This window comes from Vibrio sp. 10N.286.49.E11 (assembly GCF_041469505.1).
Lineage (GTDB): Bacteria > Pseudomonadota > Gammaproteobacteria > Enterobacterales > Vibrionaceae > Vibrio > Vibrio crassostreae_C.
Genome location: NZ_JBFRKQ010000010.1, coordinates 27,849 through 85,519 on the forward strand (window position 1 = coordinate 27,849; position 57,671 = coordinate 85,519).

The window sequence follows — 57,671 nt, forward strand, 5'->3', positions numbered from 1 at the left end:
CGAATAGACGAATAGACGAAGCCGTCGCTTTAAAGCTGCGGCTTCGCATCTTTTCATATTAATTAAAACTCTTGTCTGAAGTAATTTTTGCTAAACCAGCAATCAACTTCCAAAGTGTGTAGATCGCGGCAACAAGAAGAACAACATAGCCAATAACAAAAACGGCTGTTAGAGCGCCAATGATAGTAAGCACAATCGAAACAAAGAATGTTTTGGTGATGTTGTCGTAGTGATCCGCAAAGACAGTCCCTTGAGCATCGGACTTTTTAACGATGCCCCAAATACCACCTGCAAGAAAACTAATACCAGTAAAGAAGCCTAATAGCATTAACGCATACGCGATGATGGCATGAGTTTTTGCATTTTTGTCCTTCTCTGAGAGCCCCGTATTAATTACTTCAGTATTTTCCATGTGATTGATTCCTAGGTTAATTTAATCACGCACATGATACGGTATTATCTTGTTGATGGTCACGAATTAGTTGCTTGTTGCATATGTTACATGCTGCGTTGTGATGTGTTTGGTATTGTGTAGAGTGTATGTCTCACTGGGTCTTTGTTGATAAAAAAGACATTAACGAAAAGATTGATTGGAACAAAAATCACGCTGATAGCATGCTAGCGATTACGAGTAGTCATAAAACCAACCAAAACACGCGTCGATAATTTAAGTCACAAATATGGTAAAAGCCTGCCTGGGTGTAAGAGTGGGGAAACGTACCGTAAGCTAAAGTGACGCGTTGTACTAAGCATTATTCTGAACTGTATCTTCAGCGCTTATCCCATCGAACCTGTTTAAAGCTGCTCACATTTTGGTGTTGAAAAGGATGATTCCTCAACGTTATCGGACTCAAAATGCTGCTGCCTGAGTAAGCTGACAGTCAGGTTTATCGGCATCGGCTTATAAAAATAGAAGCCTTGGATATAGTCGACACCGAGCTTAGATAAGATTTTCACTTGGGATTCATACTCGACACCTTCGACGATGACTTGCATGCCTAAGGAGCGTGATAGTTGAAGCATGGACTCTAGCAAAGGGAGACCAAAGCTGGATTCGTCGGATATGTTTTTCACAAACACGCGATCGATTTTGAGAATGCTGAACGGGAACTGTCTTACGAAATCTAACCCTGCGTAGCCTGTACCAAAATCATCAATCGCAACTCTTACGCCCATATTCGATAGTTTGGTTAGGTTGTCTTTAATCTTAATCATATCGGCATCAGAACATTCACCATCCTCTGTGACCTCAAATACCACCTGCTTGAGAATGCCTGGGTTCTTCTTGTATATATGACTCACCTTGCTTGCGAAGTTGCTATTTGATAGCACATTCCGGCTTATGTTGACGCTGATGTACTTTGATTCGAACACGTCTTGATTGCTTTTCAACGTCATTAATACTTTGCGCAGCACGAAGTAGGTGAGCTCCTCAATCAACCCTAAGCTTTCAGCAAGCGGAATGAAAATAGCCGGGGAGACGTTACCTTCAATTGGGTCGTTCCATCGTAATAGTGACTCACAGCCGACGATCTCATTGGTGTTTTGGTTAACGATAGGCTGCATGTGAACATGAAGGTGTTGGTTTTTTAGCGCACTTGAAAGCGAATATTCTAAGCTGCGTTGGCTCTGCTTTTTATGCTTGATGGAAAGGAGAATTATGGTGGTAATTCCGGCCATCAAAAAGCTAAACCATAAATAGCTCAACATGAAGTGAAGATAAAACTGATACCCAATGTATGAGGTGATGGTCAATGGGTAGGTGTTCGAATGTATCCGCACCTTGGCGATTGATGAGTCAATATCGGTAGGGTGGATATCTCTTTTTATCACTTCAACTTTGGCCTGTATTCCATGGCTGCTCAGGTTTGTTTCAACAAGGTCATAGATGAAGTGTGGCGGTATCATCAGGCTCACTCCGGCATCTTCTTTGTTCGAGAAAATGAGCATGATGGACTGAACTTGCGTGATGGCCGAGTTGGAATACGACAGGGTCGTTAAATTCGGGTCGTCATTGAGCCGCTGCCTGATGGTGCTGTATAGGCGAAATGAAACGTCACCATCGGTGGTTGAACAGTAAAATCGGTTCTCTTTATTGAATACCGCTGCTTCTTTTACCCAATCGGCTTCAAAAACGTTTTGTCGAAGCTGACTAACGATCGCGTCGCAAGACTGTTCAGGTCTAACTTCAGATAAAAAACGGTCGAACCTTGATTGGATCCCTTCTAACCTGGTTTCGACTAACCTTGATGTGTCTTCGGTTAATGTTTGGTAGTGATGCGGTGTAAAAGGAATGAGCATTGCCATGGAAAAAAAGAAAGAGATGGCAAAGTAAAATGAAGTCTTGGCAATGTTTTGGTACTTGATATCCATAGTTGGAGAAGCGTTACCGATCTATGTGAGCATTCGATTTAATTTATAAAGTTAACGATTACGTAGCAATATAAATAATTAATATTGTGAATGCAGGCACGAATTATTGATATAAATAATATGTTTTCTAGGGCGTGTTGATCTTTGCTGTACATTTCGCGTTCAACAATACATCGGTAGCCACATTAACATGAATGCCAGCGATAACATGCTGGCATAATTCCTTTCTAGCTTGTCATATCTACTTGAAATAGCTCGATAATGCTTAATTCTCCCAAAGGCATTTTCGACCAAGTGACGATACTTGTATAAACACCAATCCATACTGTCTTTGTCTATATCTTGTCCGTAATTGCGTTTAGCAATTACCGTTTCTCCGCCACGTTCCTTAACAAAAGTACGGAAAGGTTCGCTGTCATATCCTTTATCACAAACGATGGTATTAACTTCATCGAGTTGCTCAACTAAGCTTTCGGCATGCACTATATCGTGGCGTTGTCCCTCTGATAAATCAAAGCAAATCGGCAGGCCACCACTATCTACGGCTAAGTGAATTTTGGTTGAGTTGCCCCCGCGACTTTTTCCTATTTGCTCTGAACTTTCAGTAGCTGCACCTGTACTATGCTGATGTGCTCTAACTACAGAGCCATCAAGAAATACCCATTCAAAATCAGCCATGTTAGATAAACTTTTGAAAAGATTATCTAAAATCCCTTTCTTTGACCAAAGATTAAATCGTCTGTAAACGGTACTCCACTCTCCGAACTCAGAGGGTAGATCTCGCCAAGGAATACCTGTTCTCATTCGATAAAGTATTCCTTCAAATGTCATTCGATGTTCAGTTTTATCGTAAATACGACCTGTACTTTTCATAACTTGGAGTAGCAGTTCCCAGCGAATATCAGTTAGCATTGTTCTTGGCATGGTATTGGTTATGGTTTTACTTTTGGCGAAGCAAATTATAACTCTTTACCATGCTGTTCAAAAAACACTCACGAAAGATCAACACGCCCTAGTTTTACCAGCAAAATCTGAGCGTTATCTCATTTATTTGAGTTAGCGAGGCGTCATTTTTGATGATTCATGCGGATAACAATTGCTTATATCCTGATAAGTTTTGTTGTTATTTGGCCGGCGGAATGAACTGAATGAGATAAATATTGAGCCACGTTTGAATTAATAAAGTCACGACACGATTCGTTTTGGTGGTGACAGCATAAAGGATAGTTATGACAAAACTGATATCAGCACTCATAGCGGTGTGCTTCTCATTCTCTGCGTTGGCCGACGAAGGTGTTGTTGATTGCGAGAATGCGATGAATACCATCGAGATCAATCACTGTGCGGCAATTGAGTTGGAATCCGCACAAGCGGAACTGGATAAATACCTTGCAGCCAGCTTTGAGCACAATGCTTATGATGCTGAGCTGGTGGCGTCAATTAAGAAGGCTCAGGAGAGCTGGCAGGCGTACATGACAGCACATTGTGATTCTGTGTACACCCAATGGCGTGAAGGTTCTATTCGAGGGGTTATGGCGCTTTCCTGCAAGATGACGTTAACCAAGCAGCGCACGCATGAGGTGTGGGTGAATTTCTTAACCTATATGGACAGCACGCCTCCCGTTTTACCAGAGCCTTAATTAGCGCCGTAGGCAGGTTTAAAATACGTACAGGACTGTGCACCTGCTTCAACCTTTGGCGGGCGAATAAGAAAGCGATAGGGGATTGGCCTACTCTGTCGTTCTTAGTTCTTAGTCTCCAGCTTGAAGCATTACAGCTTTAAGTATTACCTAGTAAGGAATCGATTTTGAATAATGTCAGTATCACGCTTATTCAGCTTGAAGTTGAATACAAAAACAAACAAAAGAATATAGATTCGGTCTCTGATCTTTTGCAAGCGGAGCCGTCAGTTGGCGATATTACTTTACTGCCTGAACTGTTCACTACTGGGTATATTTTTAATGAGGCTGAAGAAATTCATGAATTGGCTGAAGACTTCGCCGACAGCAGTACTATTGATTCATTAACGCAGCTTGCAGCGAAGCATCACACCTTGATTGTTGCTGGTATTGCCGAGAAAGATAGCGGCCAATATTACAACAGCGTCGTGGTTGTGGATGCTTCCGGTTTACGACACAAATATAGAAAAATCAGTCAAACCAAATTCGATAAGCAGTATTTCTCGAGAGGGGAGGAACGCCTCTCGTTTGAGCACAAAGGCTTAAAGTTTGGTGTCGCGATTTGCTTTGATATTTGGTTCCCGGAGATCATGAGAGGGTATCAGTCGGTCGACGTTATTCTTCACCCTGCCAACTTCGGTGGGCATCATAGTTTTGCCATTGCTCAAGCGAGAGCCTTGGAGGAAGGGTGTCACATGGTTACTTGTAATCGCGTCGGGCAAGATGTGGTTAATGCGTTTACCGCGACTTATTGTGGTGGAAGCCGAGCCTACTCATCCAAAGGGGAGTTAGTGACTAAACTTAACGACAAGCAATCGGTAGAAACCGTGAGTATTCAAGATCCCTCGATTGCGCCGCAATACAATGGCGTCGATGTGTTAGACGAAATACAGCAAATCGCATCTGTGTTGAATCGCTAAGAAGATAAGTGAAGTGCATTAGGAGCGAAAAGGGCAAGGTTTTTTAACCTTGCCCTTTGTTGTTTAGATCTCTAAGAAGGCGCTTTAAATGGCTTTTACGCTGCTTCGTTCAACAAGAGTAGGTTCAAGTTCAACGACTTGCGGATAAGCATCTGGAGTTTGTAATCTGCTCAAAAGCGTATCCACTGCGGTTTTACCTAAACGATGTTTTGGCTGGTGGACTGTGCTTAACGCGGGTGTCATGTACTTCGACAGGTGGATGTCATCGTAGCCAATAATAGACAGATCATTAGGAATCGATGTGCCATCTTGCGCCGCAGCGTGAATCACGCCCATCGCCATCATATCGTTACTGACGAACAAGGCAGATGGCATTTCGCCACGAGTTTTCAGTGTCTGATAAGAGTCAAAACCACCGTCACATTCAAAGTTGGATTCAACAATCCACTTAGGGTTGATCTCTAAATTTGCTTCTTCCATTGCTTGCTTGAAGCCTTGATAACGAGACGAAGCTTGATTGCGGTGCAGTGGGCCAGTGATACAACCAATTTGAGAATGACCGTTATCAATCAGGTGCTTAGTTGCCATGTAACCACCTTGGTGCGAGTTGTCTTGGATCTTATCGCTCGCAAACAACATAGGGCCCCAGTCCATGACTACAACAGGCAGTTCTGGGTAGCGCTCGAACACATCGATATGTTGACCTTCAAGCGTTGAACACATCAGCATCAAGCCATCGACACGCTTTTGCAGCAAGGTATCGATAGAGGACTTCATGCGTTCGCTATCGCCTTCGGTGTTACACAAGATAAGGTTGTAGCCTTTTTCGTAGCAACGACGTTCCACACCTTTCACCACTTCGCCAAAGAATGGATTGGTAGATGTGGTCACTAGCATTCCCAAGGTTTTGGTTTGTTTCATTTTCAAGCTGCGAGCCAATGCAGAAGGCGCATAGTTGAGTTCTTTAGCCGCACTGTTAACACGCTCAGCAATCTCTTCACTGACAAAGCGTGATTTGTTGATCACGTGGCTCACGGTAGAAGTCGAAACCTTTGCGAGCCGTGCGATGTCTTTCATTGTTGCCATAAAAAATCCTTGTGGGAATAACCTTCCACGTTGGGCGATATTCTGCCTGAAAACAGGGGCTTATGCTTGTTATTTGTTGTTAACGAATTTGAAGGCTAACATCCGTTAACCACGGTTTAGCTCAGGAGTTAAGCCTTCAAATAGGTATCAAACTAAGCAGACAGTCGCTCTGCCAAGAACGCATCAGTTTCAGCACGGCTTGGAATCGACGTTTGAGCACCAAAGCGTGTCACAGAGATAGCAGCTGCAGCATGAGCAAATTTAATCGCACGCTCAAGTGGCATATCTTCAAGCAAGCCTGTCACCAACGCGCCGTTAAAGGTGTCACCTGCGGCAGTTGTATCTGTTGCTTCAACACGGAAACCTGCGATTAATTCACCTTCGCTGGCTTCATTGCCTTGACCGCGATGACTCACCCACACGCCTTTCGCGCCTAGCGTGATCATTACCGTTTCTATGCCTTTAGCATGCAGAGCCAACGCAGCCTGATGAGCAGACGCGTTGTCCGTCACGGTAATGCCTGTCAGCACTTCTGCTTCAGTTTCGTTCGGTGTAATCACGTCAACACAAGCAAGCAGTGAATCCGATAATGGACGAGCAGGAGCCGGGTTTAGAATGACTTGCGTGCCACTCTCTTTTGCTACTTTCGCAGCGTACTCAATACCTTCAATTGGCGTTTCAAGTTGAGTTAGCAGGTATTTGGCTCCGCGAATCTTCTCTAGATGTGGTTCGATTTGGTCGCAAGTCAGCTTGTCATTAGCTTCTGCAGAAAGACAGATGCTGTTTTCACCCGTTGCGGATACTTGGATCATCGCGATGCCAGTTGGCGTGTTGTCTGCCACGATAACACCGTCGATGTTGATGCCGTCTTTAGCGAAGTCTTGACGAATGTTGATGCCGAATGGGTCGTCACCGACACAGGCGATGAAGCCGATATCTGCGTTTAATCGCGCAGCAGCGACTGCTTGGTTTGCGCCTTTACCGCCAGGGATGACCTGATAGTTACCGCCAATCAAGGTTTCACCCGGACGAGGGAACGAAGGAACTTGCAGTACGTGGTCAGCGTTAACGCTACCTAAAACAATCAGTTGAGTCATGATACGAGCCTTATGATATATCGTATTTGAAAATGCATGGGTCTTTCTCATGGTGTTAAGTGCGCTCTCTTTTGTGAGCGGAATGAGAAACAGCGATGCACTGTCGGGGTTTGCTTTTGTTTGAGTCAGCGAGCCAATCAAAGCAGGGAGATAGGGAACTCCCTGCTTTATATCGCGTTACCTAGTAACGATTACTTAGCGATGATTTTTAGAGGTACTGGTACGTACTCGTCTACTGTTTCGCCTTTCAGTACTTTGTCTGCCATTTCGATACCTAGAGAACCGATTAGGTCAGGTTGTTGTGCAACTGTAGCGCCTAGTAGGCCGCGGTTAACAGCAGCGATGCCGTCGTCTGTGCCATCAAAGCCAACGATCATCACTTCTTTACCTGACGCTTGAACTGCGCGAAGTGCACCTAGTGCCATTTCATCGTTTTGAGCAAATACTGCTTGTACATCTGGGTTAGCAGCAAGCAAGTTTTCCATTACGTTCAGACCTTTAGTACGGTCGAAATCAGCAGGTTGGCTTGCAAGAAGCTCAAGGTCGCTGCCGTTTACTGCATTCATGAAGCCTTCACCACGTTCACGAGCTGCAGAAGTACCAGCAATACCTTCAAGTTGGATTACTTTCGCTTTTTCGCCCACTTTTTCCATGATGAAGTGACCTGCCATTTCACCACCGATTACGTTATCAGAAGCGATGTGGCTTACTACGTCACCACGGCTTGCACCACGGTCTAGTGTTAGTACTGGGATGTTTGAACGGTTAGCCATGCGAATTGCGTTAGACACGGCGTCTGAATCTGTTGGGTTGATCAGGATTGCCTTAACACCACGAATGGTTAGATCTTCAATGTTCGAAAGCTCTTTGCTTGGGTCGTTTTGAGAATCAAGAACGATAAGCTTGTAGCCTAGCTCTTCTGCTTTCGCTTCTGCGCCATCTTTCATGGTTACGAAGAATGGGTTGTTCAATGTAGATAGAACGATTGCCATTGTATCTTGCGCCTGTGCAGACACAGATACCGTTGTAGAAAGAAGAGCAGCAGAAATAAGAGTCGCTAATTTTTTCATGGTGTAAGTCCTTTGTGTAGGGGGAGCTAAGAGGTGAGTCCTAGCTCGTTGTTACATTATTTATAGATTCTAATATTTTAAGGTAAAACAAACTGTTACTTTTATTAAACTAGAGTGTTACTTGTATTAACCTAGAGTGTGAATAGGTTTTATTTGTTTTTGTTGTCGACCAATACTGCCAGAAGAATAACCACTGCTTTTGCAATCATCTGGTAGTAAGAAGATACGTCTAGTAGGTTTAGGGCGTTGTTTAGGAAGCCGATAATCAGAGCACCAATCAATGTGCCCATGATACGGCCACGACCGCCGGCCAAGCTTGTGCCGCCAAGAACTACGGCTGCAATGGCGTCTAGCTCATAACCCATACCTGCGGTAGGTTGAGCTGATGACAATCGAGATGCCACGATGATGCCAGCCACCGCTGCTAACAGACCACAGATTGCGTAAACGCCGATTTTCACTTTGTCTACGTCGATGCCTGATAGGCGAGTTGCTGATTCGTTGCCACCCAGTGCGTAAACGTAACGACCAAAGCGTGTGTGGTTCAGTAGGTACCATACCGCAGCGAATACCACGACCATGATCCATACTGGAACTGGGATGCCCATTGCGTAGCCTGTACCGAACCAAGCGAATGCGTCTGCTGTGTCAGTAAAACCAGTCGAGATAGGACGACCATCGGTGTAAACCATGGTTACGCCGCGTAATAGAGTCATGGTTACAAGCGTTGCGATGAAGGCTTGAACCTTACCCTTGGCGATAATCACACCACTGATAGCACCCAATGCTGCACCTGCTACTAGAGCGGTTGGCACTGCGATCATCACTGGGATTTCCATACCAATCATGCTGGCTGCGAACGCACCACAAAGTGCCAGTACAGAACCAACACTCAAGTCGATACCCGCGGTTAAGATAACCAACGTCATACCCACAGCGATAATCGCGTTAACCGAGGTTTGGCGCAGAATGTTCAGGATGTTGTCGACAGTAAAGAAGTTCGGGTTTAAGAAAGAAACGACAACAATCAGGAAGATCAAAGCAATCAATGACTTTTGATCAATCAGCCACTCTTTGCTGATTAACGGTTTTTTCTTTGGAGCTTCAGTTGTTTTGCTCATGGTTTTAGTACTCATGCTGCGTCCTCGTTGATCTTTTTACCGACCGCACACGCCAGTAATAATTCTTGGTTTGCTTCTTTAGCATCAAATTCACCGCTTACACGGCCTTCATGCATCACCATGATGCGGTCACTCATTCCTAACACTTCTGGCATTTCAGACGAGACCAAAATGATGCTCATGCCGTCGGCTTTAAATTTATTAATGAGTTGGTAAATCTCTTTCTTCGCACCGACATCGACACCACGCGTTGGTTCATCGAGAATCAGTACTTTTGGTTTGGTCATCAAGCCTTTAGCGATAGCCACTTTCTGTTGGTTACCACCAGATAGGTTGCCAATGATTTGTTCGCGAGTCGGGGTTTTGATGTTGAACAGCTTGATGAAGTCATCGACTGCAATCACTTCATCTTTATGTTGGATTTGACCTTTCTTAGTCAGCAGATCCAGTGCACATAACGACATGTTTTCTTTCACTGAAAGTCCTAGCACAAGGCCATCGCCTTTACGGTCTTCAGAGATGTAAGCAATGCCATTGGCCAAGCCATCTTTCGGGCTTACAGGGTTAATGGTTTTGTTTTCTAGGTTGATGACGCCGCGCTCACTTGGAAGGGCACCGTAAATCACTTTCATCAGTTCAGTTCGGCCTGCACCCATAAGGCCAGATACACCCAGGATTTCGCCGCGCTTTAGAGTAAAGCTCACGTCATGAACACCAGAACCCGTCAGGCCAATCACTTCAAGACAGGTTTCACCGTGGCTCTGCCCGATACGTGGGTATTGTTCGTCTAGCTTACGGCCAACCATCATTTCGATTAAGCCATCTTCGTCGGTGTCTTTAACTTCACACTGACCAATGAACTTACCGTCACGAAGCACGGTGATGTCATCGCAAATCTCAAAGATCTCTTTCAAACGGTGAGAGATGTAAACAATGCCACAGCCTTCATCGCGCAGTTCGTTAATCACCTTAAACAGAGATTCAGTTTCGGTATCGGTTAGCGCATCGGTTGGTTCATCCATGATGATGACTTTAGATTCAAACGATAGTGCTTTCGCGATCTCTACCATTTGCTGCTCACCAAGGCTCAACTGGCCTAAAGGTGTTTTTGAGCTGTGTTTCACGTTAAGGCGTTTAAGTAACTTGTCTGCTTCTTGGTACATCTCGTTCCACAAGATGCGACCCATGGTGCCTGTGATTTCACGACCTAAGAAGATGTTCTCGGCAATGGTCAATTCAGGGATTAGATTCAGTTCTTGGTGAATGATGCTAATGCCTGCTTGTTGAGAATCACGTGGTCCTTTAAATGCAGCAGGTTTTCCCTGGTAGGCGATAGTGCCGCCGTCCAAGTGGCAGATACCCGTAAGCACTTTCATAAGCGTTGATTTACCCGCACCGTTTTCACCCATTAACGCCATTACGCGTCCTGGATAAACGTTGAGGCTTGCCTTATCCAGTGCTTTAACACCAGGGAAGGCTTTCTCAATTGAGCTAAGTTCTAAAATGGCTTGAGTCATGTCGGTTCCTTTACTCGGGGCCAGTTGTATTTGATTGTTCTGTCTATGTATTGTTTTGGTTCAGTGATGACACTGAGCTGTCGTTGCGTTTTGCTTGAGCTAAAAGGTTACGCCAGCTTGGAAAATAACATTTGCGTATGGTGTGCATTCACCTGTGCGAATCACTGCACGGCTTTCATGCGTTCGCTGCTTGAATTCTTCATGAGTGATGTAAGTAATAGAAAGCGATTTGCCACAACGTGCTTCTTCTGTCTTGATTAAATCAATCAGTGCTGCGTGGTGTTCTGGGCTTACTTTCGCAAATTCTTCTGCAATCACAACGCCTTCGATTTGAGATTCATCCAGCATGGTTTTTACCGTTTGCTGAAAGCTTGGGACACCGTGAGTCAAAGCAAGATCAATACGAGTTACGTGGTCTGGAATTGGTAAGCCTGCGTCACAAATCGTGATTTCATCTGTGTGGCCAAGAGTCGCCACTAGGTAAGAGAGTTCAGAGTTTATTAGAGTACTTTTTTTCATATCACGACCTATCGAAAAATAACGCTTGATGGGTTGAGAACAACTCAAGAAAAGCCATCGAAACGTTTCGATAGTGATAATAGTGTCTGATTTATCATTTGCACGTTTGATTGTTTTAGAGTGTGATAATGATCATCGAAACGTTTCGATGGGGCGTTTTTTGGTGATCTTAGTCACCGCCATTGATTGCATAAATCCTTTATGTAGGTTCAATCGATAGCGCATATCCAAACTTACTGATGGTAATGATCTGGACGTTGGGTGCTCTTAATCGCGCGAAGACATTGCGTAGGTTATAGACGACGTTAGCAAGAACATGCGGTGACGAGAGTTGTCCGCCCCAACACACATCAACAATATGCTCTCTTGAAATCGGTCTTCCCACATTTTCCAATAACAAGCAGAGCACTGCTAATAGGTGAGGGCGCAAAGTGATTTTATTTCCTTGCTGATTGGTAATCGTTCGAGCGTCGATATCAATGATTAAGCCGTTGAAGTCTATTGTGTGGTTCATCGTGTTTTCTGTTCGTCTTATTCTGAATTGTGGAGATTGAGCAAATTGGCCTGCTGTTGGAGCGGGTAATTATTTAAGTGTGCTAATGGTCGAAGTGGGCGGGTTAACTGACACGATCAGTGAGCCTATTACTTTTAAAGCCGAAGACAATACTTACCGATTAATTGCTGGTTACAAATTTAACCGCATTGTTTCGGTTGAAGCTCAATACACAGATTTTGGTGATATCGCCCTGAAAACGAAATCTGGTAATAAGGTTTTCACTTGGACACCTCAAATCTTTTCGGTAACGGCGAACCTCGGTTACACGTTTGATAATGGCATTCGTCCATTTGGCACTATCGGTCTGTCGACTATTGATCTAGACATGAAGCTTGCTGATGGCTCTCGCCCTTCAGGAGATGGTTTTGATGATTCGGGAGATGGCATCCGTATGGGTGTTGGTGTTGGATATACGCCACCTACAATGTCTTCGTTGAGCTTTCGCTTAGCGTACGAAGCCGATGCTTTTGATATCGAAGATTACGAAAACGGACACAAGACAGAAGATACTGTTGTTCTGGATTCTTTCTACTTAGGCGCAATGTACACATTCTAAGTTTCATACTTTGCTAAACGGTAAATCGGTTTCTAAATGGGGCGTCGGTTAGCTCAACCCGTTTGGCTAAAGTGGAAGGCCGCAGTTTTTGACTGCGGCTTTTTTATGTTTAACTCTAGGCTTCACGAATATGAGCGGTAACAGACACGATGGCATGGTCGGTACTGAATTGGTCGTGTTCAAAGCTTGGATTGGTGAGGTGATGGTCTAACACTGTGTAGCTAGAGATCTCCATTAAGCTTGAAGAGTTCTGACAATCAAACTCGTTCGACATCAAAATGTAGTCCAGTACAGACCCAGATGCGCCGTAGTAATGGGTTGGCTTACGCTGTTCAAGCAAATCTTCTTCATGTAGCTGATGGTAAAGATCCCAGCTGTCTTTTAATCGAAAGTGGGATAGCCAATGCTTGCTGTTTTCGTCTCGGTTGATTGAGTAACTCAACAGCCCTTTAAACTCATCATTAAATAGAGGCTTATTAAAATCACCCATCAACACAACAGGTTGATCGGTTTGGTAGCGTTGGTTGGTGATGTATTGATGCAGCATCTGAGCTTCTAGGCCGCGTTGGGCACTGGATAGCCAAGAGCCAAGCCGTTCTTGGTGAAAACGAGTGAGCGTGTCACTTTGTGGTTTTGCACCTTGCTGAGCGTTGTTCGTATCGACAGATTCTGCTTTTGGTTCTGTCGGACGTTGTGATTTGAAGTGCACCACATAACAGTCGGTTGAACCTAAATGGGGTAACGTAATCGTCGCGTGAACAGGTGTTCTGTTGAATGAGAATTTGTCGCCAAGGTTGAATGCTGTCAGTAACGTCGAATCTGGCGTAACAGGCTGAACGTTTTCAATAGGGTAACGGGAAGCAATACCAACGACAGGTGAGGTGTATAGGTAATCATCTTCAACGTGTGCGCTATCGACCACTGCAAAGTATGGATAACCTAGCTCGTTCATCAATTGCTCTAAAGACTGCGGGCTAAATATCTCTTGGAAGCCAATCACATCGCAATCTAATGAACGAATCGCTTCAGCCATCCAATGTTGCTTCTTCTGCCATTCTTCGAAGCTGTAGATGTTCTCAAAATCATAATAAGCATTCGGTGGCTCGAGATAGTTCAGAAGGTTGAACGTTGCGAATGTTATTTGGTTTGGTTTGTTCAAAGTGTCATTCCATTTAGACCTAGGCTGCAAGGATACTCCAGTAAAAGTATAGTTTGTTGATTATTTAGAGCCTAAATTTCACTTTAGAAGCCAACCAAAGGAATCTTAGCCGTTGAGGCTTGTGTCATTCAGGCTAAGCAATCAAAGCTCACTGCATCCAATAACTTCGAGCGGTGACGAGTAATTTGTAAATAAACCGTCAGAGATAGAGTGCTGATGGTTTTATTAGTTATTACATGATGTTAGATTTGAACCTATACTTGATTTAACGGCATGCATTCAAAGCCGATAAATCAACTTGAATATAGAATTCATGACATTTGAAGGGAGAGTCAAATGGGAACAGTTTTTCGACGCAAAGCCTCGCAACGCACTCAGTTTTTCAGGTTTAATTTGAAGTCATGTGCAATCATGTTGCCGCTTATTGCTTTACAACCCTCCGTTACTTACGCTTCTGAAACCCAATCAACTCCTGCTGTCACCGTTATTGAAACCACACAACTGGTTGGTTTTGGTGAAGCAAAATATCCAGCCGATTTCACTCACTTCGATTACGTTAATCCTGATGCGCCAAAGCAGGGCAAAGTGACCTATGGCAGCATAGGTACGTACGATAGCTTTAATCGATTCGGTTCCCGCGGCGTTGCTGCAAGTTATACCGGAGAGATTTACGATACCTTGATGTTTTCTCCGAGTGACGAGATTGATGCGTACTATCCATTGATCGCTTCAAAGGTTCGCTACTCCAGTGATTTCACTTGGATGGAAATCGACATCAACCCAAATGCTAAATTCCAAGATGGCGAGCCTATCACTGCGCATGATGTTGCCTTTACTTTTGACAAGTTCTCAACCGAGGGCGTGCCTCAGTATCGTGTGTACTACAAAGAGATTAAGTCAGTAAAAGCGGTCTCTGATTTGGTTGTTCGTATTGAAATGAACAGTCCAAACCGCGAAAAACTGTTTAGCTTCGCGCAAAGCACTCGTGTATTGCCGAAACATTTCTGGAAAGACAGAAAGCTGTCTGAACCTCTAAGTGAGCCACCAGTCGGTAGTGGTCCTTATAAGATCATCAGCTACAAATCAGGCCAAAGTGTTACCTATGGTCTAGATGAAAACTACTGGGCAGCAGACCTACCAGTTAACGTTGGTCGCAATAACTTCAAGCAGGTGCAATACGATTACTACCGTGACGACACGGTAATGTTGGAAGCGTTCAAAGCAGGGGAGTTCGATCTTCGAACCGAGAATTCGGCTAAGTTCTGGGCTAACTCTTATACGGGCGCGAACTTCGATAAAGGCTACATCATTAAAGAAGAGATCAACCACGAGAAGCCTGAAACGACTCAAGGTTTCGTCTTCAACATTCAATCACCTGTGTTCTCGGATCCTAAAGTGCGTGAAGCGTTAACCTATGCGATGGACTTTGAGTGGATGAACAAGAACATGTTCTATGGTCAGTACAAACGTACTCGCAGCTACTTCCAAAACACAGACTATGAAGCGAAAGGCTTACCAAGCGAAGCGGAAGTCGAGTTGTTGTCTCAATACAAAGATCAGATTCCACCGCGAGTTTTCACCGAGGAATTCCAACCTCCCGTTACCGATGGCAGCGGCCGTATTCGTAGCCAAATGCGTACCGCTTTCAAATTGTTGAAAGAAGCGGGTTGGGTGCTGAAAGACAAAGTCATGACCAACGAAAAGACTGGCAAGCCGATGTCATTTGAGTTGTTGATTTACAGCCCAACCACGGAACGTATCGCAACGCCGGTTCAAAAGAACCTTAAGCGCATGGGTATTGAGATGAAGATCCGTACCATCGATACCACTCAATACATCAAGCGCTTGCGTGATCGTGATTTCGACATGGTTTCGTCGTCATTTTCCGCAAACCCTTATCCTAGCCCGAACTTAATGATCGTTTGGAACTCTAACTACATTGATTCTACTTACAATACTGCAGGTGTTATCGATCCAGTGGTTGACGCGTTAACAGAAGAAATTGCGCGTAACCAACAGCACCCTGAAAAGCTTCTTACACTAGGTCGTTCACTAGACCGAGTATTGCAGTGGAATTTCTACAACATCCCGCAATGGCACGTTGGCGAGTATCGCGTAGCAATGTGGGACAAGTTTGAGCGTCCAGATGTATTGCCTAAATACGATTTAGGTATCGATACATGGTGGATTTCAGAAGAGAAGGCGGCTTTGCTTCCTGAAAAACGTCGCTAGGAGTTAGTTAGCATGGCCGCGTATATATTTCGACGTTTATTGTTGGTGATCCCCACGCTGTGGGCGATCATCACCATCAACTTTTTCATCATCCAGATAGCGCCTGGAGGCCCGGTAGAGCAAGCTGTTGCTCAATTAGAAGGGCATAACTCTGGCATTATGGAGCGTTTTTCTGGTGGTGGACAAGAAGTTGATTTAAGTGAAAGTGATCAAGCGTCTGCCAGTGGCTATAAAGGCTCACGCGGGCTTGATCCTGAAGTGGTTGAAGAGATCAAAAAGCAGTTTGGGTTTGATAAACCGATTCACGTTCGCTACTTCGATATGTTGAAAAACTACGCGACCTTTAACTTTGGTGAAAGCCTGTTTAAGGGTGGTAACGTGATTGATTTGATCATTGAGCGTTTACCTGTCTCCATTTCCTTAGGGTTGTGGAGTACGTTAATCATCTATGTGATTTCGATACCCTTAGGCATTATGAAGGCGATACATCACGGCTCTCGCTTTGATATTTGGTCGAGCGCGGTGGTGATTGTCGGCTACGCGGTGCCGGGCTTCTTGTTTGCGATTATTCTGATTATCTTGTTTGCAAGCGGTAACTACTTCAGTTGGTTCCCATTGCGAGGGCTTGTGTCGAGTAACTTCGACCAGCTCAACTGGTATCAGCAAATTGGCGACTACTTCTGGCACTTGGCGTTGCCCATTTTCGCCATGGTTATCGGTGGATTCGCCACGCTCAGCATGCTGACCAAAAACTCCTTCCTTGATGAAATCAATAAGCAATATGTAGTGACTGCGAGAGCGAAAGGCTTGGACGAGAGCAGTATTCTTTATAAGCACGTTTTCCGTAACGCCATGCTGATCATTATTGCGGGTTTCCCAAGCGCATTTATTAGTATTTTCTTCACGGGTTCTATGTTGATTGAAGTGATGTTTTCACTCGAAGGAATTGGTCTGCTTGGCTTTGAATCAACCATTCAACGTGACTATCCCGTGGTGTTCAGCTCTCTCTATATCATGACCTTGCTTGGCTTGGTGCTGAGCATTATCTCCGACCTGACGTATACCTGGGTTGATCCTCGAATTGATTTTGAAGCGCGTTAATGGCGAACGAATAACAAGGTATTGATAATAAATGTTTAACAACCCTTTAGCTGAAGCTCGTTGGTTACGTTTTAAAGCAAACAAGCGTGGTTTTATCTCCCTTTGGATATTTACCATCTTGTTTGGCTTGAGCCTGTTCGCTGAGATCATTGCCAATGATAAACCACTCTTGGTTTCTTATGATAATCAGTGGTTTGTGCCTGTTATCAATGAATATGCCGAGACGGAGTTTGGTGGTGAGTTTGAAACCGAGGCCGACTACAAAGACCCGTATGTTATCGAGCTCATTGAAGACAACGGTTACATCGTGTGGCCAATCATTCCGTTTAGCTACGACACAATAAACTTCGATATTTCAGGTGCGGTGCCATCGGAGCCCGATTCGGTGAACTGGTTAGGGACTGATGATAAGGGGCGAGATGTATTAGCTCGTATCATTTATGGCTTCCGTATTTCCGTTCTATTTGGTTTTATTCTGACCATTGTATCGAGCGTGATTGGTGTCGTGGTTGGCGCAACACAAGGCTACTACGGTGGCTGGGTTGATCTATTCGGACAACGCTTCATTGAAGTCTGGTCTGGTATGCCGACCCTGTTCTTGCTGATTATTTTGTCGAGTTTTATTGAGCCGAATTTCTGGTGGTTGCTCGGGATTATGGTGCTGTTTAGTTGGATGAGTTTAGTCGGCATCGTGCGAGCGGAATTTTTACGCTGCCGAAACTTCGATTATGTGCGAGCCGCGCAAGCCATGGGTGTTGATGACAAACGTATTATGCTTCGTCACATGTTACCTAACGCGATGGTTGCATCGTTAACCATGATGCCGTTTATTCTTTCAGGCTCGGTGACCACACTGACTTCGTTAGACTTCTTGGGCTTTGGTCTTCCTGCGGGTTCGCCTTCGTTAGGCGAGTTGTTGGCGCAAGGTAAAGCTAACTTACAAGCGCCTTGGCTTGGCATTTCTGCCTTCGTCGTGCTTTCACTGATGCTTACGTTACTGGTCTTCGTTGGTGAAGCGGTGCGTGATGCTTTCGACCCGCATCAACAGAAGTAAGGATAGGTTATGACTTCAAATACAACGCCTGCTTCTCCGGTTTTGACCATAGATAAACTGTCTGTCGGTTTCGGGCGAAAAAACTCGATAGAGCAAGTGACACAAGATGTCTCTTTAGAAATATACAAAGGTGAGACATTAGCGCTGGTGGGTGAGAGTGGTTCCGGAAAATCGGTCACGGCTAACTCGATTTTAAAGCTGTTACCAAAAGGCTCGTCTCATTACTTAAACGGTAAGATCAATTTCTCTGGCACCGATATTCTGAGTTGTTCTGAAAGACAGCTACGTGGGATTCGTGGTGGTCGTATTGGAATGATCTTCCAAGAGCCTATGGTTTCCCTAAATCCGCTTCATCGAATTGGAAAACAGCTTGTTGAAACCTTAGCAATTCATCGTGGTATGCGAACCAACAAAGCACAAGCCTTGGCGATAGAGTGGCTTTCAAAGGTTGGCATTCGCTATCCTGAGCAAAAGATTTCAGCCTATCCGCACGAGCTATCTGGTGGAGAACGTCAGCGTGTAATGATTGCAATGGCTCTAATTAACGAACCAGAGCTGCTTATTGCTGATGAGCCGACAACGGCTTTGGATGTATCGGTGCAAGCGCAGATCCTCGACCTTCTAAAAGACCTGCAGCAAGAGCTGGGTATGGCAATGCTTTTCATTACTCATGACTTGAGTATCGTTCGTAAGATTGCCGACAGAGTAGCAGTAATGAAAGATGGTCGCTTGGTCGAAAGTAACGACTGTCATACCCTGTTTAACGCGCCTGCTCACCCTTACACTCAAAAACTTATTAACTCTGATCCGAAAGGTTTGCCCGTTCCTGTGTCACCCGAAAGCAAACCGCTACTCGATGTAAATCAACTTCGTGTTTGGTTCCCGATCACGGGCGGTTTATTCAAGCGCACCATTTCTCATGTTAAAGCTGTGACCGACATGGAGTTCACTTTGAAGAAAGGGCACTCAATCGGTTTGGTTGGCGAAAGTGGTTCTGGTAAATCGACGACCGGTATGGCGATACTTAAGCTGGTAGATAGTGAAGGGTCAATCACCTACTCGAGTGAACAGCTTCAAGGTTTAGATCGAAAACAGATGCTTCCGTTTAGAAGCCGTATGCAAGTAGTCTTTCAAGACCCGTTTTCTGCGCTAAACCCGAGAATGTCGGTCGCTCAGGTGATTGGCGAAGGTTTGTTAGTGCATCAACAATTGGACGACACTGAACTCGATCAACGCATCTGTGACGTCATGAAAGAGGTCGACCTCGATCCTGAGACTCGCCATCGTTACCCGAATGAGTTTTCTGGAGGCCAAAGGCAGCGTATTGCGATTGCTCGAGCTTTGATTTTAAAGCCAGAGTTTATCCTGCTCGATGAACCAACATCGTCATTGGACAGAACCGTTCAAGCTCAAGTATTGGATTTGCTGAAGTCACTTCAAGAAAAGTATGGCCTGACCTATTTGTTTATCAGTCATGATCTGAATGTCGTGAAATCCTTGTGTCATTACACCATCGTCATGAAAGCTGGCGAGGTAATAGAGAAGGGCGACACTGAGACTTTGTTTGGTAATCCGCAGCATGAATATACTAAGCAGTTGGTGAGTCTTTCGAATGTTGGTGGTGTTTTATAACGCAGAGGGTTTGTTTAAAACAAATGGGCTCTGGTTGAATTCAACATGGTCATTTCGTTGTTTTAAGATTACACTGCGCCCAATATTTCAGAAGTACATATTTAGGTAGAGGTCACCATGGACCAAGAACATTACGAAGACGCTGATTACGAAGGCCAAGAGCTGGGCGAAGAAGGCGAAGAGATTGAAATTGAAGCAATTGGTATTGATGTTTCATCACAGCCAATCGAGCTCTACAAAGTGTTTAAAATTGCTAACCTAGTGAGTGGTGGCGGTGAAGCTAAGCACATCATCTCTGAAGGCTACGTAGCGGTAAATGGTGAGCTAGAAACCCGTAAGCGTCGTAAAATGTACGATGGCGACTTCTTTGAATTCAACCAAGAATACTATGTAGTGGTGTGTGATCAGCCAGTACAAGAAGAATCAGAAAAGCCGAAAAAGAAAAAAACGCCTAAAAAAGAGAACAAGGCGAAGAAAGGTCAGTCTAAAAAGGATTCTAAGAAGAAGGAATCTAAGAAAAGCAAAGCAGAAATGCTAAGCGCAAAGGCTGAACCAAAGAAAGAGAAAAAAGAGAAGAAACCGAAAAAGAAAGCGGATACGCCAAAGCCAACACGTGATGACAAAAGCGGCCGTAATTCGATTGAGTTCTTTTAAACTACAGTTCTAAACGACTGCTCTAAACTGCTTTTCTAAAACGAATCTTTTAAAACTATTCGTTTGAACATCAAGCAACGTTAGACCTAGGTTTTACGTTACGCAGATATCAAAAGGCTCACTAGTTAGTGAGCCTTTTTTGTATTTGTTTGCTAGCACAGCTAACGGCCAATAACGCTTATTCTCAGTGTCTTGTGTGAGAAGAAGTTAGCTCTGATGCACGTAACTGAGCAACGGCTTTCGCTAGTTCTAGCTGAGCTTGTGCAAAGTTAATGTCTATGTTGCCCTTGTTGATGTTCTCTAGAGCGGCATATTTCGCTTCTTCTGCGCGAGCGCGGTCAATGTCTTTACCATGCAAGGCCGTGTCGGCTAATAACGTAACCACATCCGGCTGAACTTCCAGCATCCCACCAGAGACATACAGCACTTGGCCTTCTGATTTAGGGTCTGTAACAAACACGGTTACGCCCGGTTTGATCTTACTGAGAAGCGGGGAGTGACCGGGGCGGATCCCCAGTTCACCGTCAGCGCCAGAAACGGCTAGGGCATACGCTGGACCTGAAAACAGCGTACCTTCCGCACTTACAATATTAAGTTGAAATGTATTATCTGTAATTCCGATAGCCATGGTGCACCTGCCTCTTAGAGTGATTTTGCTTTGTTAAGCACTTCGTCGATAGAGCCACAGTACAAGAACGCTTGCTCTGGGATATCGTCATATTCACCGCTCAATAGACCTTTAAAGCCTCTTAGTGTTTCGCTTAGCGGTACAAAGACACCTTTCTGACCGGTAAACACTTCGGCTACGTGGTAAGGCTGCGTTAAGAAACGTTCAATCTTACGAGCGCGAGATACGGTCTGTTTGTCTTCAGTAGACAGCTCATCCATACCAAGAATCGCGATGATGTCTTTTAGCTCTTTGTAGCGTTGCAGCGTTGTTTGTACTTTTTGTGCAATGTCGTAGTGCTCTTGACCAACCACAAGTGGGTCCAATTGACGAGAGGTTGAATCCAATGGATCAATCGCAGGGTAGAGACCCAATGCCGCGATATTACGAGACAGTACAACGGTCGCATCTAAGTGAGCAAAGGTTGTTGCTGGTGATGGATCGGTTAAGTCATCCGCAGGTACGTATACCGCTTGGATAGACGTGATAGAGCCTTGTCTAGTCGAAGTGATACGCTCTTGAAGCACACCCATCTCTTCAGCCAGTGTTGGTTGGTAACCTACTGCTGAAGGCATACGACCTAGCAGAGCTGATACTTCTGTTCCCGCAAGCGTGTAACGGTAAATGTTATCAATGAACAACAGTACGTCACGACCTTCATCACGGAAGCGCTCAGCCATAGTTAGGCCTGTAAGTGCTACACGTAGACGGTTTCCCGGTGGCTCGTTCATTTGACCGTAAACCATGGCTACTTTGTCTAGTACACCTGCTTCTTTCATCTCGTAGTAGAAGTCGTTACCTTCACGAGTACGCTCACCTACACCGGTAAACACAGAAAGACCTGAGTGGGCTTTGGCGATGTTGTTGATAAGTTCCATCATGTTGACGGTTTTACCTACACCAGCACCACCGAACAGACCAATTTTACCACCCTTAGCGAATGGACAGATAAGGTCGATAACCTTAACGCCTGTTTCTAGAAGCTCAGTGCTGTTTGCTTGTTCTTCATAAGAAGGGGCTTCACGGTGAATCTCGTAGTTTTCTTTCTGACCGATTTCACCACACTCATCGATAGGTTGACCAAGCACGTTCATGATACGGCCTAGCGTTTCTTCGCCGACAGGAACCGTGATTGGAGAGCCTGTGTTTTCAACCGTTAGGCCACGACGTAAGCCATCTGACGTACCCATTGCAATACAACGAACGATATTGCTACCCAGTTGTTGTTGTACTTCCAATACTAACGAGCTTGCTTCGTCGCTAGTCACTTTCAATGCATCATAAACGCGTGGGCTGTTGCCGCCGCTGAACTCGACGTCAACCACCGCGCCGATTACTTTAACTATTTTTCCAACACTCATTCTTAAATCCTCAAATTCTGTTCTTGACCCAGTCTTTTCTAGCCCTAGACAGCTTGGGCACCTGAGACTATTTCACTCAGCTCTTGGGTAATGGCAGCCTGACGCACCTTGTTGTAGACCAACTGCAAGTCATCAATGAGTTGGCCTGCGTTATCAGTCGCCGCTTTCATAGCGACCATTCGGGCTGCTTGCTCACAGGCAATGCTCTCAACAATGCCTTGATACACTTGCGATTCGATGTATCGATGTAACAGTTCTGAGAGTATGTCTTTGGGTGCTTGCTCATAGATGTAGTCCCAACGACGCGCTTTTTTAGGCTCACCACCTTCCTCAGAATCCGAAGGGTGGGGGAGCAACTGCAAGGTCGTTGGCGCTTGAACCATGGTGTTGACGAACTGGTTGTAAACGAGATACAAGCTATCGATTTTACCTTCGTCGTAATGCCCGAGCATCGCATTCACCGTACCTAAGATGTCTTCTAACTTAGGTGTATCGCCAAGACCTGACGTTTGTGCAATAACGTTGCCGCCGCGTTGGAAGAACGAGATAGCCTTAGATCCCACTAAGGTTGTTTCTACCTCGACTCCCTTGGTGCGCCATTGCTCCATTTCTTCTAACACTTTCTTGAACAAGTTTGAGTTCAAGCCACCACACAAGCCGCGATCGGACGAGATAATGATGTAAGCGACACGCTTAGGTTCACGCTGTTGCAGGTAAGGGTGCTGGTACTCCAGGGAACCCGATGCAACATGAGAGATAACTTTGCGCATGTTCTCGGCGTAGGGGCGAGTTAGCGTCATGTTGTCTTGAACCTTGCGCATCTTACTTGCTGCAACCATTTCCATTGCGCTAGTGATTTTCTGAGTGTTACTAACACTGGCTATCTTGGTGCGAATTTCTTTAGTACTTGCCATAATCTGCTCCTATTTGTTTTGATTTCCAGCTAACAAACCGGAGCACTTACCAAGCTTTCATCCCAACAAAACCTTCTAGGATCTCTTTAAGAGCACCGTCGATTTCGTCATTGTAATCGCCTGTCGCGTTGATTTTTTCGAACAACGCAGGGTTCTGACCTTTGGCATAAGCAATCAGCTCTTCTTCAAAACGGGCAATGTTGTTTAGCTCAACACCGACCAAGTAGCCTTTCTCTGCTGCGTAGATAACCGTTGCTTGCTCAGCGACTGACATTGGAGAGTATTGTTTTTGCTTCATTAATTCGGTAACACGCTCACCATGGTCTAGCTGTTTGCGCGTCATCTCATCTAAGTCAGAAGAGAATTGAGCAAAGGCCGCCAGCTCGCGATATTGAGCTAATGAAGTACGGATACCACCAGACAGTTTCTTGATGATCTTGCATTGCGCCGCACCACCCACACGAGATACCGAGATACCTGGGTCTACTGCAGGACGTAAGCCTGAGTTAAACAGTTGGGTTTGAAGGAAAACCTGACCATCAGTGATTGAGATTACGTTGGTTGGTACAAACGCTGATACATCACCCGCCTGAGTTTCAATAATAGGAAGCGCCGTTAATGAGCCTGTTTGGCCTTTCACTTTACCGTTAGTGAACTTCTCTACATACTCTGCATTCACTCGTGCTGCACGTTCTAGCAGGCGTGAGTGAAGGTAGAATACGTCGCCAGGGAAGGCTTCACGACCCGGTGGGCGTTTCAATAGCAATGAGATTTGACGGTAAGCAACGGCTTGTTTTGATAGGTCATCATAGATGATCAGCGCATCTTCACCGCGGTCACGGAAGTATTCACCCATGGTGCAACCCGCATAGGGGGCTAGGTATTGAAGCGCTGCAGACTCTGATGCTGATGCCACGACTACGATGGTGTTTTTTAGCGCATCGTGGTCTTCGAGTTTACGAACCACATTAGCGATAGTGGAGGCTTTTTGGCCAATCGCTACATACACACATTTGATGCCAGAATCTTTCTGATTGATGATCGCATCGATAGCTAACGCTGTTTTACCCGTCTGACGGTCACCAATGATAAGCTCACGTTGACCACGACCGATTGGCACCATGGTATCAACCGCTTTATAACCAGTTTGAATAGGTTGATCAACAGACTTACGTTCGATTACACCCGGTGCAATCACTTCTACAGGGTCGAGTCGGTCACAACTCACTGGGCCTTTGCCATCGATTGGCTCGCCTAATGTGTTGACTACACGACCAAGAAGTCCGTTACCTACAGGTACTTCTAAGATACGACCTGTACCTTTCACTTTCATACCTTCAGAGAGGTCAGTGTAGGGGCCCATAACCACCGCACCTACTGAGTGAGTATCGAGGTTAAGTGCGAGTGCGTATTTGCCACCTGGTAGCTCAATCATCTCGCCTTGCATAACATCAGCAAGGCCATTGATTGTGATGATGCCATCACGAACCGATACGATAGTGCCTTCATTGCGAGCCTCGGTGCTCACATTAAATTTCGAGATGCGTTCTTTGATTAGATCGCTGATTTCATTTGAATTTAATTGCATAATTGTTACCTATCTCGCGTGAAGTTGATGAGCCAATCGGTCAATTGATGTGTTTAAAGAACCATCGATAACGGTTTCACCCGCTTTGATGACCATTCCACCCACTAACGTGTCATCAATAACCTGCTTCATTTCAACCTGACGCTCTAATTTCTTCTCAAGTGCAGCTGTTAGTGACGTAACTTGATCTTGTGTCAGCATTTCTGAACTGGTGACAGTGACAGGCACTACACGTTCATGTTCGTCCTTTAGCTCGCAGTACAATTCAAACAGGTCTCTTACAACAGAAAGGCGGCCGTTCTCGGCCAAGACTCGAATGAGATTAATGACGTGGTCATCAACGAGTCCTTGGCAAATATGAATGATGAGGTTTGCCAGCTCTTCTGTTTGGTGTGTAGAAGCACCTTCTGCTGAAGAAATCTGACTAGCGATCGTTTCTTCTTCCGCGACAGCCACAAGAATGGACAGCATTGAGTGCCACTCTTGTAACTGGTTTTCACCTAAAGCAAATTCAAACGATGCTTTGGCGTAGGGATGAGCAATATTGGTGTAATCTGACATATTGCCTCTCCTTAGAGTTCGCTAATCATTTGGTCAACTAGCGCTCGGTTCGTTGCGGAATCTAGGTTTTTGCTAATCAGTTTCTGTGCACTTTGAATTACTGCGTCTGCCATATCTGCCTGAAGTTCACGGCGTATCTTTTGGCGTTCGCCTTCTAGCTCAGCTCTACCTTGTTCTAAGATGCGTGCCTTTTCTTGCTCGGCTTCTTGTTGCGCTAAGCTGATGATTTCATTGCGGCGTTTTCGGCCCTGTTCAACCAGTTCAGTCACATCTTTTCTTGCATCTTCGATGAGTTGCGCGCCATTTGATTTTGCTAGTTCTAGCTCTTTCGCAGCGTTCTCTGAGTGGCGTAAACCATCAGCGATTTCTTTTTGGCGCTCGTCTAACATCGCGGTGAGAGGGGGCCATACATATTTCATGCAGAGCCAAACAAAAATCACGAATGAGATTGCTTGTCCAAGCATGCTTGCATTTAAGTTCATACCTTCCTCACTAAATCTTGATTATGTATAAATCGATCTTTCAAAGCGGTTTGATTAAGCCACGGCGAAGATGATGTATAGACCGATACCAACACCGATCATCGGTACTGCATCCACAAGACCCATCATGATGAAGAATTGAGTACGAAGCATTGGAGTAAGGTCTGGTTGACGCGCAACACCTTCAAGGTATTTACCTGCTAAGTTACCAATACCAGATGCTGCACCTGCTGCACCTAAACCGATCAGTAATGCACCTGCTACATATAAAACTGCGCTTACGATATCCATTTGTATCTCCGATAAATAATTTTTTAGTTAAATTTTTTAGTTATTAATTAGTGGTGTTCTTCTGTTGCCATACCTAAATAAACAACGGTCAGTACCATAAATATAAATGCTTGCAAGAATACGATTAATATGTGGAATAGTGCCCAAGGAACACTCAGTGCCCATTGCATCCACCATGGCATTAATGCGATCAGAATAAATATCATCTCACCTGCATACATGTTTCCAAATAATCGTAAGCCTAGTGATATAGGTTTTGAAATTAATGTTATTAATTCAAGAACTAAGTTAACAGGGTATAAAAGAGGGTTATCAAATGGCTGCGTAGTAAGCTCTTTGATAAAGCCTTTCAATCCTTTATTTTTAAATGTATAAGTCAACAGTAAGATAAATACACCGAGTGCCATCGACATTGGAATATTTACGTCCGCCGTTGGTAGATCTCTAAAGTGTTCTAGACCCATTGCACGACTTAATGCTGGTATGAAATCTATTGGTAATAAATCGACCGCGTTCATTAACAACACCCAAACAAAAGTGGTTAATGCCAGTGGCCCTATTAATTTATCCTCCGCTTGAAAAATCTCTTTTACTAGGTTGTTTACAAAATCAAATATCAGTTCGATAAAACATTGAAATCGACCTGGTACACCGCTGGTGCCCTTAGTCACTACGTATCGAAAAGCTCCAATAAACAGTAAACCCGTAATCCAAGATACCAACATCGAGTCGATGTTGAACGCCCAGAAACCATCACCTGTAGTTAAGAAGGTTAAGTGATGCTCTATGTATTCGTGAGCGGTAGTTACTTGATCCATACTACACGTACTCCGATCTTGTAGAGGCAGTAATAAATGGTGTTAAGAAGTACCCAACCATAGTGAGAATATATGCGTACAATATTACTGGGTTATCCAATTTGAAAAACTGGAACGCCAAGATAAACATTAAGAACGTATAAGTTATTTTCACGACACGACTCATTTGCATTAAGTCACGTAAACTATAATTAGGATTCTTGCGCACCTTTAGGCTTGCATATATAAAACCAAACAGCGGAGGTAGCATCGCAATTCCGATACCCAAAGCCGACGATTCCATATCTACTTTATTACCAAAAAACACTTCATATAAAACTACACCGACGGCTAATACTACTTGGCAGAGAACAACTCTTTTAGCAGCAACAAGAATGTCACCACTTATCCCATTAAGCCTCATAATAAAACCTTATATTTAACAGTGTAAGCTCATATAAAACACAGTTTGAATATGTCTTGCTACTCGCATTTACTTGTTAATAAAACTTTGCTTGTTAACAAAGAGATAATCTTGCTGGTCTTATATCTCCTGACGAAATAGAACGATATAAACTAGTTCGCTCTCGTTTCGACAAAATATAAACTACGCCTAAAATTATGTGATCAAAACGACAAATATTGATATCAATAATTCCATTTTTGAAATGAATGTTTTTCATTTATGAAAGTAATAGTTCTATCACTTTATTCATGAATATTTAAGATGCTTTATCCTTGTGAAAAAGAGGGTCTTTTTAGAAGGGAGTAGCGAGCTAAATTTTCAACTTATGATCTTACCAATTAAGACTATTCAAACACTTAGGTTCATTTACAAGCTGAGTTGTGAAGTGTGATTTTGGTAGGGGTTAAGCTTGTTTGAGGCAATGATGGAAGATCTGGTTTTTCTGGTAAATTAAACGTACGTCGCTCCTTATCAATAAGCGAATATTTTTTATATTGTCGTCAGCTTGTCACTATTTGCGTGCACGAGAGTGAAAATTCAGCGCCTAAATGTTGATGATATAGGAGTGAAATGGGGGACTGGGTGTGCGAGAAGCATGGTGCGGAGAAGAAACACCGAGTTTTGAGGAAGTAAATGGCAGCAGAGCGCTGCCTAATTTACTTAATCTAGGCTCTCTTATGACTCTTCATAACTGAGGTATTGAATACATAAGTCATGGAAAGCCTGTGCTTGTGGCGAGATCGTACGATCAGACAGTCTGAAAATGCCGATTTGTCGTTGCAAGGGTGGGTCAATTAGCGGAATCCACACCAAGCGGGTTTCATTGGTTGGGAAAGCCAGCTTAGGTAGCGTGGTCACGCCTATCCCGAGCTCTAACACCGAAAAAAGCGAGGTAATGTTCTCGACAGAGTACAGGGCTTGTTCGCTGAGCATGCGCGCAGGTGTTGGGTCCAGTAGGGTGCAAGTCCCGTTACGAATGAAGGGCTGCTTTAACAAGGTTTGCCATTCGATTCCTTCCCGTTGAGAGGCGATAGGGTTATCTTTGAGGCACACCACACCGATAGGATCAGAAAGCAAAGGCGTGAAGTCGATGCTCTCTTCTTCTAAATGGGAGCTATTACCGAGGGCAACATCCACCTCGCCAGAGAGTAATCTTGCTTCTACCCCTGCCGCATTATCATCAATCAAACTCACTTCTACATTCGGGTACTGCTCACAAAATGCCCCTAAAACACTAGGGATGAGTTTTGCGGCCACCGAAGGCACGCTCGCTATTCGAACTCTTCCTTGTTGTCCTGCTGCCGCTGCGCGTAAGTCATTGTCTAATGCTTTGTAAACGTTCAGAAATTGAATGATCTTGGGCAAACATATTTCTCCAAAAGGCGTCAGTGTCGATTTGTTGCCTGTTTCAAACAGAGGTTGGCCGAGTATTTTTTCCAACTCTTTTATCGAAGTCGAAAGTGCCGCTTGCGATCGATTTGCACGGTGAGATGCCGCTCTAAATCCACCTTCTTCGACCACCAAAACGAAATGTTTTAACTGTTGTAGCTTAATACTCATGACTCCGATCCTTCTCTAGCCCTTGCTATACCTTACTTTTTGCAAGGTGATAGATTTTATTTATCAAATGCACAAAATTTACCGTTAGATTTATCAGGCGTCAAGGTGCAGTATTTAACCATCTTGAAACATAGTTGTTACAAAGTTGGATGGAATCGTGAACGCACAAACTAAAAAACACCCAGTAAAAACCGAGCTTTTCGCTTCAAAAGCACCCCTAGAGTGGGCAATCGTTAATAACGGCACTCTATACACCGCGCAGATTCCAATTGATGAAACTGGCGCAGTAGTAGAAGGCGGTATCGAAGCGCAAACGCGTCAGACTTTTAACAACCTTGTTCATACGTTGGAGTGTGCAGGCGAATCTATGGATTCAGTGCTGCAAGTTCTAATTTACGTGACAGACCGTGAATACCTAAAAACGGTAAACAGCGTATATGGAGAATACTTCAATGCACCTTATCCAAACCGTGCTGCGGTCGTCGTTGCAGGGTTAGCAAGAGAAGAAATGTTGGTTGAGTTCGTGGTTTACGCATCAGCCTCTCAACCTGAATAAAGATACTGTGAACTGAGGCAATTTGCGGATTAAAGCTGTTTTGAATTAAAGCGGTCTATTGATACAAGCGACTTGGTTCAGTTTTAGATACAAGATTTAAACGTAGTTACTTATATAAATTAACGTTTTATTCATTAATCAGATGGTTGCCAGACTCAACCGCAACCTAACCGTTACAAGGACAGAATGATGACTCAATTACAGAATGTTCAAGCAGAAAACGCACTTTACATTGGCGGCGAATGGCAAGCGGGTGTAAGCACCGTAGCGAACATTAACCCATCAGATATTTCTGAAAACATCGGTAACTTCGCACAAGCAAGTGCTGAACAAGTTCAACAAGCGATTTCAGCGGCAAAGCACGCTCAACCAGAGTGGGAAAAAACTCCGATTGAGCGTAAACAAGCAGTGCTTCAAGCAATTGGTGATGAGCTGATTGCACGTTGTGATGAGCTGGGCACTTTGCTATCTCGTGAAGAAGGTAAGCCTTTTGCTGAAGGTCGCGGTGAGATTTACCGTGCAGGTCAGTTTTTCCAATACTTCGCGGCTGAAGTGCTTCGCCAAATTGGTGACAACGCAGATTCTGTACGCCCGGGTGTTTCTGTAGAAGTGACTCGCGAAGCGGTGGGCGTTATCGGCATCATCTCTCCTTGGAACTTCCCGACAGCAACAGCAGCTTGGAAAATTGCTCCAGCATTGGCTTTCGGTAACAGCGTTATTTGGAAACCAGCAAACCTAACACCAGCAAGTGCGGTCGCGCTTACAGAGATCATCCACCGCCAAGATATCCCTGCAGGTACGTTTAACCTTGTACTGGGTAGCGGTTCAACAGTAGGTGATGCACTGATCAACTCTAAAGAAGTGAACGGTGTGAGCTTTACCGGTTCTGTTGATACGGGTCGTAAAGTGGCAGCGGCTACAGCGCCAAACTTCGTTCGATGCCAACTAGAAATGGGCAGTAAGAACGCACTTGTTATTGCTGACGATGCTGATATCCAAACTGCGGTTGATGCAACGATTGCAGGTTCTTTCTCTGGCGCAGGCCAAAAATGTACCGCGTCGTCTCGCCTTGTGGTTATGGATAGCATTCACGACCAATACGTTGAAGCACTGATTAAACGTATGAGCGAGCTGAAAGTGGGTCACGCACTGGAAGAGGGTGTGTTCATGGGCCCTGTCGTTGATGGCAACCAACTTGAAGCAAACCTAGGTTGGGTTGAGAAAGCACGTCAAAGCGGCGGTGAGCTGGCATTTGGTGGCGAACGCTTGAGTATGAAGCACGAAGGTTTCTACATGTCTCCAACGCTGTTCTTGAACACTAAGAACGATTGGGAAGTGAACCAAGAAGAAGTGTTCGCACCAATGGCAAGTGTGATTCGTGTCGCTGACCTAGAAGAAGCGATTGCGACAACCAACGACACTCGCTTCGGTCTAACAGGCGGCATCATTACTCAGAGCCTACGTACTAGCGCAATGTTCAAGCAACAAGCGCAGACCGGTTGTGTGATGGTCAACCTACCAACAGCAGGCACGGATTACCACGTACCGTTTGGTGGTCGTAAAGAGTCTAGCTTCGGTCCTCGTGAGCAAGGTCAATACGCGAAAGAGTTCTACACAGTGGTTAAGACGGCTTACCAACGTCCTTACTAATCCACTTTCTAAATAAGAATTGGATAGCTGAATTAACTTCCTAGCTATCCAGCTATCGAATTGGCCTGATTCACAGAGTCAGGCCAACATTCAAACCAAAGCAGCAAACGAACTTAGACAAGTGATTTAACCCATTTTTGAAAACATGTTATTTGAGCGTGTTTTCAAAACCGAGCTAGAACACTGAGCTTTCAATAGGAGTGGTTATGTACCAGCAACGGATTGTTATAGATGGATTGCAATACTGCAATTGGAACAGAGAATATTTCCAAACACTAAAGGCGAGCGGCATTACAGCAGTTCACGCTACCGCGGTTTACCACGAGACGGCTCGTGAAACCTTATCTCGCTTTGCAGAATGGAATTTAAGATTCGAGCAGAACGCAGACCTTATCATGCCGATTCACTCAATGGCTGATGTCGAGACTGCAAAAGCGACTGGCAAAGTCGGCATTTTCCTTGGTGCTCAAAACTGTTCTCCAATCGACGATGAGATCGGTCTTATCGAAGTGATGCGTAAGCAAGGTCTTTTGATCATGCAACTGACGTACAACAACCAGAGCTTATTGGCGACGGGTTGCTACGAGAAGAACGACACAGGTATTACTCGCTTTGGTAAACAAGCCATCGAAGAGATGAACCGAGTGGGCATGATCATAGATATGTCTCACAGTGCAGAGCGCTCAACACTTGAAGCTATCGACTTGTCTTCTCGTCCTATTTGTATCAGCCATGCGAACCCGACGTTTGCTCATGATGCACTACGAAATAAATCAAACGATGTAATTAAAGCTCTAACCGCACGCGGCGGCTTAATCGGATTCAGCTTGTACCCATTCCACCTACCAAACGGCAGCCAATGTACCTTGGAAGATTTCTGCCAGATGGTTGCGACTACGGCTGACATGGTCGGCGTAGAGCACCTCGGTATTGGCAGTGACCTATGCTTAAACCAACCTCAAGCCGTTCTTGAATGGATGAGAAATGGTCGTTGGTCTAAAGCAATGGACTACGGCGAAGGCTCTGCGAACAACTCAGGTTGGCCAGATGCGTTGCCTTGGTTCTGTGGTAGTGCGGGTATGGAAAACATATATAACGGATTGATGCGTCATGGTTTCAGCGAGTCTGAAGCTGGGCAAGTCTTGGGAGAAAACTGGTTTAACTTCTTGAAAGATGGCCTAGAGCCTCAAACCAAGGGTTAACGGTTTCTCGCGAGCCATCATCGAATTAGCAGCCTTCTAACAAACGTTCAATAAGCAAGTGCTGCTTAAACCAATTTCACTATTCAAAAGGAACAACGGTCTATTTCGCAACGCGGTAACCCAAACATGGATTAGCCTGCCCAACACAAAAAACAATAGGGCAGGTGTTAAATACACCCTTGTAGTCATCATTCAAATGACAGCTGCAAAGAAACCTCTGGAGTCAGAGTATGTCTGATTTAACCAATAGCGTGAAATCTTCAAGCTTAAATGCGGGTCAAGCACACACAACAATTAATGCAAAAAGCAACACAAACGAGTCTGAGTCTACGTCAGACAAATTAGGCCTATCCAACCCAGCACTTTGGTACAGCGGCGGTTTTATCGCTCTGTTCGTGGCACTTGCTCTATTTGATGGCGAGCTGTTATCAAGCCTAGTAAATACGGGCTTTGCATGGTCTGTAAAAGTATTCGGTCCTTACTGGCAAATGCTTCTTCTTCTGACTTTTCTTATTGGTCTTGGCCTGGCGGCAGGGCGAACAGGCAAGGTTATCCTAGGCGGCATCGCTAAACCTGAAATGGACGGCTTCCGTTGGATGGCGATCATCTTCTGTACGCTACTGGCAGGTGGCGGTGTATTTTGGGCAGCAGCAGAGCCTATCGCTCACTACGTTAGCCCACCACCATTGTACGGCGCACAAGAAAACGCACAGCAAGGCGCGGTGAATGCTTTATCGCAATCCTTCATGCACTGGGGTTTTCTAGCATGGGCCATTGTCGGTAGCTTAACGTCTATTGTGGTGATGCACCTTCACTACGACAAAGGCTTACCGCTTAAACCTCGTATTTTGCTTTACCCAGTTTTAGGCGAGCGAGCATTGAAAGGTCACACTGGTGCGCTGATTGATGCATGTTGTATTGTCGCAGTAGCGGCGGGCACCATTGGTCCTATCGGCTTCTTAGGCTTGCAAGTGAGCTACGCACTGAACGCACTGTTTGATATTCCTGATGGCTTCACGACGCAGCTTATCATCATCCTGTTCGCTATCGTTCTATACACATTGTCGGCATTAAGTGGTCTTAACCGCGGAATGCAAATGCTAAGCCGTTACAACGTAATTTTAGCAATGTCATTGATGGTCTACATTCTGATCTTCGGCCCAACAAACTTCATTTTCAATGGCTACATCCAAGGTGTAGGCAGCATGATAGACAACTTCATCCCAATGGCAACATACCGTGGTGACGAAGGTTGGTTGAGCTGGTGGACAGTATTCTTCTGGGGTTGGTTCTTAGGTTACGGCCCAATGATGGCAATCTTCATCGCACGTATTTCACGCGGTCGTAGTATTCGCCAATTGGTATCAACCATCAGTCTTATTGCACCGTTCGTAACATGTTTCTGGTTCACCATTGTTGGCGGTTCTGGCCTTGCGTTTGAAATTGCAGACCCAGGCAGCGTAAGTAAAGCGTTCGAAGGCTTTAATTTACCTGGCGCGCTACTGGCAGTAACTCAGCAACTACCAATGCCAATGCTTATCTCTATTCTGTTCTTGATCTTGACGACGATCTTCATCGTAACGACAGGTGACTCAATGACTTACACCATCAGTGTGGTAGTCAGCGGTGAGACAGAGCCTAACGCAATTATTCGTACTTTCTGGGGTGTCATGATGGGGGTAACAGCATTGATTCTGATTTCCCTAGGTTCCGGCGGTATTTCAGCGCTGCAATCATTCATAGTTATCACAGCGGTACCGGTGTCCTTAATCTTGCTGCCATCACTTTGGAATGCGCCTCAAATCGCAATCAAGATGGCGAAAGATCAAGGCTTATAAAACATCAATGCCGGTATAAAGAAGAAAATGTAGAGATAAAGCTCTCTAAAAACTGAAGATAAACAAGGTGTGAGCCTTTGAAAGAAGGCTGATACAAGATTCCGGAAGGAAGATAAAAACCGTACTGGTGAAGATACACCGGGCGGCACGTATTTAGGTCAATCGATCTAGTCAGGACAAATAATAAGTGGCGAGTTCGCTTGCCTCGATAATATCAATAACGATTAAAAACGTGAAAGCTAACCAACATACTGTCGCTATATATGCTTCAAAAGACAGCAACGATCGGTTCTGAATGGCTAGCAAAATCCTATAACTATTAAGGTGGTGAGCAAAATGGATGCACATCGTTCTACCTACACTGAATCAGCACTACGTGACGCAACGGTCGTCATGGCACCGGAAAGACTGGGTGCTATGCACCAAACACGCATCAGCTTCGTAAGAACTCTGATTCGTAAAATGGCGCAACAGCAATGGAAAGTGACTAAGCATGAGTGGCAACTAGACGCTCGAGGTTTTGGTCATGTTATCTATAAGCTAGAGACGCCAAATCATGTTTATCATTTGGTTGTTTTCTGCGATGAGATTGCAGACGACGAACGAAATGACCGTGTAATTGCTGAAAAGTGGGACGTAACGTTTGCTCTGGTTCTTGGTGATGTTGATGTCACCCTACTTGAGAGACTTCGTGCGAATGTACCGCTACAAGAAGCAGGCCGTAACCCTAACAATGTGCTTGTTTTAGCGCGTGCCAACAAAAGTGTACGAGTGTTTGAACATATTGTTAGTCACTTGGCTAAAGGTGTTCAACCAACGCCAAAAGAGCTAGCGGAAGTTGGCTACATCCTACGAACCACAGCGGTTTATGGTAATGGTAAGTTTGGTATTGCTGACTTTAAAATCTTGGAAAAGAATCCAGATTTTAATCAATCGTTCAGTGCTCAAATGTGTGCTGTTTATATGCTGCGTGAGTTCAGCCTAGATTGGGTTCATTACCTAGCGGAGCAACAAGGCGGTGAACAAGCGATTACCTTGCACAGAGGCTTACAACGCTACCTAGGTGTGGGTAATGCCACAGGTTTAGGTATGGCGCCATATCTGATTAACCACCCCAGTATTGTCGATCAATGGATGACAACCCGTGAGCATGCATTAGCTGACGTGTTAGCTAATCACACGGATACGGCATTGATTGAGCCCCTACGTACATTAGTTAAAAAAGCGATTTGTCATTTAGAACAAGTTGTTACCATCAATGAAAATCAGCAAGAGTTGAACAAAACCGCTGTTGATGAGTTGAAACACGCAGAACAGTCACTAGAAGCTTCTGTAAACCATTGCGATACATGGGCGCAGTTAGTTGAACAATCTAAGCACATGAGTATGGAAGCCCAAGAAATCCTTATCTCATGCTTGATGGAATTGTACCCAGAATTAGTGGACGCCCATCAAGAGCAAATGAATTGTAGCGAAACACTCTCGCTTCCTAGTGGCAAAAAGATCCAAGACCTATTGGTTGTGTTAGAAGAAAAGTACCGTTGGGCGATCACGACTGACTTTACGAAAGCAGAAAATAACTACTGGTTCTGGTATCGCTCTCAGGACAAAGAAGAGCCAAGGCTCGGTGTTCGAGGCGAGGAACTCGGCGAAGAGCGCGAACTGCCGTTGGATATCGGCCGTCAAGCTTACCGTCTGTACCATGCTTTATTGCAATTCGCGCCAGAGCTTTCATTGGCTGAATTCCTTGTTAAACAACCGCAGCATCGTGCCATTGCGCGCCGTGTGTGGACGTTAGGTAACAAGGCGATGGGCGACATTCAAATGAACGTGCTGCACCAAGACTCGCCACCAATGCATTTGCTGCGTTGTAAGCTAGCGATGTTTGGAGCGACTAAGTTTGATCCTCGCTCAGACCGTTGGGTACGAGTGACGTTTTTCCAAGGTGCACCGTTGCTTGATGAAATTCATCAGGACGAATGGGTGTTCCCAATCTTACCAAGTGAAGCGGAGATCGCTGACTCAAATAAAGTTCCTACACATATCAACGCTCAACATGGAGGTAAATCGTTATGATCGTTTCTCACAATGAACTGGTAGCGGCCGTTAATAAAGCCTTTCTGGGTATGCGTCGTACATGTGGTGAAGCCGATGTGATAGCGAACATGGTGGCAGATTTACAAATGGTTGGCTTGGATGGTGTTCGTCATTTTAACAATGCGAGCAACTTTATGGGGCTAGAAGACGATTGCCCTGTAGACATCCAAGTGACAAGCGACAACACAGTTGAAGTGGACCTGCACAAGGCGAGCTTAGCGTGTCATCTTCCTGTGGTGATGGATTACGCCATTGAAAAAATGGTCGGTAAAAAGACGCTGAAAATCGAGCTAAACAACTGCCATAACCGTTGGTTAGCGTACAGTGAGCTTGTAAAACTGGCAGCGAAAGGCATCGCATGTACCGCACGTTGGGATAATGGCTCAAATCCTAAGAGCACCTTGTATGTGCTTAACCGTGGTTGCGTTGCACCAGAACTGTTTTTATCAGATTTGCCTCTGGCATCGGACGATCATATCCACAATATGACCATCGAGCTTTCCGTCCAGGATTTCGATATCGAACGTTTGTCAGATGGCTACCAAACACACATTGAATCGGAAGCGCTTTTTAAAACTCAAGAGAAGGCGTGGAACGAGGGCATTGAAGTTGACGATGGAGAGTGGGGCGCGTTGAAAGAAACGGCGACGGCTATCCTTGTTGAAAACAGCCAACGTTCAATTCAAGGTGCAGGTGAGCTCGAGGCTTCTTAGCTTTGTTTTATAGAGCTATAAGTTACAGAAGCTCAGTTTATAGATCTTTGGCTTATAGAAACTAAACCTATAAAGCCTGAGCTTGTTCAACCTAAAAACCTCATTTACAACAGATAAAACCAAAGAGCTTAACGTATCCTCACCTCGTTAAGCTCTTTTTATTTGTGTCCCACTTTTGTTCTTCTTCTCAATAGATCACATCTTAAACTCTCTGTTTTGACACAAGTTGTTACGCGTATAAAGCTAATTTGGCGATTTAATGAAGTACCTTCACATTCAGGTTCAACAAACGGTTTCATTTACAAGCTAGTATGCGTATCTTGCTAACTACGGTGCCAAAGGGTGCCATTTTTATTCGTACCAATGACTTTAGAATCAGATAAAAAGGAATGAAGCGTGCAAGCTAACTTTATTGATGGAACCACCCTGTACCGTCAGCACTCTTTCGAGTTGCCACTTGATTATCAAGCCAAAGATGGACAACAGATCCAAGTCTTCGCACGTGAGCTGGTTGATCTCGCTAAAGATGAGCAAGAGCTGCCGTGGTTGATCTACTTTCAAGGCGGCCCAGGTTTTCCTTCTCCACGGGTGAGTGGTCAATCGGGTTGGCTAAAGCGTGCATTACAAAACTACCGTGTTCTGCTTCTAGACCAACGTGGTACTGGCAACAGCACGGTTATCAGCCATGAAACTTTGGCGCATTTGTCTCCAGAACAACAAGTCGAATACTTAACGCATTTCAGAGCGGATAACATCGTTCGTGACGCTGAAGCGATTCGTGAACAGTTTGGTATTAAGCAATGGTCGACGATTGGTCAAAGCTTTGGTGGCTTCTGTACACTGAGCTATTTGTCACTGTTCCCACAGAGCTTGCAGCGTTGTTATGTGACGGGCGGCATTCCTTCTATTGAACGAGAAGCTGACGATGTTTATCGTGCGACTTACAAGCGTGTAGAAGACAAAAACAGAGCTTTCTTTGCTCAGTTCCCACAAGCACAAGCTATGTGTCGCGAGATCTCTGATTACTTGCTCAACAACGATGTGAGACTGCCAAACGGTCAGGTGTTCACAGTTGAACAGTTCCAGCTAATAGGTATTAATCTTGGTGGCGGCGAAGCAAACCTTCCAATGTATTTCACACTGGAGAGTGCGTTTGTTGAAGTGAACGGTAACAGACAGCTGAGCTACAGCTTCCTAAATCAAATGCAGCAAGAGCAGGGTTACTTAACTAACCCAATTTACGCAATCTTGCATGAATCGATTTACTGTCAAGGTACAGCGTCTAACTGGTCTGCACATCGTGTTCGTGAGCAGTACCCACACTTCAACTACCAATCGGGCAGTGAGTTCTGGTTTACTGGTGAAATGGTGTACCCATGGATGTTCGACCAACTTGAAACGCTGAAGCCACTGCGTGAAGCCGCGAACATGTTGGCTGAAAAGTCGGACTGGGGCACTTTGTACAACGCAGAGCAGTTGAGCAAGAATACAGTGCCAATGGCGTGTGCCGTTTACGCCGATGACATGTACGTTGAGTTGGATTACAGCCGTGAAACATTGGCGAACATTCCTAACTCGAAAGCGTGGATCACCAATGAATATGAACACAATGGCTTGCGAGTAGACGGCGAAAGGATTGTCGATAAATTGATGACGATGGTTGAAGCGTTAGAAAATCTGCCAAAGTAATCAAGCTATTTGCACTAGAAACAAGATGCGTTAGAAGCTTTCTACTTTAGAAACTATCTACGTTAGAAATACGATACGCCAGAAACAAGAAAACGCTGCACCCATGCAGCGTTTTTTTATGTCATCGAACTATTCGATTTAAGGAACTAGGAGGGGTAGCCCTTGAAGCCATTAAGGTTGGATGACGATATCTTGATTTTCAGTGGTCGATAAGCTGGCGCGGTTCTGTTCGATAAGCTGAGCCGCATAAGAGGGAGTTACAGCTTGAATTTCGCCTTTTGAACGAATCGTTAATGCTTCCCACGCATGATCACGGTATTTGCCTGTTTGTGTATATTCAATAAGTACTCTCATGATTCTTCCATCCGATGTGTGGTTAACGTGCTACTAACATTAGCGCCATTATTGTGGTTACACACCTGTTAAAAATGGAACATAAGATTAACCAAATGAGAATGCGTGTAACTTGAAAAACTGACCTTATTGAACTGATCTTAACTAACAGTATTTATCGTACCTAACTGCATTTATCGTAACCAACGGTACTTATCGTAAATGGCATCTATAAAAAAACGCTGCACGGATGCAGCGTTAAAGTTGAGATAGGTTGAAGATTGCTTAGCTGTTTTCTAAGCCAACAATCTTGCGTGCAGACATCACTGCACTATCCAAATCGGTCAATCTACCAGCACTTGCTGGACCAAGAACTGATGAATACAAAGCCAACTGCTTCTCAAATGATAAATCTAATTGGTTATATAGATTTTGGCGGATTTGAGCGTGTTGCTGAGGCTTTGCGCTCGACAGGCCTTCCAACGTATCGTAGATGAGTGTAGTTGTATCCATAACTGTCCTTAGTACATCTTTAGAAAATTTTGCATATTATGCACTTGGTGTCATCTTTGTTCTGCGAGATTGATCGCATTATGTTCAGCTCTGCTTAATTGTGTAATCAGTTAGTTACAATTGTGTTGTACGGCAAAGTATCGAAAACTTGGGTTTGGGCAAAAGAAAAGGAGACACAGTGGTCTCCTTTTGGCTTGTTAGGCAAACATAAAAGTTACGTGCTGTTCGCTGCTTGTTGGGCCAATCGGCTACGCACAGCTACAGCGCTTATCGTATGTTAATGTTCTTATCTCGATTTTCGTACATTTCAGGTGTGGTGTGTAATCCACCTGCATAGCCTGCTGCTTCAAGTGTTTCTCTTACCTCTCGAACATGCTCAGCCGTGACCGGTTCATTTCTGTCGCCAAGGTTTAAACGCACAAACGTGATTAACTCAGCTAAGCGTTGATCCGACAGTACATCCTCAAAACTTGCCATTGGCATGAAATTTCTGTCTTTGTCGAGATAGGTGGGTTGCAAGCCGCGCACCGTTACCGCAATGGTATTGAATGGGTCGCTGTGCATGATAATACCGTTGTTCAACAGAGTAGGGGCGATTGGATCGCGACCTTTACCATCGTCACCATGACAGGCCCCACAGGTTTGACGATACGTGGTGTAGATTTCACTGGCATACGCAGCTTCATCAAACCCTTTAGGCTGTAACTGAACGGCATCACTGGCAATGGTGTTGTTGATGTCCCCACTGAGTAGGTAATAGGACATCGACTCAATATCTTCACGCGTCATCAAGCTTAGGCTGTTTTTCACTACATCAGCCATACCCGCAAAAGCGGTGCCTTTGTCTGAATGTCCTGTGTGTAAAAAGTCTGTGAGTGTTGCTTCATCCCAACCATCGATATAGAGCTCATTGGCTGTAATATCAGGCGCGTTCCAACCGTCGATCAAGTTACCTTGGAAAATACGTTCTGGTATCAGTGCTTGGGCAATATTTCGAGGTGTATGGCACTCCGAACAGTGACCAAGTCCTGCGACCCAATATTTGCCTTGTTGCCACTTATCGACATTCTCAATTTCTCCTTTGAGTTCCTCTGGCACTTCATAATCAATAGGGTCGATATCCATGAATACGATGTTCCAGCCAAGCAAACCTAAGCGAATATTGGATGGAAACATCATGCTGTTGTCATCATTGCGTCGCGGCACGGCGGTGATTGACTGCATGTATTCCCATAAATCCACCATGTCTTGGTCGGTGAGGTATTGATAGGAGGTGTAAGGCATTGCAGGGTACAGGTAACCATTCTTGCCTTTACCTGCGACTAACGCCGCTCGGAAATCATCGAAGTCATAAGTCCCAATACCTTCGGTAGTGTGTGGCGTTATGTTGGTTGAATACACGGTGCCGAAGGGGGTGACAAAGGGTAGGCCGCCAGCAAAGGGTTCGCCACCTTCTGCACTATGACAAGCCACACAGTCACCGGCATAAGCGAGATATTCTCCGCGCTCAACAGATGATGCTTTCAAACTCGCGAGCCGTTGTTGCTCTACGTCACCAGCGTGTCGGATATAAGCCCCAAGCGCGAGTATCTCGTTCTCACTGAGCTGCTCATCAAACGCAGGCATTAGGTTGTTCAAACCGTAATTGATGGTGTGCTGAATCTCTTCAATACTCCCTCCGTGAAGCCAGATATCATCGGAAAGATCAGGTACGCCAATCGCTGGGTTAGCGACAGCACCATCGGCATGACAAGACGAACAGTATTGGACGAACAAGGTTTTACCGAGCTCGACTTTAATCTCCGGCACATCGGTATGACGTTGGTTGAGGGAGGCTAGATAGTAGGAGACTTTTGCCACCTCGTCTGGGCGCATGATTTCACTCCAACCCGGCATCGCTCCATTTCGCCCTTTGGCAATCGAATGGATCACAGCTTCATCACTGCCGCCGTATAACCATTCTTGGTCGATAAGATTAGGGAAGTGTTTCTGACCTTGTGCATTATCTCGGTGACAAGCGGCACAGTGAGTTTGGAATAGAATCCTACCGCTGTTCACGATCTCTGGGACAGCAGCTAATCCCTCTAACGTGGTTTCGCTGGTTTGTGCAAATTGCTCATTGAGAGTGGTGGATGGTGAACTGAGCTTATCGTCGCTTTGTTCCCAATCGACTAAGCCTTCCCATTCTCCAAGCCCGGGGTAGAGCACCAAATAACCCGCAGACAAAAGAAATGCCACTGCATAACTGATAAATAACAGCTTAGGTGGAGGCGCATCTTTCTCTTCAATACCATCAAAGGTGCCAATGGTGTGGTCGTGATCGGCCTTGTGATTGCTACGCCAGTATTTAACGACAACAGACACCATCAGAACAAAGAATATTAAGGTTAAGAGTACCGCCCATAGATTCCAGAATGTGCTCATTGTGATACCTCCTGTGACGTATCTTTACCCAGGCTTTGTAAATAGCGAATCAGAGCTTCACCTTTGGTTTTGCCTCTTACTTGCAAACGGGCATCACCAATTTCTTGATCGGTATAAGGCACACCTAAGGTACGTAACACTTCCATTTTGGCGCTAATATCATCGCCAGTCAGAGTCTGCTCAAATAGCCACGGGTAAGAGGGCATGATCGAGGTCGGTACGACTTTTCGAGGGTCAATTAAGTGAATAGCATGCCATTGGTCAGAATACTTTCTACCTAAGTTAGTGAGGTCAGGACCAGTACGTTTAGAGCCCCACAAGTTAGGAAACTCATAGATATCGTCTGCTTCTTGGTTCGGGCGACCATTACGCTTCACTTCTGGCTCTAGAGGGCGAACCATTTGTGTGTGACAAACATGGCAGCCTTCACTGATGTATATGTCTCGGCCTGCTAACTCAATCGGTGTGAGAGGCATCGCTAAGCTGCCTTTGGCAATATCATCGCCACGGACAATGCTTGGCACTACCCAGACCAATAAAGAGAAGGAGGCCACGACAACAGTGGTCAAAATTAAAATGACGATTGAATGTGTAAAGTCTTTACTCATCATTTAAGCTCCTTCATTAACAGTGTGTTTAGCATCATGAGTTACGGGCATACGAACCGTTTTGTACAAGTTGAAAGCCATTAAGAACAATCCAAGTACAAACAGCGCGCCACCAAAGAAACGCATGAATAACCAAGGTGCTTTAAAATCCATAGCCTCTACAAAGCTGTAAATCAGTTCGCCATTTTCATTTTGAGCGAGCCACATATAGCCTTCACCGATGCCTGCGATCCAAAGTGCTATCGCATAGATGGCGACGCCAGCATGAGCGAGCCAAAAGTGCCATTTAATCAGTCGTCGTGACCAAAGATCGGTTTGGCCCCACAAGCGTGGAATGAAGTAGTAAAAAACCGCTATCCCTGACATTCCAACCCATCCTAGAGCCGCGGAATGTACGTGTCCTATGATCCATTCGGTGTTGTGTGCCACCATGTTGAACCAGCGAATAGCGAGTAGCGGACCTTCGAATGTTGCCAAGCAGTAGTAAAGAATCGCTGAGAAAAAGAATAAAAGAATGTAGTCGGACTTCAGCTTTTCTTTATTTTGTAGGAGGGTCATTGCGCTATTGAACGCGCCTGCCCAAGAAGGGAGCCACAGGATCAAAGACATAACGATGCCGATGTTCTGAATCCAGATGGGAACAGAAGAATAAACCAAATGGTGCGTTCCGGCCCACGTGTAAAAGCCGACCAAGCCCCAGAAATGGATCACAGACAAACGGTACGAGTAGATAGGTCGATCCGCCGCTTTGGGTATGAAATAGTAGTTCATACCAATCACACCAGCGGTCAGCAAGAAACCGACGGCATTATGTCCCCACCACCATTGAACAATCGCATCTTGAGCGCCTGCAAACACAGAGTAGGACTTCATCGCCAACACAGGCATCGCGAGGTTGTTCACGATGAAAATCATTGCAACGACGATAATGAATGCAGCAAAGAACCAGTTAGCCACAAAGATATGGCTGACCTTTCGTTTAGCAAGGGTGCCAAAGAACAACACCGCGTACAGCACCCAAACCAACACAATCATCAAGTCGATTGGCCATTCAAGCTCCGCATACTCTTTTGAGGTAGTGTGGCCTGCGGGTAAGGAAATGACCGCAAGTAACAGGATGAATTGCCAGCCCCAAAATACCATCCATGAAAGGCTTTTGTTGAACAAGTCACAATGGCCTGTTCGCTGGGCAATGTACAAAGACGTCCCCATCAAGATATTCACGACGAAGCCGTAAATTACTCCAGAGGTATGTAGCGGACGCAGTCGACCAAATTGGAAATACTGAGAATCAAAGTTTAAGACTGGCCAATATAATTGCGCGGCGAGAATCACGCCGATGATCATACCTACAATCGCCCACACTAAGGATGCAATGATGAAGTACTTCACGACCTTAATGCTGTATTGCGTTGTCACTTGTTCCATAACAAGGCTCCTTGCCTAGAGGTTTTGAATCGCTGACTTAATTTGAATCGCTGAGCGAGCCTGCTTCGTTGCCGAGCACAGAATAGAAATAGGAAATGTCACGGATGTCTTGGTCTGAGAGCGTGTCGGCTTGTTGTTGCATGAGAATCGCTAAGCCACTGGTTCTTTCTCGAGTCTGGTAATCTTTCAATGAAGAGATGAGATAACCCACTTTTTGACCGCGAAGGTTCGGGTAGGGATCTTGTGTTGAGATGCCATCAGCGCCATGACAGGTCATACACACTTTGGCTTTTTGTTTACCTAATTCGAATTGTTCTTGATTAACTTCAGCAGAAACAGGAAACATGACCAGCGTCATTACTAGGGTAGAAAGTGTCGCCATGGGGTTAAATTTTTTTATATTCAAACTCATTCTCGATTCCCTTGATTATGAAATGAGTAAGCTTTCTAAGATCAATACACGAGATCAACTGGTGAAGTAGAAACGACTGGAACTCGTTATTAAGTCTCTTAAAGCTGCTTACGTTCGATTAAAGGTTATGCAGCAACCAGCATTTTCGCTACTGACTTACTCATATTTATTGTTGATTTTGTTGTTTCATACGTATTCATAGGGCTTATTGGTTTACTTACGCAGAGTAAAATACGAGTTTTTGTTACTAGACGGTTGAGAAGGAATACGTCAAGCGGGTAGGGAGTGCTGAACGAGAGCGGTGATGGAAGAGACAGAGAAACGGCGAAGTTATTGAAAAACAGCGAGGTGTAGGGGCATTAGGGATAAAGCGATACCAATCAATCTGAGTGGTATCGGTACAAGTTAAATGGTCAATTTATACTAGACTCAAATTAGTGACCTTTTTAAATGGAGTTTAGAATGAGAACTGTATTCTTGTTGATGCTTTGGCTTTGCTCGTTTTCGATTTTTGCAGCCTCAGAGTTAACGGTTTTCGACCACTCCGGGCAAAAGCATGGTTTTAGTAGAGAGCAACTCCTGTCACTTCCTCAAAAAGAAATTACTACCACCTTGCCTTGGGTCGAGGGTCTGACCGTTTATAGTGGTGTGACGTTACAAACGGTGCTTGAAAATATGGATCTACCGATATCATCACAAGTCACTTTCGTAGCATTGAATGACTATAAAATTGCGGTGCCCAAAGAAGATTTTGATACCTATGAACCCATCATTGCGATTAAAAAGAATGGGGAGTTTATGTCTGTGAGAGAGAAAGGCCCGTTTTGGTTGATTTACCCAATCTCTGCGAACCCTGAAACCAATACCCCTGATTTCCATGCCAAGATGATTTGGCAGATTCGTGATATTCACCTGTAGAGGCTAATTATGAAGAAGCTGTTGTCTATGGCCGCAATCAAAGTCGTTGTTTTGTCTTTGGCCGTGGTTGTTCTATCCGTCAATATCTACAGTGTCACTCGAATTAATGACATCAACAAGAGCTTTTCTAACCGCCAAAATGAGGCCACTTGGTTTGTTTTTCAACTCGTCAAAGAGTATGCAAACTTCTTGATGGTTAGCCATGCAAAGACGATTGATTATGATGAACTTTGGTTGGCATATGACATTACTTGGAGTCGTTTTGATATTCTGATCAACAGCACTGAATCGTCCAATTTTATTCGCTCAGCAAACTTTAAACCGTACTTTACCGCAGAGTTTGAAAAGTTTAAGTCGTTAGAATCCTCAATTAAGTTGGTGAATCAAGGCGCTTTGCCTAATGAATCACTGCAGAAGAAAATTGATATTTGTTACAACACGCTGGTCGAATTTATTAACGAAAAGTTTCGACTTCAAAGCCCGGTTATTGAAGAAAACACCACAATGGTCGACAAGTTGGTGATGATGCATCAGATAAGCAGCGTATTTCTGGTGTTGCTACTGCTTGTGACAGGAGCGATTTTTTACGTCGACTTTGCAATCAAACGAAAACTTCATTCTACCGACTTCATTACTGGCTTTCGCAATCGAGTCTCGCTCATGCAGTTTGTTAAGAACAGCTATCCAACAAGCGGTAATTTCGACCTTTACTTTGTAAGAATCAGAAACCTTAGTGAGATAAACCAAAAGTATGGACTTGAATATGGAGACTTGGTGGTGAGTTCAGCTGCTAAGTCCCTGACGGCAAAGGTACCGGAAAGTACTATCTCGTTTCGTAGTAGTGGCAGTCAGTTTCTATTCTTCATTCCTGAGCAATTGTACACAAGTGATGAGATACAGGAAAAATTCAATGACGTGCTTAAGGATTATATCTCTGCGGGGAATTTAGAATTGATGATTGACGCTGTAGTCAGGCATAAGAAGAACATCAGCTCTAAAGATATGATGGAGCTACTAACGACGACGATGCAGAGTTAATCCCCGCATCAGCGATAAGTTAGATCATTAGGTTTTGTTGACTGTACGCTCACCATTCTCCCGCTTCACTATCATGGCTTTTGCCATTCTTTATTTGCCTCCTCATTCAATGTGCAGCCAATAGAGAGCTCCTGCTCTGATGAAGATAGTTCTACTACTAGTTATAGCTATAGTGGCTTTCCGCGCTTGAATAGGAAGAGAGGCTTTGAGGTTTAGGTTTAGGTTTAGGTTTAAGGTTACTGCTTTTGAGTGAGTGCAACGATTCGCTCGTTAGATCTCGAACTGCTAACAGACTGCGGGTTTAAAATTGCTTGCGGGTTATGGTTTCGAACAAACTCGATGAATTCCAGATAAGTGAGTGGCTGACTGAAGAAGTAGCCTTGTATTAGGTTACAGTTGGCTTTTCTGAGGTAATGATACTGTTCTATCGACTCAACACCTTCTCCGACGACTAGCGTGTCACAAGAGTGGCCTAAGTTAACCATAGATTCGACCATCTTGCGGTCGGCCTTGTCGTCTACCATGTTATCGATAAAGCTCTTATCAATTTTGAGCTCATCCACAGGGTAGTGGAGAAGTTGGTTAAACGCTGTGTAGCCCGTACCAAAATCGTCAAGGGAGACCTTTAAACCTAAGCTTCTGAGGCTCTCGATAGTCTGCACCGTAAGCTTGGTACTTTTCACGTAACTGGTCTCGGTAATCTCTATAATAATGTTGCCAGGTGGCACTTGATAACGTTCGAGTACTTTACGGATGTTGTCGGAAAAATTACGGTTGTAGAGCTCCATCGCCGAGATATTAATTGACAGAGTGCCCTTGTATTTATGAAGTTCTGAAAGCTCTTTATAGCTTTTGATCGCGGTGCCAATGACCCACATGTCGAGCCTGGCAATAAGGTTACTCTTTTCTGCAACTGGGATAAATTCTTCTGGTCCCGCATCGATATCGAATAAGGCTGGGCAACGAATCAGGCACTCCGCGCCATCTATCTGAAGTGTCTTGGCGTTAAAAATAGGCATAAAGCGAAGTTCAAAGTTGTCACTTTCGCAGCACTCTAAGAGTCTTTTCTCTACAACGTCATGGCGTTCCAAGGTATGTAACAACTCTTCGCCATAAACAATACGACTTTCGCCATCACTATGAGACTTCGCATTAGCTAACATTTCATCGATGCATCGGTGCCAAATCTCATCGAACTTTGGCGTGTCGAGCGGTAAAACACCTGTTGCGAGTGATAATCGAAACCCATAGTAGTCAAGGAAGGTGGTGCCGGTCAGCGTATTGTTGATGTTCTCAATTTCTTCGTTTATCACTTGGTTCTTACCCATCTCCAAGATCGCGATAAACTGATTCCCTCCCAGTCTGGCTAAAGAGTAATCACTGCAACTAAAGCCCAAAGAGGCTTGTTGGTTTTGTAGTGTCTCTTTCAGTGCTTTAGCTAAGCTTATCAGTACATTATCACCAACTTTTGCCCCGTAGAGATCGTTAATTTTACGAAAATCGATGATGTCCCAACAAACCACATAGCAGTGTGGGCTCATCGAGCTTTTTAGTCGTACATCAAGGTGTCTGATGAAAGAGCGTCGGTTAGCTAGCTTGGTGAGTTGGTCGAATTCGGCTTCGAACTTCAACTCTGTTAATGAGTCTATGTACGCGTTCTTTAAACCATCAATTTCACTTTGCCCTGATGAGCGTTTGAAGTATCTAAGTTTGAGCCCGCCGATCGATATCTCTTGAAGTAAGTCTTTAAGCGGGCGCACAAGTTGGTAACGCACCACTAAATGCACGATCAACATGATCGTAAAGAGAGTGCCAAAGCCACCTAACAAGGTTTGTTTAGTGATGATGGCTTTCTCATGGTTGAACTTTTGTTCTCGAATATTTACTTGCGCGATGAGATTTCGGCTGGTCATCTGCACATTGATATTATCTTGGGTTTGCTCAATTGATTTGATAACGAATTGGGTATTTCCGATGTTGGCAGCGTCAGAGGATGGCTCGATTAAGAACTGAATATTGTCATCGTCATTGTATTTGATTAATAAGCTAGAGAGTTGTATCAGAGGTCCGTCAGCAATCAAGATGTAGCGATTTAAACTGTTACTTGCACGTTTATCTTGAGGAAGGAGGTAAGGGTCAATTGCCGCAACATACGAATATCTGAGCTCGCCACTAATCGAGACATAAGAGAAGCTTTCGTAGGAGAGTTCCTTCTTGCTGATTAACGAGGTGTATATGTCGAAGACTCTTTCATAAATCTTGTCAGGGATTTTTAGCCCCTCGAAAGGATCGGCTCTGAGAGTCGAAAGCGTTAATTTGAACGTAGGGTCCACGATATAAACATTGCGTTGCCCAAATTGATTGACGTGATTCTGGCTTAATACTCGGAGTACTCGTTTTTCCAATAGCGATAGAGTCGTGTAGTCGCCAGGATTTTGAATGTAGCGGAGGAACTGCAACGAAGAACCGATATCTTTAACTAGTAAGGACAAGCCGAGCTGCTCGTATTCCGCCGCGACTAAAGCGGTGTTCACATCAGATTGCACCTTGTCCAAATACATGTGCTTAGCATGATTTGATGCGAAGTTGTACATCACGATTCCTGCTATCAGGAGCACAAATGTCAGCGTTGGTAAAAGTACAAAATAGAGCTTCTTCAATACTGGCATGAGTTATCTCAAACTGTCGACAATACGATTGCGAATTTGAATGCTACTCGGTTCTAACGGCTGATAAAGGTAGCTGCGATCTAATACTTCTTTATTCGGGAAAAGCTCGGGATCGTTTTGATACTCCTGAGAAGTGAGTGCTTTTGCTTTTGAACTTGGCGTTGCAAACCATGAATCCATTGCGTTTTGAGCGGCGATTTCGGGTTGCGATAAGAAGGAGAGAATCGTGGTTGCCTGTGGAGATCGCTCTCCGTTGTTAATTGCAGCCATACACTCTAACCATAAGGTTGTTCCTTCTAGAGGTACTGTGTAGGCCCAAGATGCCTCAGGTTCGGCATCATTAAGCACATAGCTGTCACCTGAGTATCCGTAGGCGAGGTCGATGTTGGCTAAGTGTTCGGGATGACGAATATAATCGACAACGTATTCATTACTTTCAAGGTGAGGCTTCTGTGCTTGTAGCGTTTTGTAAGCGACTCGAAGTTCTTGTTCGTTGTTGGTAAACGGCTCAAATTGATTCATCAGAAGCGCAGCACTCACCAAATCCGTAGGCTCATAATACATGCTGATTCGGCCGCTGGTTTTGGTTTCAGGGTCTAGAAGAGCGCCCCAAGACTTGGGAGTCTCAACTTTTCCGCTTCGGTATAAGATGCCGGATGTCCCCCAAGCGTAGGGGATTCCATATTCGCCACACCCATCCACCCATCTTGAGTCAAAGTTGCTTGAAAGGGATTGCTGCAAGTCGCTCAGGTTGTGGAATAAGTTCTGTTTAGCCAGCGCTTTCAGTTTCATACTTTCAATGACAACCAATTCAAACGCACCTCGTCGTTCACTCAATAGCACTTCATCACGAATGGACTCGTCAGAAAAATATTGCTGCTTTAGTGAGATGCCGTAGGTATCACTCAACTGGGTAACGACGCTGTCAGATAAAAATTCATCCCAATTGTAGAGATAAATATCATGCTGCTGGCCAAATACAGGGCTAGCCAAAAAGGATGTTGACGCAAGTATTGATACGCAAAACGCTTTCACTGACGGATTCCCTTTCGTACGTGATAACTAAATCGTAGCCCAAAATCTGCGACATGATTCAAATTTAGGCACTTAATTTAACTTCAACTTCAACTTCAACTTCAACTTCATGCATTTCATGCAAATAGCAACTTGCTACTCCTACTTGATACCGAACCTTTATCGTGTGAGGCAAGGATGACTCCGTCGTATCGTATTCAACACAAGTACGTATTCCAGTTTATTGTCCGTGAATGGATTATTTAAATTAATATTCATCATAATATCCATTCTTAGAAGTTATTATGCAAATATTAAGCATTAAATAATGATGCGGTGATTACCTTTTTCGGGTTTTCGCTCGCATTAATCGTCGTTATTCCTTTGTTTTGCCATCGCGATTTACTCTTATGTTCAATGTTCTTTTATCCCTAAAAACACTTCTATAACGTTTTGTTTATCATTTGTTTCGTTTCTCAATAAGTATCGATAAAGTTGTTGCTAAAGACTTGTAGCACAAGGTGATTGTGCTTATTGTGGGCAGCAATATCTAGGTTATGTCCCAACGAGCCATGATTGCCGGTTTGGGAAATGTTGTGCATTTAGGAGCCATTGTGGATTTAGAGATATATCAAGTAGATTCATTTACAACTCAAGCGTTTAAAGGGAACCCTGCCGGGGTCTGTATCTCCAAAGAGCCGTTGGATGAGTCGTTAATGTTTTCAATCGCTGAAGAGATGGCGGTATCTGAAACGGCTTTTCTCGCGCTTAACACTATGACGCTTAAATGGTTCACTCCCGAAGTCGAAGTGAAGCTGTGTGGACATGGCACACTGGCAACGGTTCATGTGATGAAAGAACAAGGACGGCTTGAGACAGGTGATAAGGTCGTGTTTAACACCTTATCTGGGGAATTATCTGCCGCCGTTTGTGAATCGTCTATCGAGCTTGATTTTCCTAGTACACAGCTATCATTGCGTTCTGAACCCAACCTCACGCTGCTTGAACACCTAGGTTTAGATCCGCATCAAGTAGTTTCATTCAGAGAATTTGACTCTAAGCAGTTAATCGAAGTTTCCAACGAACAAGTGTTATTGGAGCTTTCACCAAACTTTGATGCGTTAAAAGGTATTCAAGGGCGAGGTGTAGTGGTGACAGCATTGGCAGCAAATACGGAACTTGATTTTGTTTCTCGCTACTTTGCACCTTGGGTTGGGGTTAATGAAGATCCTGTGACTGGCTCGGCACATTGCGCATTGACGCAACACTGGGCAGAAAAGCTCAACAAAAGCAGTTTCAGTGCTTATCAGGCGTCTCGTCGTGGTGGCTATATGTCGACTGAATTATTGGCTAATGGGCGAATAAAGTTAATCGGCTCTGCGACCACTGTGATTAGTGGTGTGTTGAAGCTTTAGATTTTTATAGAAGCTTTAGAGCGCTGTTTGCTCTGTTTTGTTGTAACCGCCTAGTATGTTTTATTCGATTATTCACCGTGAAAGAAGCGGCTAGGGCGGAATGTTATTATTGAAGGAATCACCGTGTCTGCCTTTTATCTTTCCCAAGTATTAGTCGCGATAGCCATTTGTTTTGATCTTCTGTCATTCCAATTCAAGGAAAGGAAGAAAATCGTCACTTGTCTGTTCTTTGCTGGCGTTCTTATTTCGAGTCACTTTATCCTTCTTGAACAATGGACAGCGGCGAGCTTAATGACGATTGCCACGATTCGCTATTTGACGAGCGTATTTTCTACCTCGTCTAAGTTTAAATATTTGTTCTGTTCGATGTCGGTGGTCGCAACCGCAGTGACTTACTCAGGGCTGACCAGCATATTGAGTTGCTTTGCCTCCGTATTTCAGACCTTTGCAGCCTTCAATAAAGATGACCGTCGATTAAGAGAATTGATGATCATCGGAACCAGCTTTTGGTTGGTTCACAATTATTTAGTTGGTTCGCCAACAGCGGTTGTTATGGAGGCGCTGTTTATCTGCAGTAACTTGGTGGGCTATTACCGTTTTTACTTCAAAAAGAGTGCCGCTGCTTAGGTTTACAGTACAGCTAAGGCCCAAGTTGTTAATCAATTCAATGCTAGCTAGGAGAGCTTGATGCCAAACATTTACAATGATGTTCCTTCATCAATACCCAATGAAATATTCAATGACCTGATTGCCAACGACAACATTCGAATCGAGAGAATACTCTCATATGGTCACAGTTCACCAGACGAGGGTTGGTATGATCAAGATGAGAATGAATGGGTAATGGTGATCGATGGGCAAGGGGTGATTGAGTTTGAAGATGGTCGCATTGTTACCTTGTCTAAAGGGGATTATCTCAATATTTCCGCAGGTGAAAAACACAAGGTGCTGAGGACGGATAAAGATGCGGTGACGATCTGGCTCGCTGTGTTTTATCGTTGATATCTTGCTCTAAAGCTGAGGCTGTTAGGTTATAAAGCTTGCTGATTCAGCTGTTTATTTTCACCTCAGAAAGGACTTAAGACAAAAAGGAGTATGTTGTGATTAGAATTCGAAACTATCAAGCGAATGATGACAAAGCACTGTGGGAGATCTTCTTTCATACGGTACGTAACGTGAATGTTCGAGATTATTCTCAACAGCAAGTCGAAGCTTGGGCACCCAGTAGCTTTGACTTTGCGTTATGGCAAAAGCGTATGAATGGGTTACAACCCTTTGTGGCTGAACTCGATGGTTGCGTAGTTGGCTATACTGACCTGCAACCAAGTGGCTTGATTGATCACTTTTTTTGTCACCACGAATATCAAGGGAAGGGGGTAGGGAAAGCGTTGATGGAACATGTTTTCACTGTGGGTCGAGTTCGTGGTATATCGAGATATTTCTCTGAAGTAAGTATTACCGCAAGGCCTTTCTATGAGCATCTTGGTTTTAAGGTGGTGAATGAACAGGAAGTCGAAATGCGTGGTGTAAAGCTGACCAATTACGTGATGGAAAAGGTAGTTGAAGATAGAAAAGTCAGTTGAATAGGCGGGCTAGTGTTCGTAGGGATACAGAAACCGAGTTTGAAATATTAATGAACCTTTTTAAGGATAACTTTTCCTGATCTATTGATATTGTCGATGAGTTCAAATTGTGTGCAAGATAATTTGTCTAATCTAAACATTGAATGAATACAAGGAGTGTTGTTCATGAGTCATGTGAGTAGATCTAAACTATATACATTGGTGTCGATGTTGTCCTTCGCTGTTGGCGTTCTTGCCTTAGATGCTGGGGTGTCGGGGTTATTTCCTCTCTTTGTTGTCGTCATCTCATTCTTTTCATTTGTCATCAACTCGTTTCTTTGTTTGTTCGGAGGTAAACGCGAAGATGGCTTTGATGCCTATCAAAAAGCAAATCAGACTCGGTCGCGAGCACTGGTCAAAGGCTTAGAAGACTCGAACAAATAAACCTATGCCTTCAGACGAACGGTAATCTCATTTTTGACACAGTTTTCACCTGCTTTTTGTTCTCTTATTCAAGAAAAATCATCTCTTTAGAGATAATATTCACTTCAACTAATATCAGTGAAGGAAGTAAAGTGGGTATTGAAGCTTTAGCGTTTGTGATGGACGCATTAATCACCGCATGTTGTATGTACATCGCCTCTAAAATGTCTTTCGTGGTCGCAGATTTTAAATCCCTTCTTACTATTGCTGTTATCGTTGCTCTGGTGTCATTGATTCCAACAGTAGGTTGGGTGTTAGGGTTGATTCTGTTTGTGTACCTACTCGGGAAAGCGACGCACTCTAGTATTGGTGACTGCATCTGGGTAGTGGTCTTCACGAAGGTGGTATCGATGGCGGCCTTTCTGATATTCGGGCGCTTGTTTATGTAATCCGGGTTCTTGCTTATATCAAGGCAGGCTTGGCTAGTTTGATACCGATCTTAACTTGGTATTTAAACGTCAAAAGGGTGTGAACCTGTCACACCCTCTAAGAACCTTTGACTTGTGTTCATCTTTATTATTTAGGCAGTAATACAGCATCAATCACATGGATAACACCATTGCTTGCTTCAACATCTGCCATCACGACCTGCGCTTTGTTGATCATCACGTTGCCGTGATCAATTCCTACCATTACCGCTTCGCCTTGCACTGTTACGGCACTATCAAGCTTCATCACTTCAGACGCCATTATTTTCCCTGGCACCACATGATAGGTCAGTACTGCGATCAGCTTGTCTTTGTTTTCTGGCTTCAACAGCATATCAACCGTTCCTTCTGGTAGCGCAGCGAACGCTTCATCCGTTGGCGCAAACACTGTGAAGGGACCGCCACCTTTCAATGTTTCAACTAAGCCTGCCGCTTTTACCGCTGCTACCAAGGTGTTGAAAGAGCCGTTTTCAGCCGCCACGTCAACGATATCTTTCTTCATTCCGTGGTGATCAGCGTGAGCAAAAGCCGTAAAAAGAAGCGTCGCAACTAGCACTGACATGGTTTTGATTAATTTATTAAACATATTGTCTTCCTTTGAGTTTTGTCCGTTATTTTCGAGAGGTATTACGAAAGCCCAATCGTGATAGATCAATTTGTTGTGTCTTTGAGTGAATGGTTAGCGATATCGACAGCGTCAAGCGAATAAACTTATATTGTTAAATGCTTGTTACAATTCCATTTTGATGCTTATAGTTATTTGATGCTTATAGTTATTTGATGCTTATAGTTATTTGGTGATTATTCAAGTAATGGATGTGAATATGAGGTTTGTTTTACCATTAGTCTTTTCTGCATTGGCTTCAATGCCTGCATACAGTGGCCTTGCTCCAAGTGAAGGCTTCAGCGGTAACTTCAGTGTATTGGCCGGTTTCTACTCTGACAGTAGTAATTTGAGTACTGAACAAGATTCGAATCAAGCCACCAACACCCAGGAAGGGGAGAGTGAAAACCAAGGGCTACTCGGCTTTTTGGGTACTGTTCAATATACTTTTGGCGAATCGCTGACTCACCAAGTGTATGCGGGTACGACACGAGAGGATATTGCAACAGGTACCATCGCGTTTGAGATCGGTTATAGATACCAACTTTCTGGTGGCTCTATATTAGACTTTTCTGTTCTTCCTACGCTTATCTCGGGTAAGGCTTGGACGGATCCGTATGCTGTTGGCGTTAATCGAAATGAAACGGATGTCAAAGGTAATGTAGGACGACTGCAGCTCACTAATATCGGTGGAACTGGTTTTCGAACGGATCTCGCATTTGGGCAATCAGATGTTGATGACGAGCTATCTGGTAGCCAAGGCTTATCTCCGGAAGATACTGTGCTGCTGGATAGGGAAAGAACCTATGTGTACGCCAAAGCAGGATACCGCTTTATCTTACCAAACCACGCAGGTCTATTTGTTCCTTCAATGGTGTATTTCCACTCAGACGCAGAAGGAGGAGCACTCAGCTTCGATAGTTATGGTATTGAATTAAACTACGCGAAGAGAATCGGTCGTCATGGTTTTGTTGTCACCCTAGATGCAAGTGATCGTGAATATGATGAGTCGAATCCAATTTACGGGCAAGTACGTGAAGAGAATGAATTCGGTGCATTCTTAGCTTATGAGTTTGGTGGTTTGATGGGCTATAAAGATTGGGCGTTCATTACTTTACTGGGTTTAAGAAGCATAGATTCTAATATCGATTTCTATAACTCCGAGCAAGTATTAGCGAGTGTGGGTGTGGATTATAAATTCTGATATTCACACTATTTTAAAAATACTCATCAAAGCAGAAGTTTAAGTTCAGTCTTACTATTTGTTTAATTATTTCGGGCACTTACACCTTTAAAGGTTGTAGGTTCCCGTTGCTATCCGTAATATGAAAATTAGCTTATGGATAGAAATAATAGGATAAGGAAGCGCTTTGGAAATACAAATTAGACATTTAGAAGCAACGGATAGCCAAGATATTTTCGATATTTATCGCCGCCCTTCAGTTTCAGAAAACACCTCACAAAAGCCTTATCTTAGTTCTGAACAAGTGGAGCGACTGTTTGGTCATTCAGACCATTTCACTCTGGTTGCGGAAGTCTCCGGCAAAGTAGTGGGTCACATTACTTTATTCATGACCACCAAGGTAAGAGACAGGCACTGCGCTGGTCTTGGTATTGCTATTCACCCAGATATGCATGGTAAAGGGGTCGGTAAGGCGTTAATGCAAGAAGCGATCAATCAGGCGGATAACTGGCTTAATCTCGTGCGTCTTGAGTTAGAGGTTCATGCCGATAACCACGCCGCGATTGCTTTGTATGAACGTGTAGGCTTTCAGTTAGAAGGCACAAAAAGACTCAGTACGTTCAAAGCGGGTAAGTACATCGATATGTTGCTGATGTCGAGAATACGACCAGATTACCGTTGAGATCGAACCAAACAGGTTCCTGCTTTAGAAATCGGTTAATGAGCAATTGATTAGTGAAATTCCCATTAAACTCTGTATAGTAGCAACCGTTTGCTTCGTATAACCCCAATGATATGGTTTGGGGGTCTCTACCAGCTCCCGCAAAGTGCTGATTACGAAGGGTTTAGATCACAATTGTGTTCTTACTCTTTGTAATGGCGTTCAAGAAAACCTCCTGTCTATTATTCAGAGTAAGTGCACACCTAAAATCCATAGTAGGTGAAATATGAACGCATTTATTCAAGGGCTCCCAAAAGTAGAGTTGCATTTACACATTGAAGGTTCGCTCGAACCTGAGTTACTTTTCCAGCTTGCTCAACGCAATGGCATTGAGCTGCCTTATTCATCCCCAGAGCAACTAAGACGCGCATACGAATTTGATGATTTACAGTCATTTCTGGATATCTATTATCAAGGTGCTGATGCACTGCGCACAGAACAGGATTTCTACGACTTAACATGGGCTTATCTAGAACGCTGTAAAGCCGACAATGTTATCCATACTGAGATTTTCTTTGATCCTCAGACACATACCGATCGTGGCATTGCATTCGACACCGCTATTAACGGCATTCATCGTGCGCTTGAACAGGGTCATAAAGAGTTGGGCATTACCTCTCAAATCATCGCATGTTTTCTGCGCCATTTATCTGAAGAGAGCGCCATTCAAACGTTCGCAGAGGTATTGAAGCATCAAGATAAGATCGTCGGGGTTGGACTGGACTCTTCTGAATTAGGACACCCACCAGAGAAGTTCAAGCGTGTATTCCAACAAGCAAAACAAGCGGGCTTCTTGACGGTGGCGCATGCAGGAGAAGAAGGGCCGGCTCAAAACATTGTCGATGCGATTGAAATGCTCAGCGTGAGTCGAGTGGATCATGGTGTCCAGTGCATGACAGACGAAGCTCTAATCGAAGAGCTGATTGAAACCAAAATGCCACTGACGGTGTGCCCACTGTCGAATATTAAATTGCGTGTATTCGATGTGATGGAAGACCACAACATTGTCGAACTGCTCAGAAAGGGTGTGGCTGTAACGATTAACTCGGATGACCCTGCTTATTTTGGTGGTTACATGTCGGATAACTTTAATGCGGTGAGCAAAGCTCATGAGATGACGCATCAGGAGTTAGCGCTGTTTAGTTTGAATGCGATAGACG

At 44.4% G+C, this 57,671-nt stretch carries 55 protein-coding genes, 1 pseudogene and 1 riboswitch (1 of these 57 only partly in view); of the genes and pseudogenes, 26 read left to right on the forward strand and 30 right to left on the reverse strand.

From position 1 onward, the window contains the following. Positions 1-58: 58 nt before the first annotated feature. The 3 genes from AB4167_RS02490 to AB4167_RS02500 form a co-directional block, all read right to left on the reverse strand. The gene (locus tag AB4167_RS02490; RefSeq protein ID WP_017068500.1) at positions 59-412 is read right to left on the reverse strand and encodes a membrane protein; all 354 of its coding nucleotides are present in this window, start codon (positions 410-412) and stop codon (positions 59-61) included. 383 nt (positions 413-795) lie between these two features. Further along, positions 796-2,373 (reverse strand): EAL domain-containing protein, encoded by a 1,578-nt coding sequence (locus AB4167_RS02495; RefSeq protein WP_372136080.1) that lies wholly within the window; start codon positions 2,371-2,373, stop codon positions 796-798. A gap of 162 nt (positions 2,374-2,535) precedes the next feature. Further along, positions 2,536-3,297 carry an IS5 family transposase gene (locus AB4167_RS02500; protein WP_372136081.1) on the reverse strand — a complete coding sequence of 254 codons (762 nt, stop codon included), beginning with the start codon at positions 3,295-3,297 and terminating at the stop codon, positions 2,536-2,538. 305 nt (positions 3,298-3,602) lie between these two features. On the opposite strand from AB4167_RS02500, the gene AB4167_RS02505 reads away from it, so the two are divergent. Continuing rightward, positions 3,603-4,013 carry a lysozyme inhibitor LprI family protein gene (locus tag AB4167_RS02505; protein WP_372129956.1) on the forward strand — a complete coding sequence of 137 codons (411 nt, stop codon included), beginning with the start codon at positions 3,603-3,605 and terminating at the stop codon, positions 4,011-4,013. Between the two features lie 167 nt (positions 4,014-4,180). After that, positions 4,181-4,972: a carbon-nitrogen hydrolase family protein gene (locus AB4167_RS02510; protein WP_372136082.1), complete on the forward strand. Its 792-nt coding sequence runs from the start codon at positions 4,181-4,183 to the stop codon at positions 4,970-4,972. An 84-nt stretch (positions 4,973-5,056) separates the two neighbouring features. Here the strand turns inward: AB4167_RS02510 and AB4167_RS02515 are convergent, their stop codons facing one another. From AB4167_RS02515 to AB4167_RS02545, 7 genes are all read right to left on the reverse strand, one after another. Then, entirely contained in the window at positions 5,057-6,058 is a 1,002-nt protein-coding gene (locus tag AB4167_RS02515; RefSeq protein WP_372136083.1) for a substrate-binding domain-containing protein, read from the reverse strand. 152 nt (positions 6,059-6,210) lie between these two features. Continuing rightward, a complete protein-coding gene (gene rbsK, locus AB4167_RS02520; protein WP_137000963.1) occupies positions 6,211-7,155 on the reverse strand; it encodes a ribokinase in 945 nt (314 codons plus the stop codon). A gap of 191 nt (positions 7,156-7,346) precedes the next feature. Continuing rightward, positions 7,347-8,225 carry a ribose ABC transporter substrate-binding protein RbsB gene (rbsB, locus tag AB4167_RS02525; protein ID WP_017060856.1) on the reverse strand — a complete coding sequence of 293 codons (879 nt, stop codon included), beginning with the start codon at positions 8,223-8,225 and terminating at the stop codon, positions 7,347-7,349. Positions 8,226-8,374: 149 nt separating this feature from the next. Next, on the reverse strand, positions 8,375-9,361 hold the full coding sequence (rbsC, locus tag AB4167_RS02530) for a ribose ABC transporter permease (protein ID WP_017082395.1): 987 nt from the start codon (positions 9,359-9,361) through the stop codon (positions 8,375-8,377). After that, positions 9,358-10,863, reverse strand: a complete 1,506-nt coding sequence (rbsA, locus tag AB4167_RS02535; protein ID WP_372136084.1) for a ribose ABC transporter ATP-binding protein RbsA — start codon at positions 10,861-10,863, stop codon at positions 9,358-9,360. The genes rbsC and rbsA overlap by 4 nt, the downstream gene beginning before the upstream one ends. A gap of 99 nt (positions 10,864-10,962) precedes the next feature. Continuing rightward, complete coding sequence (gene rbsD, locus AB4167_RS02540; protein ID WP_017060853.1) at positions 10,963-11,382, reverse strand: D-ribose pyranase; 420 nt, start codon at positions 11,380-11,382, stop codon at positions 10,963-10,965. A gap of 199 nt (positions 11,383-11,581) precedes the next feature. Continuing rightward, positions 11,582-11,896: a winged helix-turn-helix domain-containing protein gene (locus AB4167_RS02545; RefSeq protein WP_137000965.1), complete on the reverse strand. Its 315-nt coding sequence runs from the start codon at positions 11,894-11,896 to the stop codon at positions 11,582-11,584. Positions 11,897-11,981: 85 nt separating this feature from the next. Between AB4167_RS02545 and AB4167_RS02550 the strand changes: the two genes are divergently transcribed. Next, on the forward strand, positions 11,982-12,494 hold the full coding sequence (locus tag AB4167_RS02550; protein WP_240698121.1) for an outer membrane beta-barrel protein: 513 nt from the start codon (positions 11,982-11,984) through the stop codon (positions 12,492-12,494). Positions 12,495-12,609: 115 nt separating this feature from the next. On the opposite strand, the gene AB4167_RS02555 is transcribed toward AB4167_RS02550, so the two are convergent. Further along, complete coding sequence (locus AB4167_RS02555) at positions 12,610-13,653, reverse strand: endonuclease/exonuclease/phosphatase family protein (protein ID WP_136974999.1); 1,044 nt, start codon at positions 13,651-13,653, stop codon at positions 12,610-12,612. Positions 13,654-13,989: 336 nt separating this feature from the next. Here AB4167_RS02555 and AB4167_RS02560 point away from each other — a divergent pair, with 336 nt between their 5' ends. The 5 genes from AB4167_RS02560 to AB4167_RS02580 all read left to right on the forward strand — a co-directional run bounded on the left by AB4167_RS02560 (position 13,990) and on the right by AB4167_RS02580 (position 20,326). Beyond that, a complete protein-coding gene (locus AB4167_RS02560; RefSeq protein WP_017068488.1) occupies positions 13,990-15,885 on the forward strand; it encodes an extracellular solute-binding protein in 1,896 nt (631 codons plus the stop codon). 12 nt (positions 15,886-15,897) lie between these two features. Continuing rightward, positions 15,898-16,986, forward strand: a complete 1,089-nt coding sequence (locus tag AB4167_RS02565; protein ID WP_004730359.1) for a microcin C ABC transporter permease YejB — start codon at positions 15,898-15,900, stop codon at positions 16,984-16,986. A gap of 31 nt (positions 16,987-17,017) precedes the next feature. After that, positions 17,018-18,040: an ABC transporter permease gene (locus tag AB4167_RS02570; protein WP_017060847.1), complete on the forward strand. Its 1,023-nt coding sequence runs from the start codon at positions 17,018-17,020 to the stop codon at positions 18,038-18,040. 9 nt (positions 18,041-18,049) lie between these two features. Next, positions 18,050-19,672, forward strand: a complete 1,623-nt coding sequence (gene yejF, locus AB4167_RS02575; RefSeq protein WP_372136085.1) for a microcin C ABC transporter ATP-binding protein YejF — start codon at positions 18,050-18,052, stop codon at positions 19,670-19,672. 117 nt (positions 19,673-19,789) lie between these two features. After that, positions 19,790-20,326, forward strand: a complete 537-nt coding sequence (locus AB4167_RS02580) for an RNA-binding S4 domain-containing protein (RefSeq protein ID WP_372136086.1) — start codon at positions 19,790-19,792, stop codon at positions 20,324-20,326. 184 nt (positions 20,327-20,510) lie between these two features. On the opposite strand, the gene AB4167_RS02585 is transcribed toward AB4167_RS02580, so the two are convergent. From AB4167_RS02585 to AB4167_RS02630, 10 genes are all read right to left on the reverse strand, one after another. Next, on the reverse strand, positions 20,511-20,954 hold the full coding sequence (locus AB4167_RS02585) for a F0F1 ATP synthase subunit epsilon (protein WP_017060844.1): 444 nt from the start codon (positions 20,952-20,954) through the stop codon (positions 20,511-20,513). Between the two features lie 14 nt (positions 20,955-20,968). Further along, positions 20,969-22,354 carry a F0F1 ATP synthase subunit beta gene (gene atpD / locus AB4167_RS02590; protein ID WP_019820615.1) on the reverse strand — a complete coding sequence of 462 codons (1,386 nt, stop codon included), beginning with the start codon at positions 22,352-22,354 and terminating at the stop codon, positions 20,969-20,971. 44 nt (positions 22,355-22,398) lie between these two features. Then, positions 22,399-23,268 carry a F0F1 ATP synthase subunit gamma gene (atpG, locus tag AB4167_RS02595; RefSeq protein WP_372136087.1) on the reverse strand — a complete coding sequence of 290 codons (870 nt, stop codon included), beginning with the start codon at positions 23,266-23,268 and terminating at the stop codon, positions 22,399-22,401. 46 nt (positions 23,269-23,314) lie between these two features. Further along, positions 23,315-24,856, reverse strand: a complete 1,542-nt coding sequence (atpA, locus tag AB4167_RS02600) for a F0F1 ATP synthase subunit alpha (protein ID WP_372136088.1) — start codon at positions 24,854-24,856, stop codon at positions 23,315-23,317. Positions 24,857-24,865: 9 nt separating this feature from the next. Beyond that, positions 24,866-25,417 (reverse strand): F0F1 ATP synthase subunit delta, encoded by a 552-nt coding sequence (locus AB4167_RS02605; RefSeq protein ID WP_017060840.1) that lies wholly within the window; start codon positions 25,415-25,417, stop codon positions 24,866-24,868. Between the two features lie 11 nt (positions 25,418-25,428). Then, positions 25,429-25,899: a F0F1 ATP synthase subunit B gene (locus AB4167_RS02610; protein WP_372136089.1), complete on the reverse strand. Its 471-nt coding sequence runs from the start codon at positions 25,897-25,899 to the stop codon at positions 25,429-25,431. Between the two features lie 54 nt (positions 25,900-25,953). Next, positions 25,954-26,190: a F0F1 ATP synthase subunit C gene (atpE, locus tag AB4167_RS02615; RefSeq protein ID WP_004730405.1), complete on the reverse strand. Its 237-nt coding sequence runs from the start codon at positions 26,188-26,190 to the stop codon at positions 25,954-25,956. Positions 26,191-26,237: 47 nt separating this feature from the next. Next, positions 26,238-27,008 (reverse strand): F0F1 ATP synthase subunit A, encoded by a 771-nt coding sequence (atpB, locus tag AB4167_RS02620; protein ID WP_017060838.1) that lies wholly within the window; start codon positions 27,006-27,008, stop codon positions 26,238-26,240. Position 27,009: 1 nt separating this feature from the next. Next, positions 27,010-27,411 carry a hypothetical protein gene (locus AB4167_RS02625; protein WP_017060837.1) on the reverse strand — a complete coding sequence of 134 codons (402 nt, stop codon included), beginning with the start codon at positions 27,409-27,411 and terminating at the stop codon, positions 27,010-27,012. Between the two features lie 717 nt (positions 27,412-28,128). Next, positions 28,129-29,013: a LysR family transcriptional regulator gene (locus AB4167_RS02630; protein ID WP_017060836.1), complete on the reverse strand. Its 885-nt coding sequence runs from the start codon at positions 29,011-29,013 to the stop codon at positions 28,129-28,131. 157 nt (positions 29,014-29,170) lie between these two features. Here AB4167_RS02630 and AB4167_RS02635 point away from each other — a divergent pair, with 157 nt between their 5' ends. From AB4167_RS02635 to AB4167_RS02665, 7 genes and pseudogenes are all read left to right on the forward strand, one after another. Next, on the forward strand, positions 29,171-29,569 hold the full coding sequence (locus AB4167_RS02635) for a RidA family protein (protein ID WP_004730412.1): 399 nt from the start codon (positions 29,171-29,173) through the stop codon (positions 29,567-29,569). Positions 29,570-29,758: 189 nt separating this feature from the next. Then, complete coding sequence (locus AB4167_RS02640) at positions 29,759-31,219, forward strand: aldehyde dehydrogenase family protein (RefSeq protein WP_372136090.1); 1,461 nt, start codon at positions 29,759-29,761, stop codon at positions 31,217-31,219. Positions 31,220-31,425: 206 nt separating this feature from the next. Continuing rightward, complete coding sequence (locus AB4167_RS02645) at positions 31,426-32,421, forward strand: membrane dipeptidase (protein WP_017060833.1); 996 nt, start codon at positions 31,426-31,428, stop codon at positions 32,419-32,421. Positions 32,422-32,651: 230 nt separating this feature from the next. Next, a complete protein-coding gene (locus tag AB4167_RS02650; protein ID WP_017066850.1) occupies positions 32,652-34,259 on the forward strand; it encodes a BCCT family transporter in 1,608 nt (535 codons plus the stop codon). Positions 34,260-34,522: 263 nt separating this feature from the next. Continuing rightward, positions 34,523-36,335 (forward strand): annotated as a pseudogene (locus tag AB4167_RS02655) (hypothetical protein). After that, entirely contained in the window at positions 36,332-37,069 is a 738-nt protein-coding gene (locus tag AB4167_RS02660) for a DUF3726 domain-containing protein (protein WP_017064722.1), read from the forward strand. Before AB4167_RS02655 ends, AB4167_RS02660 begins: the two are co-directional and overlap by 4 nt. Positions 37,070-37,465: 396 nt before the next feature. Further along, complete coding sequence (locus AB4167_RS02665) at positions 37,466-38,758, forward strand: alpha/beta fold hydrolase (protein ID WP_017064721.1); 1,293 nt, start codon at positions 37,466-37,468, stop codon at positions 38,756-38,758. Positions 38,759-38,929: 171 nt separating this feature from the next. Here the strand turns inward: AB4167_RS02665 and AB4167_RS02670 are convergent, their stop codons facing one another. The 6 genes from AB4167_RS02670 to AB4167_RS02695 form a co-directional block, all read right to left on the reverse strand. Beyond that, entirely contained in the window at positions 38,930-39,112 is a 183-nt protein-coding gene (locus tag AB4167_RS02670) for a hypothetical protein (protein ID WP_004730424.1), read from the reverse strand. Between the two features lie 264 nt (positions 39,113-39,376). Beyond that, a complete protein-coding gene (locus tag AB4167_RS02675; protein ID WP_004730426.1) occupies positions 39,377-39,604 on the reverse strand; it encodes a PAS factor family protein in 228 nt (75 codons plus the stop codon). 267 nt (positions 39,605-39,871) lie between these two features. Further along, complete coding sequence (locus AB4167_RS02680) at positions 39,872-42,028, reverse strand: c-type cytochrome (RefSeq protein WP_372136091.1); 2,157 nt, start codon at positions 42,026-42,028, stop codon at positions 39,872-39,874. Beyond that, a complete protein-coding gene (locus AB4167_RS02685; protein ID WP_017064719.1) occupies positions 42,025-42,639 on the reverse strand; it encodes a cbb3-type cytochrome c oxidase subunit II in 615 nt (204 codons plus the stop codon). The genes AB4167_RS02680 and AB4167_RS02685 overlap by 4 nt, the downstream gene beginning before the upstream one ends. Further along, positions 42,640-44,064 (reverse strand): cytochrome-c oxidase, cbb3-type subunit I, encoded by a 1,425-nt coding sequence (ccoN, locus tag AB4167_RS02690; RefSeq protein WP_017060031.1) that lies wholly within the window; start codon positions 44,062-44,064, stop codon positions 42,640-42,642. A gap of 37 nt (positions 44,065-44,101) precedes the next feature. After that, entirely contained in the window at positions 44,102-44,476 is a 375-nt protein-coding gene (locus AB4167_RS02695; protein WP_029235248.1) for a cytochrome c, read from the reverse strand. Positions 44,477-44,938: 462 nt separating this feature from the next. Here AB4167_RS02695 and AB4167_RS02700 point away from each other — a divergent pair, with 462 nt between their 5' ends. Then, entirely contained in the window at positions 44,939-45,394 is a 456-nt protein-coding gene (locus tag AB4167_RS02700; protein WP_017069847.1) for a hypothetical protein, read from the forward strand. A gap of 9 nt (positions 45,395-45,403) precedes the next feature. Beyond that, entirely contained in the window at positions 45,404-46,432 is a 1,029-nt protein-coding gene (locus tag AB4167_RS02705; protein WP_372136092.1) for a diguanylate cyclase domain-containing protein, read from the forward strand. Positions 46,433-46,668: 236 nt separating this feature from the next. On the opposite strand, the gene AB4167_RS02710 is transcribed toward AB4167_RS02705, so the two are convergent. Both AB4167_RS02710 and AB4167_RS02715 read right to left on the reverse strand, forming a co-directional pair. Then, complete coding sequence (locus tag AB4167_RS02710) at positions 46,669-49,101, reverse strand: putative bifunctional diguanylate cyclase/phosphodiesterase (protein WP_372136093.1); 2,433 nt, start codon at positions 49,099-49,101, stop codon at positions 46,669-46,671. A 3-nt stretch (positions 49,102-49,104) separates the two neighbouring features. Further along, positions 49,105-50,136: a PotD/PotF family extracellular solute-binding protein gene (locus tag AB4167_RS02715; RefSeq protein WP_017060025.1), complete on the reverse strand. Its 1,032-nt coding sequence runs from the start codon at positions 50,134-50,136 to the stop codon at positions 49,105-49,107. 593 nt (positions 50,137-50,729) lie between these two features. Here AB4167_RS02715 and AB4167_RS02720 point away from each other — a divergent pair. From AB4167_RS02720 to AB4167_RS02745, 6 genes are all read left to right on the forward strand, one after another. Continuing rightward, positions 50,730-51,530, forward strand: coding sequence for a PhzF family phenazine biosynthesis protein (locus AB4167_RS02720; RefSeq protein WP_372136094.1), 801 nt, complete (start codon positions 50,730-50,732; stop codon positions 51,528-51,530). Between the two features lie 123 nt (positions 51,531-51,653). Continuing rightward, complete coding sequence (locus AB4167_RS02725; RefSeq protein ID WP_050653643.1) at positions 51,654-52,157, forward strand: YgjV family protein; 504 nt, start codon at positions 51,654-51,656, stop codon at positions 52,155-52,157. 60 nt (positions 52,158-52,217) lie between these two features. After that, positions 52,218-52,532: a cupin domain-containing protein gene (locus tag AB4167_RS02730; protein ID WP_065584628.1), complete on the forward strand. Its 315-nt coding sequence runs from the start codon at positions 52,218-52,220 to the stop codon at positions 52,530-52,532. A 98-nt stretch (positions 52,533-52,630) separates the two neighbouring features. Beyond that, entirely contained in the window at positions 52,631-53,113 is a 483-nt protein-coding gene (locus tag AB4167_RS02735; RefSeq protein ID WP_017069854.1) for a GNAT family N-acetyltransferase, read from the forward strand. 165 nt (positions 53,114-53,278) lie between these two features. Then, on the forward strand, positions 53,279-53,536 hold the full coding sequence (locus AB4167_RS02740; RefSeq protein ID WP_017060020.1) for a hypothetical protein: 258 nt from the start codon (positions 53,279-53,281) through the stop codon (positions 53,534-53,536). Between the two features lie 131 nt (positions 53,537-53,667). Then, on the forward strand, positions 53,668-53,964 hold the full coding sequence (locus AB4167_RS02745; protein ID WP_102393767.1) for a hypothetical protein: 297 nt from the start codon (positions 53,668-53,670) through the stop codon (positions 53,962-53,964). 127 nt (positions 53,965-54,091) lie between these two features. Here AB4167_RS02745 and AB4167_RS02750 read toward each other — a convergent pair whose 3' ends face one another. Beyond that, positions 54,092-54,589 carry a fasciclin domain-containing protein gene (locus AB4167_RS02750; protein ID WP_102393768.1) on the reverse strand — a complete coding sequence of 166 codons (498 nt, stop codon included), beginning with the start codon at positions 54,587-54,589 and terminating at the stop codon, positions 54,092-54,094. A gap of 238 nt (positions 54,590-54,827) precedes the next feature. Between AB4167_RS02750 and AB4167_RS02755 the strand changes: the two genes are divergently transcribed. The 3 genes from AB4167_RS02755 to AB4167_RS02765 form a co-directional block, all read left to right on the forward strand. Continuing rightward, positions 54,828-55,811 carry a DUF2860 family protein gene (locus tag AB4167_RS02755; protein WP_372136095.1) on the forward strand — a complete coding sequence of 328 codons (984 nt, stop codon included), beginning with the start codon at positions 54,828-54,830 and terminating at the stop codon, positions 55,809-55,811. Between the two features lie 166 nt (positions 55,812-55,977). Further along, on the forward strand, positions 55,978-56,472 hold the full coding sequence (locus AB4167_RS02760; RefSeq protein WP_017060016.1) for a GNAT family N-acetyltransferase: 495 nt from the start codon (positions 55,978-55,980) through the stop codon (positions 56,470-56,472). 75 nt (positions 56,473-56,547) lie between these two features. Next, positions 56,548-56,647, forward strand: a riboswitch (purine riboswitch). Positions 56,648-56,737: 90 nt separating this feature from the next. After that, positions 56,738-57,671 carry the 5' portion of an adenosine deaminase gene (locus AB4167_RS02765; RefSeq protein WP_136979512.1) on the forward strand. The gene runs 89 nt beyond the window's last position, so only the first 934 of its 1,023 coding nucleotides appear in the window; the start codon lies at positions 56,738-56,740; its stop codon lies off the right edge, out of view.

Coding starts and splice junctions, on each gene's coding strand:
- AB4167_RS02490 (WP_017068500.1), bottom strand. CDS start 412: ATGGAAAATACTGAAGTAATTAATACGGGGCTCTCAGAGAAGGACAAA.
- AB4167_RS02495 (WP_372136080.1), bottom strand. CDS start 2,373: ATGGATATCAAGTACCAAAACATTGCCAAGACTTCATTTTACTTTGCC.
- AB4167_RS02500 (WP_372136081.1), bottom strand. CDS start 3,297: ATGCCAAGAACAATGCTAACTGATATTCGCTGGGAACTGCTACTCCAA.
- AB4167_RS02505 (WP_372129956.1), top strand. CDS start 3,603: ATGACAAAACTGATATCAGCACTCATAGCGGTGTGCTTCTCATTCTCT.
- AB4167_RS02515 (WP_372136083.1), bottom strand. CDS start 6,058: ATGGCAACAATGAAAGACATCGCACGGCTCGCAAAGGTTTCGACTTCT.
- rbsK (WP_137000963.1), bottom strand. CDS start 7,155: ATGACTCAACTGATTGTTTTAGGTAGCGTTAACGCTGACCACGTACTG.
- rbsB (WP_017060856.1), bottom strand. CDS start 8,225: ATGAAAAAATTAGCGACTCTTATTTCTGCTGCTCTTCTTTCTACAACG.
- rbsC (WP_017082395.1), bottom strand. CDS start 9,361: ATGAGTACTAAAACCATGAGCAAAACAACTGAAGCTCCAAAGAAAAAA.
- rbsA (WP_372136084.1), bottom strand. CDS start 10,863: ATGACTCAAGCCATTTTAGAACTTAGCTCAATTGAGAAAGCCTTCCCT.
- rbsD (WP_017060853.1), bottom strand. CDS start 11,382: ATGAAAAAAAGTACTCTAATAAACTCTGAACTCTCTTACCTAGTGGCG.
- AB4167_RS02545 (WP_137000965.1), bottom strand. CDS start 11,896: ATGAACCACACAATAGACTTCAACGGCTTAATCATTGATATCGACGCT.
- AB4167_RS02550 (WP_240698121.1), top strand. CDS start 11,982: ATGGTCGAAGTGGGCGGGTTAACTGACACGATCAGTGAGCCTATTACT.
- AB4167_RS02560 (WP_017068488.1), top strand. CDS start 13,990: ATGGGAACAGTTTTTCGACGCAAAGCCTCGCAACGCACTCAGTTTTTC.
- AB4167_RS02565 (WP_004730359.1), top strand. CDS start 15,898: ATGGCCGCGTATATATTTCGACGTTTATTGTTGGTGATCCCCACGCTG.
- AB4167_RS02570 (WP_017060847.1), top strand. CDS start 17,018: ATGTTTAACAACCCTTTAGCTGAAGCTCGTTGGTTACGTTTTAAAGCA.
- yejF (WP_372136085.1), top strand. CDS start 18,050: ATGACTTCAAATACAACGCCTGCTTCTCCGGTTTTGACCATAGATAAA.
- AB4167_RS02580 (WP_372136086.1), top strand. CDS start 19,790: ATGGACCAAGAACATTACGAAGACGCTGATTACGAAGGCCAAGAGCTG.
- AB4167_RS02585 (WP_017060844.1), bottom strand. CDS start 20,954: ATGGCTATCGGAATTACAGATAATACATTTCAACTTAATATTGTAAGT.
- atpD (WP_019820615.1), bottom strand. CDS start 22,354: ATGAGTGTTGGAAAAATAGTTAAAGTAATCGGCGCGGTGGTTGACGTC.
- atpG (WP_372136087.1), bottom strand. CDS start 23,268: ATGGCAAGTACTAAAGAAATTCGCACCAAGATAGCCAGTGTTAGTAAC.
- atpA (WP_372136088.1), bottom strand. CDS start 24,856: ATGCAATTAAATTCAAATGAAATCAGCGATCTAATCAAAGAACGCATC.
- AB4167_RS02605 (WP_017060840.1), bottom strand. CDS start 25,417: ATGTCAGATTACACCAATATTGCTCATCCCTACGCCAAAGCATCGTTT.
- AB4167_RS02610 (WP_372136089.1), bottom strand. CDS start 25,899: ATGAACTTAAATGCAAGCATGCTTGGACAAGCAATCTCATTCGTGATT.
- atpE (WP_004730405.1), bottom strand. CDS start 26,190: ATGGATATCGTAAGCGCAGTTTTATATGTAGCAGGTGCATTACTGATC.
- atpB (WP_017060838.1), bottom strand. CDS start 27,008: ATGGATCAAGTAACTACCGCTCACGAATACATAGAGCATCACTTAACC.
- AB4167_RS02625 (WP_017060837.1), bottom strand. CDS start 27,411: ATGAGGCTTAATGGGATAAGTGGTGACATTCTTGTTGCTGCTAAAAGA.
- AB4167_RS02630 (WP_017060836.1), bottom strand. CDS start 29,013: ATGAGTATTAAGCTACAACAGTTAAAACATTTCGTTTTGGTGGTCGAA.
- AB4167_RS02640 (WP_372136090.1), top strand. CDS start 29,759: ATGACTCAATTACAGAATGTTCAAGCAGAAAACGCACTTTACATTGGC.
- AB4167_RS02645 (WP_017060833.1), top strand. CDS start 31,426: ATGTACCAGCAACGGATTGTTATAGATGGATTGCAATACTGCAATTGG.
- AB4167_RS02650 (WP_017066850.1), top strand. CDS start 32,652: ATGTCTGATTTAACCAATAGCGTGAAATCTTCAAGCTTAAATGCGGGT.
- AB4167_RS02660 (WP_017064722.1), top strand. CDS start 36,332: ATGATCGTTTCTCACAATGAACTGGTAGCGGCCGTTAATAAAGCCTTT.
- AB4167_RS02670 (WP_004730424.1), bottom strand. CDS start 39,112: ATGAGAGTACTTATTGAATATACACAAACAGGCAAATACCGTGATCAT.
- AB4167_RS02675 (WP_004730426.1), bottom strand. CDS start 39,604: ATGGATACAACTACACTCATCTACGATACGTTGGAAGGCCTGTCGAGC.
- AB4167_RS02680 (WP_372136091.1), bottom strand. CDS start 42,028: ATGAGCACATTCTGGAATCTATGGGCGGTACTCTTAACCTTAATATTC.
- AB4167_RS02685 (WP_017064719.1), bottom strand. CDS start 42,639: ATGATGAGTAAAGACTTTACACATTCAATCGTCATTTTAATTTTGACC.
- ccoN (WP_017060031.1), bottom strand. CDS start 44,064: ATGGAACAAGTGACAACGCAATACAGCATTAAGGTCGTGAAGTACTTC.
- AB4167_RS02695 (WP_029235248.1), bottom strand. CDS start 44,476: ATGAGTTTGAATATAAAAAAATTTAACCCCATGGCGACACTTTCTACC.
- AB4167_RS02700 (WP_017069847.1), top strand. CDS start 44,939: ATGAGAACTGTATTCTTGTTGATGCTTTGGCTTTGCTCGTTTTCGATT.
- AB4167_RS02705 (WP_372136092.1), top strand. CDS start 45,404: ATGAAGAAGCTGTTGTCTATGGCCGCAATCAAAGTCGTTGTTTTGTCT.
- AB4167_RS02710 (WP_372136093.1), bottom strand. CDS start 49,101: ATGCCAGTATTGAAGAAGCTCTATTTTGTACTTTTACCAACGCTGACA.
- AB4167_RS02730 (WP_065584628.1), top strand. CDS start 52,218: ATGCCAAACATTTACAATGATGTTCCTTCATCAATACCCAATGAAATA.
- AB4167_RS02740 (WP_017060020.1), top strand. CDS start 53,279: ATGAGTCATGTGAGTAGATCTAAACTATATACATTGGTGTCGATGTTG.
- AB4167_RS02750 (WP_102393768.1), bottom strand. CDS start 54,589: ATGTTTAATAAATTAATCAAAACCATGTCAGTGCTAGTTGCGACGCTT.
- AB4167_RS02755 (WP_372136095.1), top strand. CDS start 54,828: ATGAGGTTTGTTTTACCATTAGTCTTTTCTGCATTGGCTTCAATGCCT.